Raw genomic sequence first — 57,044 nt, 5'->3', positions numbered from 1 at the left:
TGCCCAGTCGCACGAGGTCCAGGCCGCTGGCCTTCGACCACAGAGTCATCTGCTCGGTCGCGCCGGGCAATTCCAGCCACGGCGAGAGCATCCCCTCGGTCTGCGAACCCTGTCCGGGCGCAAGTAACGCAATCACGTGTCTAAGAGAACACTGTGGAAACGGTTTTGGCGGGTGTAACAGATTATGAACCTCGTCTTAGGTTTTTGTAGGTAACCCACAAAACCGCTCGACAAGCTACGTATTTGAGACCGCGCCGCGACCTGTTGCCTGAATCACTATCGTGCCGACGGCGCCGCAGAACCCCGTCTGACCGGCAGCGGAACCGCCGTTATTGCGCCGTTACCAACACTAGCGGGATGGGTGGGGTAGTTGAGTTGGCCCACCGTCGCGGCCACTCGCAACACGTACGCGTCGCGTGGTTGGGTGGGATCGCGCCCGGTGAAGTCGGTGATGCGCTTCAGCCGATATCGCACGGTGTTTGGATGAACGAACAACTTGCGGGCGCAGGCCTCAATCGCGCCGCCACAATCTAAGTAAGCATCAAGAGTTTCGATCAGTGTGGGCCCGGCGTCTGCCAGCGGCCCCATCACGTCGGTGTGCAACGCCACGATGGCTGAGGCATCACCCATTAAAGCGCGTTCCGGCAACAGCTCTCGGGCGTGCACGGGCCGCGGCGCGCCGTGCCAGCCGGCGACGGCGTTCATGCCCGAAATCGCCTCGCTGGCGCTGTGATAGGCCGCGGTCAGCATCGGTGCGGTGGGCCCGACGACCACCGGGCCGTCGGAGAACGCTTTCAGCAGATCGCCCAGAAACTTGTCGGTCGGTGACAGCTGGCCCGACACGATGGCCACCAGCCAGGTGCCGTGCACGTCGGTGAGGGCCGCACGGGCGTGCTGAGCTGCGATATCGCGAACGACCTGGCTGGCCCGCTCGCTGGCGCCCTCGCCGTTGGTGTTGTCGCGGGCGGGGGCCGGGGTTCCGACCACCACCGTCGCCGGAGCGGTGGTGTCCCAGTTCAGCGCGGCCGCGCGGGACAACAGCTCGGGGCCGGTGTCGCCGCGCACGACGGCGTCGACAACGCTGGCCTCCATCCGGCTGTCCCAGGTGCCGCGGGCCTCGGCCGCATCCGCGTAGGTGCCGGCGAAGGTGAAGGCCAGGTCGCGGCTGTACTTCAAAATCCCCACCGTGAGGGCGGTCAGCTGTTCTTCGGAACGGGCCAGTAGCGGCACGACTTCCTCGAAGAACTCCATCGTCACCCGCACCATGTCCACGCTGTGGCGCAAGGCAATTCGCCGGGTCAGATCCTGGGGGACCAACTCGAAGGCCTGCGCGGTGTAGCTGACATTGCTGTGCGGGTCGTTCATCCACTCGACGAAGTTCACGATCGCGGTCTGCACCACCAGCGCGACGCTGGCCCGCTGAGAGGCTTCCAGCTCGCCGAAGAACGGCAACCGCTCCTGCATGGCCGCGACGGCCTCGGTGGCCAGCCGGCCCGAGTACTGCTTCAACCGCCGCAGCAGCGACTCCGGCACCGAGTCCAACAGCTCGAGGGGCGACCTTGGCTTGGCGAACGGGCCAGCGAAGGGGTTGTCAGTCACCCCTAAAAGCTACGCCTGATTTCTGGAACTATCCGCCAAAGCATGCCCCGCGTCTTAGGGGCGTCTCAAGATGCGTCTGCCGAACGTGGAGTCAGTTTCACGCTCGCTCGGAGGCGCGAGCAGGCCGTTAAGCGCCGGGGCCAGGATCGGACGTCTGCTTCGGGGCGGCCTGTACGTCGTCGATCCGGTACTGACGAGCCGCCGCGACCGGCACCGACGGGTCGATTTCGCCGTCGCGGGCCAGGGCTTCCAGCACCGCCACCACCTGTGATTCGGCATCGGTGTTGAAGAATCGCCGGGCCGCCGGGCGGGTATCGGAGAAGCCGAACCCGTCGGTGCCCAGCGTGACGTAGGTGCCGGGCACCCACGGTCGGATCTGCTCGGGGACCCCGCGCATCCAGTCCGACACGGCGATCACCGGGCCGGTGGCCCCCTCGAGCGCCTTCGTGATGTACGGGACGCCGGCCGGCTTGTCCGGGTGGCGCAGCTGAGCCTGCTGGATGGCCAGGCCGTCGCGGTTGAGTTCGCCCCAACTGGTCACCGACCACACGTCGGCGGCGACATCCCACTCGGCGGCCAGCAACTCGGCGGCCTTCACCGCCGACGGCATCGCGACCCCGGAGGCCAGGATCTGCGCGGCGTTGGTGCGTGGTTCGGTGGCCGCCCGGTAGCGGTAGATCCCGCGCAGCACGCCCTCGGGATCGAAGTTGTCCGGCTCGGGCGGCTGTACATACGGCTCGTTGTAGATCGTGATGTAGAAGTAGACGTTCTCCGGATTCTGGCCGAACATCCGGGCCAGTCCGCTCTCGATGATGTAGGCGATCTCATAGGCGAACGCGGGGTCGTATGAGACGACCGCCGGGTTGGTCGCGGCCAACAGCAACGAGTGGCCGTCGGCGTGCTGCAAGCCCTCACCGGTCAGGGTGGTGCGGCCGGCGGTGGCGCCGAGCAGGAAGCCGCGCGCCATCTGGTCGGCGGCGGCCCACAGGCCGTCGCCGGTGCGCTGGAACCCGAACATCGAATAGAAGATGTAGATCGGGATCATCGGTTCGTTGTGCGTCGCATACGACGTGCCGGCCGCGGTGAACGACGCCGCCGAGCCCGCCTCGTTGATGCCCTCGTGCAGGATCTGGCCGATTTCACTTTCCTTGTACGCCAACATCAAATCGGCGTCCACGGCGGTGTAGAGCTGGCCGAGCCGGTTGTAGATCTTCAGCGAAGGGAACCACGAGTCCATGCCGAACGTGCGTGCCTCGTCGGGAATGATCGGCACGATGCGCGGGCCGATCTCCTTGTCCCGCAACACTTCCTTGAACGTCCGGACCGTCGCCATGGTAGTGGCGACCTCCTGGGTGCCCGAACCCTTCTTCAGCGGGGCGTAGATGTCACGGCTCGGAAGCTTGAGCGCCTTGGCTTTGGTCGGGCGCTCGGGCAAGAAGCCGCCCAGCTGGCGACGCCGGTCCAGCATGTAGCGGATTTCCGGGGCGTCGGGTCCCGGGTGGTAGTAGGGCGGCAGATAGGGATCTTCCTCGAGCTGAGCATCGCTGATCGGAATCCGGATGGCGTCGCGGAAGTACTTAAGGTCTTCTATCGCAAGCTTTTTCATCTGGTGCGTGGCGTTGCGTCCCTGGAAGTGGGCGCCCAGCGAGTAGCCCTTGATGGTCTTGGCCAGGATCACCGTCGGCTGTCCCTTGTGGTCGACGGCGCCGCGGTAGGCGGCGTACACCTTGCGGTAGTCGTGGCCACCGCGCTTGAGGTTCCAGATCTCGGCGTCGGTCATCGGCTCGACGAGCGCCTTGGTACGCGGGTCGCGCCCGAAGAAGTGATCGCGGACATACGCGCCGTCGTTGGCCTTGTAGGTCTGGTAGTCACCGTCGGGCGTGGTGTTCATCAGGTTGACCAGCGCGCCGTCCTTGTCGGCGTGCAGCAGGGCGTCCCACTCGCGGCCCCAGACCACCTTGATGACGTTCCAGCCGGCACCGCGGAAGAACGATTCCAGCTCCTGGATGATCTTGCCGTTGCCGCGCACCGGGCCGTCCAGGCGCTGCAGGTTGCAGTTGATGACGAAGGTCAGGTTGTCCAGGCCCTCGTTGGCCGCCACCTGGATCAGGCCGCGGCTTTCCGGTTCGTCCATCTCGCCGTCGCCGAGGAACGCCCATACGTGCTGATCGGAGGTGTCCTTGATGCCGCGATCATGCAGGTAGTGGTTGAACCGGGCCTGGTAGATGGCGTTCATCGGGCCGAGGCCCATCGACACCGTCGGGAACTCCCAGAAGTCCGGCATCAGCCGCGGGTGCGGATACGACGGCAGCCCGCCGCCGGGGTGGCTGTGCTCCTGGCGGAAGCCGTCCAGCCGGTCAGCGGTCAGCCGGCCCTCGAGGAAAGCGCGCGCGTAGATCCCCGGGGACGCGTGGCCCTGGATGAACACCTGGTCCCCGCCGCCGGGGTGCGTTTTGCCGCGGAAGAAGTGGTTGAAGCCGACCTCGTACAGCGCCGCCGACGAGGCGTACGTCGAAATGTGGCCACCCACACCGATTCCCGGCCGCTGGGCGCGGTGCACCATGATCGCGGCGTTCCATCTGATCCAGGCCCGGAAGCGACGTTCGACATCCTCATCGCCGGGGAACCACGGCTCCAGCTCGGTCGGGATGGTGTTGACGTAGTCGGTCGACGTCAGCGCCGGGATGGCGACCCGCTGTTCGCCCGCTCGTTCCAGCAACCGCAGCATCAGGTAGCGCGCCCGCGCCGGGCCCGAGCGCGCCAGCAGGTCGTCGAAGGACTCCAGCCACTCCGAGGTCTCCTCGGGATCGATGTCGGGCAGGTACGACGCCACACCGTCCCGGATGACCCGGACGCGATCGGGTTCGCTTCCGTTGCTTGGGGTTTTGGCCAGATCGTGGCGTGCGAACTCGGTCGTCAACGCACTACTCCTGCTGTCGGCGGTCACCTGCATGCGTGCTGTCCCCCTATCGTGCCGTACCGGCGCCTCGGGCGGGTAGCCGCAATCCCTTCGCTGGCGAACGTTCACCCACCGACACCAAACCTCGGTGCGTCTGGGGCGTCGGCAATGGCCACCCGGTAACGTCAGAACCCGTGCTCAACAGAGGGAAAGTCGTCCCGCGCACGCCTGTGGGAAAGTTGCCCAAGCGTGGCGCGCTGGCGCTCGGCTGCATCGCCGTCGCGCTGATGGGCATCGTGGGGTGTACCACTGTCACCAGCGGCACGGCAGGACCCGATACGAAGGTGGCTCCGGCTTACCGGCAGTCAGTCTCGTCGTCGGTGTCTGCGTCGATCGCGACCTCGAGCGTGCGGGAGTCCCAGCGGCAGCAATCGCTGACGACCAAGGCGGTGCGCAGCTCCTGCGACTCGCTAGCCACCACCAGCAAGGATGCCATCGACAAGGTGAATGCCTACGTCGGGGCGTTCAACGGGGGCCGCGGCACCGGTCCGTTCGAGGGCCCGGCGGTCGACGCGCTCAACAACAGCGCCTCGACGGTGAGCAACAGCTTCAACGACGCGCTGTCGTCGCAGCTGAAGGACGCGTTCAACGCCTATATCGACGCGGCGCACGGGGTGGCGAACGCGATCGGCACCCACGCGGGGACCGGGGAATTCAACCGTCGGGTCGATCGACTCAACGACACCAAGACCAAAGCGCTGAAACTCTGCCTGGCGTCCTTCTGAGGCGGAGTGTGAACCAGGTTCTGGCTGTGCGACGATAATCCCCAATCGCATGGCGCGCACGGGTGTTGTTAAGGAGGTTCCACAGTGGTCGCGGCGGATGACGCCTCGAACTACGCTCGCAAACTGGGCGTCCAACGAGACCAGGTTGTCCAGGAGTTTGGCTGGGACGAGGACACCGACGACGACATCCGCGGTGCGGTCGAGGAAGCTTGCGGCGCTGAGCTGCTCGATGAGGACACCGACGAGGTGGTCGACGTCGTGCTGCTCTGGTGGCGAGACGGCGACGGCGATCTGGTGGACACCCTGATGGACGCCATCAGCCCATTGGCCGAGGACGGCGTGATTTGGGTGTTGACGCCCAAGACCGGCAAGCCCGGCCACGTGCTGCCCGCCGAGATCGCCGAGGCGGCGCCGACCGCCGGCCTGATGCCGACGTCGTCGGTCAACCTGGGGGATTGGAGCGCCAGCCGGCTGGTGCAACCGAAGTCGCGCGCCGGGAAGCGCTAATGCTCGCTGTCGGGACGACAGCCCCGGATTTCACTCTTCGCGACCAAAACCAGCAGCGCGTCACGCTGAGCAGCTATCGCGGCGACAAGAATGTCCTGCTCGTGTTCTTCCCGTTGGCCTTCACCGGTATTTGCCAGGGTGAGCTGGACCGGCTGCGCGATCACTTGCCCGAGTTTGACAACGACGACAGCGTGGCGCTGGCCATCTCGGTGGGGCCGCCGCCCACGCACAAGATCTGGTCCATCGAAAGCGGGTTCACCTTTCCGGTGCTGTCGGACTTCTGGCCGCACGGCGAGGTCAGCCAGGCCTATGGCGTGTTCAACGACCAGGCCGGCTATTCCAATCGCGGTACCTTCGTGGTCGACCGGTCCGGGATCATCCGGTTTGCCGAGATGAAAGAGCCCGGCGAAGCGCGCGATCAGGGATTGTGGGCGGATGCGCTGGCGGCGTTGCGGGCCTGAGAGTTTGGGGTCTGAGCCGACGGGCGTGTAGCCTGCCTCCGGCATAGAGGGCGCGTAGCTCAGTGGTAGAGCTCTGGTTTTACACACCAGCGGTCGGCGGTTCGATACCGTCCGCGCCCACCAGCAATGCAGGTCAGCGTCATACCGTGATCCAATCGGTCCGCATGGATAGGCCTCCGGCGGGCCAGCCAGCTGGGCTCGCACACCCGGTTACGCTCGTCACGCGATTTGACGCCCGAGCAGCGGGGTGCGCACCCGTCGCTCCCGCGCAGGGCTAGTGCGTGCGTGATAGGCGCTTGGCGTCACAGAGATCTGTCTGCGAAGGCGATGAGTGCTTGCGCCGCATCCTTTGGTACTGACATGTCTAATCCGGTCAGTTCTTTGAACCGCCGCAGCCGTTTCATCACGGTATTGCGATGGCAGAAGAGTGTTGCCGCGGTACGGGAGATGTCCCCGGTTCGGGAGTAGGTCCGGACTGTCATCAGCAGGTGGTGTCGTTCAGGTTCGCTAAGAGCGTCGACGCTTTGAAGCACGCTGTCGATGAATTGAGGCATTCGAGTTCGCAGGCTTGCGCCGGCCATCAAGCTCCAGACATCAGACATTGCCGCGGGGCCCGCGAACGTGGGCGGCAGGACAAGCGCGATCTCGCAGGCCACCCTCGCGGCGTGCCGCACGCCCTGCAAGCCCAGGTGAAGAGGGGCGACTCCGCAGGCGACTTGGGCAAGCGCTGCAGCATCGGCGCTGCAACGCCATCCCTCCGGGACGCCTAGCAGTGCGGTGCCGTCCGTCGGGGGCGCCGACCAGAACACAACCGTGCAGCCGCCCCACGCGTGGCTGTAGGCGTGGCGCCCTTGTCTGCGTAATTGTTCTGCGAATGCGCGTAATGATTCGTCGTTGGTGATCGGAGCTGCAGCCACCCACAGCCGACCGTCCACGGGGATCGACAGAGTTGCGCTGGCGCGAGCCGTAAGCTCGGGCGGCTCAGGATCGTCGGAAAGTAGCAGGGCCACAAAGGATTGCTTGCTCATCGACTTCTCTTCGGCCATGAGCACTCGTTCATCCATGAAGGCGCTGTGAATACGGCCGGCGAAAGAGTCGACAGCCGTCCAGACGTGCTGAACGTGGACCGCCAGGGTCAGAGCGTCGCTTTGTTTGGCAAGCCACAAAAGGTGCGACCACAACAGACCGAAGTCCAGGTGGATCGCTGCAGTGAGCTTCTGGCCTTCGACCCCCTGGCGGGCGCGTCGGACACCGACTCTGTGTGGAAAGTCGACGTCCGAAGTGACAGGTGGTTTGGCCGAACCGGCAGCGGCATGGCGACGTAACTCAGAGAGGAGGAAGTCGAATGCATCCCTGGATGACTCGCGCAACTCTTGGGGTTCGACCAATCCCTCGTAGTACAGGTGCCCTTCCTTGATCTCCTGCATGAAGCGGTCCGCAAGTACATCGCGCCATCCATCAAGCTCTCCGAGAAGTTCGAGCCAGCGTGCCGCCGTGGTCACGCGGATGCGATCGACACTCTTCATGAGTCGAATTTAGTGACGGTGTAGTGACATCGATCCATGTCAAGTGCGTCTGCTCCGCGGTCCTGATCACCAGGTTCGGGTTTCCGTCGTCGGATTGGGGTGGGGACTGTAACGAGTGGATCAACCGGTGTTAACGCGGTTTGTCGCGAGTTTCCAACGGATATCGGTGTTGTTGGGGTTCTTGGCGGTTTCCTGTAGCGGCACGGTGGGTCGCCGGGTTGAGCGGTCGTTGGGTGTGCAGATGCACACTTGGTGGGGGATAACTGGTTGCTCTTTGTTGTCGTGGTGATAGTGCGTCTTGTTCTAACTTCCTTAACAACCGCGACATGTCGATTGCCGGGAATGCTTGCGCTGCGGGGTGTGATGATCCGGCACCGGCCACCGTGGGGGAAGACAGACACAGCACAGGAAGTGAGTATCCGTTGATCAGGAGACCGTCAATGGATAAGGGGCTTCTACAGCCGCTGGTTCGTCGAATTTCGGCATCACCGCTTCTAACTTACTCCGCTAGGTGAATGACATTGACAAGATCACGATGGACAATAATCGTTGTTCTATTCGCGACATGGCTAATTTCATACTTCGACAGATCGCTGGTCGCGACCGCTCTTCCCTTCATTGGTCACGACTTCGGCCTGTCGTCAACCCTAAAAGGCGTCGTCAGCAGCGCTTTCTTTATCGGATACGCTGCCGTGCAGATCCCGGGCGGCGTTCTGGCTGACCGGGTTGGTCCCCGCCGGGTCGCATTCGCAGCTGTGCTGGGCTGGTCAATATTCTGTGCCCTCACTGGAGCGGCGTGGAGCATTCTGACACTGATTACGGTGAGAGTCCTGTTCGGTTTGGCCGAAGGGGCATTCTCTCCCGCCTCCTGGAAAATCCTCTCGATGACGGTAGATGAGACAAATCGCGCCCGGGCTAACGCGCTGATGCTTACATCGAATCTTGTTGGACCGGCTCTGGCGCCGATAGTACTGGTTCCGTTCATTGCATCTATCGGCTGGCGTCCCGCATTCTGGTGCCTCGCTATACCTGGTATTTTTGCTGCTATTGCCTGTTGGAAGTACCTTCCGGCTGCTACGAACGGATCTGATGTCAAGGGCAAGGCGCAGAACCAGACGCTCCCGATTGCGTCTGAGTCGATCTCCATGCGGAAGGCTCTGATGAACCCGGTCATCGGGAAACTGTTCCTCATATGGGGAACATGGGACATAACCTGGTGGGGATTCGTCTCTTGGGTGCCTTCATACCTGTATTCCGGACGATCCTTTTCCCTGGAAAAGACCGGTCTATTGGCATCTCTCCCGTTTGCTGTTGGCATCATTGGAATGTTGGGCGCTGGCTATGCCGCTGATCGAATCGCGAAGCGTCGCACAGTAATCATGGTTTGCCTTGTCGGAAACGCCACCTTCCTTACTTTGCTTGCTTTTGCGCAAAGCCCGGCCGCCGCGATCACGTGCCTAATTGGAGTCGGCTTCTTCCTACCCGCCATGTACGGGCCGTTCTGGTCACTCCCGATGCAACTCCTCCCGAGTTCACTCATGGGCGCGGGCGCGGGAGTGATTAACTTTGCGGGACAGATTGCGGGATTTATCTCACCCATCGTCATCGGTTACACGGTCGGCGTCACGGGCACGTATACCGCCGGATTTCTGTTCCTCGCGGCGGCGGCCGTCGTCTGTTTTCTGATTACCGCGACCCTTCGCGAACCAAGCCGGGAAGTTCCGCATGCAGCCACAGTTAGCAGCGCGTCATGATGAAGTCCGCAAGCGTCCGGGCATCGGTTTCTTCATCGCTAGCGGAAATTAGCCAGTCAGATCAGGAAATTCAGGCATTTGAAGAGGTCTTTGCCGATGATGCGTTTGCGCAGGCTGAGCTTCTTGACGCTGACGCCGACCATTTAGCTGGGAGAGATTTCAGAGCGGACAAAGAGCCATTGCTCGGCATGACGCTCGGGGTCAAGGATATATTCGACCTGAGCGGTCGCATCCCGGGCAACGGGAATCGTGCGGCTTTCGAAATGCTCCCTCACGAAGTCCCTGAGAATGACGCTCCACTTATACGTCTACTACGTGACGCTGGCGCGGTCGTCACGGGTATGACCAGGACGACGGAGCTTTGTTGGTATCAACCAACCCGCACGCGAAACCCGCATGATCTGAGCTGTACCCCCGGAGGATCTTCGAGCGGATCCGCGGCCGCCGTCGCCGCCAAGATGGTGAGCGTGGCGGTCGGGAGTCAGACGAATGGCTCGGTAGTCAGACCTGCCAGCTACTGTGGACTTTTTGCATATAAAGCAGGCTATGACCGGGTAGACATTACTGGGATGACGCGAATCACTAAGTCATTCGATCATCCCGGGTTCTTTGCCCGCGATGCGGTGAGCCTGATAAAACTGGCAGAAGTTGCGGGAGACTTCCGAGTGCCCGCCGATATTTCCGGCTATCGCCTTGGCGCCGTTGACATGCAAGATCTTGCCGATGTAGAAGACGAAGTTCTGGAAGTGTTTAAGACGTATGTAGGGCAACTCCGGGAAGCCGGTCACAAGATCGAGCACGTACGACTTCCAGAGTTATTAGCACCGAGGACATTCGATGCATACTATGATGTGTTGGCACCGGAAATCTATCGATTACACGAGAATCTGCTCGCCCCTCACGTGATCGACAATATCGGACCCAAGACTATCGAAATTCTGCAGCGCGGACGAGATACAACTGATGCCCAGCAACGTGAAGCCAACAAGGCGGCATCAGATATTCGAGCGCGGGTGGATAGCTATTTCGACCAGTATGATGCCCTGATACTGCCAGCGGCAACATCCTCCGCACCGAAATCGCTTACAACTACTGGGTCGCCGGCGCTGTCGACGCTCTCGAGTCTGGCCGGCGTTCCTGTCACGGTCATACCCGCGGGGCTTGGCCGATCCGGCCTCCCGGTGGGTATCCAGATTTGGGGCCGGTTGGGAGCCGACGAAACCGTCCTGGCAATACTTGCCGCGTTGCCGTCCGATTACGTCCAACCGCAGAAGCTTGTGCGGAATTCGTCCAGGGGTCCCAGTTTCGATGCCGGAAACGGGGTTCGGAGTGTCTGAACCCGCCAATTGCGGTTAAGCAGCGTGTTGACCAAGATTCCCGACGGGAGGATGCAAGCCGACGTCAGCGACAGGTCCCATGGTGCGGTTCCGACAACACCATTGAGATCCAATCGCGAATAGGCCCAAGTTGTACTGCGACCAACTTCACGAGCAGGCCAATATCCTTGCGGCGCTGCCGAAGCCAGCACCTCCGAGCGGCGCCGCGGCCAGCTACCGCGACGAAACCTCGAGTTGGAATACGTCAATTACCCCTGCAGCCCCGCAGTCGGGCCCTGAGCAAAGGTGTGCACGACTTTCCAGGTGTCAGAAACGCATGTGGTCTTAACCGCATCGTTAGTCGAAAGCGTAAGTGGGGGCGTCCGCTTCGTCTCGTTGGAAGCCTGCCTCCAGCAAAAGCTGACTACAACCTCTGTCGGGTGAGGTCTCGGGACATTAGTCGACTGTTGCGGTTCAGTGGATTTCGGGTTTCCGTCGTCGGATTGGGGGTGGGGACTGTAACGAGTGGATCAACCGGTGTTAACGCGGTTTGTCGCGAGTTTCCAACGGATATCGGTGTTGTTGGGGTTCTTGGCGGTTTCCTGTAGCGGCACGGTGGGTCGCCGGGTTGAGCGGTCGTTGGGTGTGCAGATGCACACTTGGTGGCGGATAACTGGTTGCTCTTTGTTGTCGTGGTGATAGTGCGTCTTGTTCTAACTTCCTTAACAACCGCGACATGTCGATTGCCGGGAATGCTTGCGCTGCGGGGTGTGATGATCCGGCACCGGCCACCGTGGGGAAAGACAGACACAGCACAGGAAGTGAGTATCCGTTGATTGCTCGCAGCGAGGCTGAGCGTGCCATAGGCTCGTCGAGATCTCCGAACATGGACGATGCCTTCCTCAGCGATTTCGCGGTGATGTCCACTTTCGGCGCCACCGGCGGGGGTGGGGTGGAACGACAGGCCGCGACGCTCGAATACGGACAGACCCGTAAATGGCTCGTTAACTGGTTGGGCGATCACGGGTTTCGCGTCGAGCGCGACCGCATCGGCAACCTGTTCGGATTCCTCGAACTGACTCCCGGAGCCCCATATGTGCTCGCTGGCTCTCACCTCGACAGCCAGCCACGGGGCGGGAAATTTGACGGCGCCTACGGAGTGCTCGCGGCCGCGCACGCCGCAGTGCGAGTCCAAGAGAACTATCGACGAACAGGCGCTCGCGCTGCGGTGAACATCGCCGTCGTGGACTGGTTCAACGAAGAGGGTTCGCGCTTTAAACCGAGCATGATGGGCAGCGCCGTCTTTACGCGAAAGCTGAACCTCGAAGACGCGCTGAACACGACCGACCAATCGGGCGCCACCGTGCGCGAAGCATTATCAGGCATCGGCGAGCTCGGGTTGACCGCCATTGGCCTTGAGAGCGTAGTTGTCGCGGCCTATGTCGAGATCCACATTGAACAGGGCAAGACGCTTGAAAAAGAAGCAACGGATATTGGCCTGGTTGTGTCTACGTGGGCGGCGAATAAGTATGAGATTTCAGTCCTTGGCGCACAGGCGCATACGGGCGCGACCGACATGGAAGACCGTCAGGACGCGCTTTACGGCGCGGCACTGACGGTGGCCGCTGTCCGCGAGATCGCCGACAAGTTTCCGGGGCAGTTGCACAGCTCGTGCGGTCAGCTGACCGTGTTCCCGAATTCTCCTAACGTGGTTGCCGGCGAGGTCTATATGTACGTTGACCTACGCTCCTCCGACGATGCAATCCTGGTTGAGGCTGAAGAAATCCTGCGACAACAGTGCGCAGCCATTGAGGTGAAAGCCAACGTCAAAATCGAGAAACGACGCTCACATAGCTGGTCGGCGAATTACTACCAACCCGAAGGCGTCGAACTCGCTCGCCGAACTGCCGAAGATCTGGGCCTGAGCCACGCGGAGATCCGCACCCGAGCCGGGCACGACTCAACCAATATGAAGGATCTGGTCCCAACGGTGATGTTGTTCGTTCCCAGTGTTGGCGGAATCTCACATAGCGAACTCGAGTACACCGCCGGCCCGGACCTGTGCAACGGAGTGGCGCTACTCGCCGAACTGCTTGCACGCATTACTAGCGGCGAACTCGCCAGCGCCACCGGACAGCCCTGAGCACGCCCTAGAGGTCGCCGACGAGGTCGACTGCAACTCCCCACCGGCACAGTGGTTTAGGTTCGTCCACTGACCGGTCAGCACGCCATGCCCCTGACCTCAAATGCCGAGCGCGCCGTCGCATCTCGGACAGCACAGCACACCGATAGGACGTCCCCACGTGGTCATACAACACCCCGCCATGACGGCACCTAGAGACGTCCGCCGCGCCCGCCAAGTCACCGTGGCAGCACTAATAGGCACGACCCTGGAATGGTACGACTTCTTCATCTTCGGAACCGCCGCGGCTTTGGTGTTCAATAAGCAATTCTTCGTTAGCAACGACCCCATCATCGGCGTCCTCGCCTCGTTCGCGACTCTTGCTGTCGGCTTTGGCGCCCGGCCGATCGGAGGCCTCATCTTCGGTCGGCTTGGCGATCGAATCGGACGTCGCACGACCGTGCTGATCACCATCGGACTGATCGGCCTTGTGACCGGGGCGATCGGCATACTGCCGAATTACAGCTCGATCGGGGTGTGGGCACCAGTGGCCTTGGTTGCCTTGCGGCTCACGCAAGGCTTAGCGCTCGGTGGCGAGTGGAGCGGGGCCGTCGTCATGACCAGCGAACATGCGCCATCACACCGCCGGGCTCTCTACACTGCGATTCCGTTGATCGGATCTCCGCTTGGCACTCTGCTGTCATCAGGTGCGTTTCTCGCGGTCGCCGCTCTTCCGGGCGAGTCATTCAATACCTGGGGATGGCGCCTGCCGTTCCTCGCGGCGTTCCCACTGTTGTTGGTTGCCTTATACATACGATGGAAGCTCGACGAATCACCCGATTTTCGAACGCTCGTAGAATCCGGAGCTGTGGAAAAGTCGCCGGTGTCAATGGTTCTGCGATCGATGTATAGGCAACTCTTGGCAGGCGCCGCAGCGTCTCTTATTGGCATGGGCGGGTTCTATTTGGTGACAACGTTTGTCATCAGCTACGGAACCCGTGTACTCCATCTGTCCCGATCGCTCCTGCTTCTGGCAACTCTGTTCGGCGCGGTGGCCGAGAGCGGAGTCCTTATCGCCGCGGGATACTTGGCACTTCGGTATGGCGTCTACAAGGTCGCGGCTGTCGGTGGAATGCTCAGCATGGTAGTGGCGTGGCCGGTGTTCCTGGCCATCGATTCTCGCCAGCCTGTTGTGGTCGTCATCGCGATCGTCGTGGCGATCATCGCCCTCAACATCGCCTACGGAGTATGCGGCACCCTGATGGCCGGCCTGTTTCCGGCACCACTGCGCTACACGGGTGTTGCTCTGGCATCGAACACTGCAGCGACCTTCTCAGGAGCGGTGCCGCTGCTCGCTACCTACTTCTTGACTCTTACCGGCGACCAATCCTGGCCCAGCGCTGCGCTCTTCGCGGTTATGGGTGCGATCACTACCGTTGGTGCTCTCAGCGCTCGGTCGCTCGCCGCTGATCCTCAGGCCCCAACCCGGCACGGTCCCGTGGCCACTGCCGACGAGAGGCAATCTTTCGAACATGTCGCGAATGCCGCCACCTCGTGACCCAGGCTCGCTGCTGGCTGGATCCCAGCCGCGGCGGCGTTAACCTCATTTCCCCCCAACACCGGCTTCCATTCGGCATCATTTGCGGCTTTCCGAGCACACGCCCACCGGTGTGCTGACGCCTGCTAGCGAGACACAGTGGACGCGGGCGGGCCGCTGAACTGGGTATTTCAAGACGCGATGGCTCAGGTGAGATGCGGCAGTCAGTTTGACTCGGTAGGTCGGCGTTCGCGGCGGCGGCACACCTCGCCGGGTGCCGACGTGTCCCCGGCCAGAGAGCCGGAATCTTGGGCGAAGCTGCTGCCGCCGTTCGACGATTAGCATGGATTTTGAGCGGCCATCGCGGCGGGTAGCGGAAGGGCGCCGTCACGACGAAGGTGCAAAGATGCCATCTGAACATGCGCCGCCCCCGCCGAAATCGGCGCCAGGGTGGTACCCCGATCCCGCAGGGGTAGGCCACGGGTTGCAACGGTACTTCGATGGCAGCAACTGGACCAGCGAGTGGGCTTTCGCCACAGAGCCGCCAAAGAAAGGCTTATCGGGAAAGGCAGCCCTGGCCCTGGCGGCACTCTGTGTGCTCGTTCTTCTCATCATCGTCGGTAGAAGCTGGGGTTTCGACACCAAGAATGACAGCCCATCGACCTCGAGCGCTCCGGCCACGGCGGGACCGTCGACACCGACCGAGGCGGCGCCATCGACTCCGGCAGGCCCCAAAAAGCCGGACGGAGTAGCGTTCGCCACTTCTCCGGGCCCGAACGGCGACATCGTCAACGCCCGATTTGCGATTCGTGACAGCTACACCGAGAAGATGATCAAAGACGGAGCCCGGCTCGACACCATCGACATTCTCAAGTACGCAAGAGCGACCTATCCTGACGCTTCCGCGGTGAACGTGCAGGGCACCTTCCCGATGACCGACCCGTACGGCAATACCTCGACTCAGGTGGCCATCGACCTCACGTATTCGCGAGCAACGTTGAACAAGATCAACTTCGATGGCGTGAGCAAAAACAGCATCTGGGAGATTCGCGATTCCGGCTCTGTTCTTCCGGCCTTCGAGCCCTAGCCGAGGTGCCTGCGGGTGTCGGGGGCCGCAAATGAGCCAGCCATATCGCGTATTTGCGGAGCGGCACGGCTGAGGATGTTCACCCGCTGCGAGCTTCGCCGGTCGTTTGGAAGATGACGCGGCGCCCGATCTCGACGGCGTGGTCGGCGAAGCGCTCGTAGAAGCGGCCCAGCAGGGTGACGTCGACAGCAGTCGATACACCGTGCGGCCAGTTCTTCTCTTTGAGGACGGTGAAGAGGTGTTGGTGGAGCTGGTTCATCTCGACGTCATCCCGGCTGATCTGTGCGGCTTGCTGCGGATCGCGTGAGAGCACGACATGTCTTGCACTGCGGCCCAAATCCACCGCGATCCGTCCCATCTCGGCGAAGTCGCCGCTGACCTCTTCGGGTAATGCGCGGTCTGGATGGCGTCGGCGCGCGATTTTGGCGACGTGCAACGCCAAGCCGCCCATCCGTTCGGCGTCGGCGACGCTCTGCATCGACCCAACCACGGTTCGTAGATCGCTTGCGACGGGCGCCTGCAGTGCCAGCAGCACAAATGCGGTTTCTTCGGCCTCACTTCGCATCCGTGCCAGGCGCGTGTGGCCGGTGATTACTACTTCGGCGATGGTGAGGTCCGCTTCCAGCAGCGCCTGAGTCGCCTGTTCCATCGCCAGACCTGCCAGGCCGCACATCTGGCTTAGGCTCTCACCGAGCGAGTCGAGCTGCTCGTGGAACGCTGTGCGCATGGCGCAACCTTAAGAGGACAAGTACAACCGATGTCGTGGGTTGGACACATTATTAATAGACAATTTCCGCTGGGTGAAAGGGGTTCCCCAGTTGTGGCGCAACCAGCAAGGGTTGTTAACCCAGGAAGTCGTAGAGCGGGGAAGTTTATGATGCTGTCGGATGTGGTGATGCGGATTGTCGGCTTCCTGCGTGCCGGCTACCCCGAAGGTATTCCGACGCGCGACTACGTCCCTCTGCTTGCGCTGCTTCGCCGCCGTCTTTCTGACGACGATGTCATCGCTGTCGCCGCTCAGGTGATCTCGCGTAACGACAGACCGGTAGATGTCACCGACGTGCGGGTGGCAATCACCAAGCTCACCAATGAAATGCCTTCGCCGGAAGATGCCGAGCGGGTAAAGCAACGGCTGGCCGCAGTCGGCTGGCCGGTTGATGACGTGGCCGACTGATGATCCCTGCGTGGCCGACCGAGTGACGGCGTAGTTGCCCGATCGGCCGCGGCCCGGGATCGACTAACCCGACTTATGTGGGAACTGTTGAGCAGCTTGCTATCTCGTGATGCCCCGAGTACTTCGGGGTAGCAGTCCGACTGCAGTGGTAGGTGCGCTCAGGGTTGTCGTGACGTACTAGTCAGACCTGCGAACGGCGCCGGCCCGCAGGTGTGCCTGGCCGTCCCGCCCTGGATGTTCGGCTTCGTCGAGTCGGCGGGGCTTGCTGCGGTCCCGTTCGGGACCAATCCGTCGCACCTGGGCGGAGTCGTGATGCGGCGGACACCCGGATCTTGGCGGACTGGAGCAAATTTGGGCGCATACAGTCACCCGGCGCGGAGCCGGCTCCGTCCGCGAATTGTGTTCCACCACTGCGGATTTAGTGACTCCACAGGTGCGCTCCATCCTCATACCGGCCTGCGTCGTTCGCGCCCGCGAGGTAGCCGCCACGATGGCCAGATGCACCGAAACCACGCAGGGGCAGCCGATCTGCTCGAGCACGCCGCCGGTGGCGGATGCCGCGGCTAGACCCCGGCCGCGGGCGATTCGTATGAAGCGAGGTGCTCGGGTGTCGGTAATGACCGGGGTATGGCATTGTCTGGGGACGTGAGCGAGCTACCCGGTTTTGACACCGCGAGCGCGGGACACGCGGCGCCCGCCGTCGGGCCGCTGTCGGCGGCGCATCAACCGGCGACCAAAGCCGATCTGTACGCCGCGGTCGATGCCCTGCGCGCCGACATGCGCGAGCTGATGAACGAGGTCCGCAAGCTGGTTCAGGAAGCGGATCGTCGGGTGGCCGAGGCCGAGCGGGCCAAGGGGGTCGATCGCGCCGGCCTCGACGACGCGTGGTGACGGGGGTCTCACTCGGCGGGACCTCGGGCTGTGCCGGCTTTTTGTAGCACCCCGACCAGCCGATCGGCACGGCGTCGAAAGACGCTCCTCCAGTTGATATTTCACAGGCCGGAAAACGTCTTTCACAGCTCGGACTTCAGCCAGCCAACACAGAACGCCGGCGGTACCATCTTGATATGTCGTTGGCCAGCGGCAGTGCGATTGCTGGGCGTATCGTCCAGCGGCTGCTGGGATGTATTGAGATGGACGAAGTTCACTTCGCCCGTCATGTCTGGTTGCCCGGCGGCAAAGCGCTCAGCGTATTGAGCACCGGCGTCTACGCGGACGACGCCTACTACCGATGTCTCCTGAGAGAGACGGATCCGGCGCGCGTCAACGACGCCACCCGCAGGCGATCGCGCCTGCGGCCTAGGTGATTATCCGAAGTCCGTACGGGACGGGCTATTGCAGAACGGAAGTCCTCTCATGTTTACCGGCACCTCCAGATTCACTGGCATCACCAGCCATGTCGGCATTCCGGTCGCCGCCATTGCGTTGCTAAGCGGCATTGCAATTTTGCGCGGCGGTGCAGCAGCGGCTGACCCGAACGACGACAAATTTCTGGCGCTGCTCGACGATGAAGGCATCCCCGCCATGGAAGGCGTGCCAAGCCTCGTCGACACAGCTCACAAGGTTTGTCAGGCACTGGATACCGGCACGCCGGCGAACCGCGTCGTGGACGCGCTGGTCGACTATGCGGTGAGCAATGATCCGACCCAGCGCCAAATCGCCCCCGGCCGCCTCGCACGCACCGAAGGGCGATTCGTCGTTGCGGCGGTGGGGGCCTACTGCCCGTACGACAAAAACAAGCTCGCGATCCTCATCACCCGTCCCAAAGCGGGATGGAATGAGCCGACCCGCCGGGCCGCCGACGGCATTCGCCCTTCGGGTTTTCAGGTGCATGGCAGCGCGCCCGTCTCGCTGATCGGAATTGTTCCCCCCGCAGGGATCGCCGATCCGAACCCGCCGGCGATTCCGGAACCACCGCCGTTGGCGCACCTCCAGACACCACCGCTGCCGATCGCGGCACCGCCCAGACCGCAGCAGCCATTACCGCAGCAGTTGCCTGCGCCTCCGCAGCAGTTGCCTGCGCCTCCGCAACAGTTGCCGCCGCCCCCGCAGGAGCCACCGCCGCCGCCTCCTCAGCAGTTGCCGCCGCCGCCGCAGGAGCCACCGCCGCCTCCTCAACAGTTGCCGCCACCCCCACAGGAACCGCCGCCTTCGCCCCAACAGCCGCCGCCACCACCACCCTCGCCGCCGATGACGCCGGGGTACGTCAAACTCGCACCCTGAGGCCCAGGCCGCGCCACACTTGACCAGCAGCCGCTATTCGATGAGGTCTCTGGTTGGTGGTCGCACCGCCGTCGTTTGGAAAATCGGTAACAGCGCCGCGGCGTCTCCCACCCAGGGCAGCGCCGAGAGCTGACGGCGGCTGCGCCGTCCGCCGAAGACACGTAGCGCTTCGAAATCGCTGAGCTCGACCGCGATTTCGCCGGCGGCCTTGGTGGGGTCGCCGAGCTGGGTGGTGCCGGTCGTCGGGGTCGTCAAACGCAGGCACGGATACGCGTTTCGCCGGATCGCACGGTCGACCATGGTGATCAGGTATCCGGCCGCCACCGCGAACGCCGGATCGGCTGTCCGAGAACCGGGTTCGCCTAGCGCGCCGCGGATATCGTGTTCGTGCGTAAGGGCATCGAAAACCGATTGGGCGCCAAAGAGTTTCGGGCTATCCGCGACGAGTTCCGTGACAGCGTCGGTCGCCTGCGCCCACTGGTCGAGTATCTGGTCGACGCTGTGGTCGGCAAGACGATCGAGCTGGGCCTGGGTCCACGCGTCGGTGCCCGCGTCATCGAGGTTGCGCGAGGCCAGGTCCTGGGCGGTGCCGGCCAGGTGGCACACCGTCTGGTGAATCGTCCACCCGGGGCAGGCCGGCACGATGTGCTCGCCCACGCCGGTGCGGCCCCGGAGCAGGGCATCGACGCGGCGCTGCACGGTCCGATACGCCGCCGCGGCGTCGACGGGGGAACGCAAGTAGCGTCTTGCGCCGGTCGTTGTCGCCTCGGGCATGGCGGAGACGCTACCAAATGCTAAGAGAATGGTAAGAGCAACGCGCGGAATTGCGAGCGCTGACGGGGCGGCTGTCGCCGGGTTCATCCATGGCGGCACTATGAATTCGTGAAGCCGTTTCGAATCGACGTTCCCGACGACGTACTCGACGATCTTCGATCGCGGCTGGAGCGCACCCGATGGCCGGAAGCCGAATGTGTGGACGACTGGAGCCAGGGCATACCGCTGGCCTACACCCGCGAATTGGCCGACTACTGGGCCAACGACTACGACTGGCGGCCTCGCGAGGCCGCGCTCAACCGCTTCGACCAGTTCACCACCGAAATCGACGGGCTGGACCTTCATTTCATTCATCAGCGGTCCCCGCACGAGGGCGCGTTTCCACTGGTGATCACACACGGCTGGCCGGGCTCAATTGTGGAGTTCCACAAGGTGATCGAGCCGCTGACCAATCCCGCGTCTGGACGCGCCGAGGACGCTTTCCATGTCGTGTGCCCCTCGCTTCCCGGGTACGGCTTCTCCGGCAAGCCCACCAGCACCGGGTGGGGAGTGGAAAAGATCGCCGAGGCCTGGGAACAGCTGATGCTGCGCCTCGGCTACGACCGCTACGGCGCCCAGGGCGGTGACTGGGGTGCGGCGGTGACCACGCAGATCGGCCGAAACGGCGGGAGCTGCGTGGCTATTCATCTGAACATGCCGATCGGCTCTCCGGGCAACCTCGACAACCCGACCGATGAGGAGAAAGCGGCCCTGGCCAGCCTGGCCGAGCATCAGAAGTGGGGCACTGGCTATTCGAAACAGCAATCCACCCGGCCCCAGACTCTCGGCTACGGTCTGGTCGATTCACCGGTGGGACAACTGGCGTGGATCGTCGAAAAGTTTTGGGCGTGGGCGGATTGCGGCGGGAACCCCGAGAATGCGTTCAGTCGAGACGAGCTGCTGGACAACGTGATGGTGTATTGGGTGACCGGCACAGCCGCGTCCTCGGCTCGGCTGTATTGGGAGAGCTTCCAGGTCTGGCGGGGCGGCAATCGCGTCGAATTGCCGACCGGCGTCGCCGCCTTCCCCGGCGAACTGTTGAAGCCGCCACGGAAGTGGTGCAAGACGAACTACAACATCACGCACTGGACCAAGATGCCGCGCGGCGGTCACTTCGCCGCGTTCGAACAACCGGAGCTGTTCGTCGACGACGTCCGCGCGTTTTTCGCCACGATTCGCTGAGCGTTACCCCGGCGGCGCGAAGAACTCCAACGGGATGCCGTCGGGGTCGCGAAAGCTCAACCCCGAGCCGTACGACTCGTCGACGATGCCGCCGTGTTCGATTCCCAGCTCGCCCAGCCGGTCCACCCAGCTCTCCAGCTCGGCGCGGTTGGCGCACCCGAACCCGACGTGGTCCAGGCCGACGCGGTGCTCGCTGAATTCCTCGTCGGGTGCCCGGTGATCATGCTGATGGATGCCGAATACCGTGCCATTTTCGAGCAGCCACACCTGATGCCGGAAACCGGCGTCGGTGTGTTCGTCAAGCATCGGATCGGCGCCGAGAAGGCTGCGGTACCAGGGGCCGCTGACGCCGATGTCACGCACCGTGACCGCGATGTGGTTGAGGGCGGGGAAGGCCATGATTCGACTTTACGGCCAGCCCAGCATCGTGGCCTGTGGGTCGGCCCATCTAGACGATCCGCCAGCCGCGGCGCGCTCGAAATCGCATGTCCCACAAGTAAAGCTGATAACCGAAGACCCACGCGCGGTGCGGGATGAACAGATCGGCCAGCCGCAGGGCGGACACCAGCCACTCAAACCGGCGCTGCTGACGCTGCGACCAGTCCAACCCCATCATCGCCCGAAACTCCGGGGCCAAGAACCCCGTCGTCGCGAACAGGTTGAGCGGACCGGTCAGCACTCGCAACGGCCAGGGCAAAAACGCCATCGCGGCCACGCCGCGCAGATGCTCACCCACCGGCGGGTCGATGTGCAGTTCGTCAAGCGAACGCTTCCAGTACTCGTCGAACGCGACCCGGTCCCGCGGCCACAGCCGCTCGGGCACCTGCAGCGTGGTGCCCAACCGCTTGGCGTCGCGATAGACCGCGTCGGCGCCGGCCTCATCGAGCGGGCCATGCAGGAACTCGTGCTGGTCGACGAAGTAGCGATACAGGCAGGCGGCCACCCAGAGCTGCAGCTTGGGGTCGAAGGCGTTGTAGGGGACCGGGCTGGCCGACGTGGACCGCACCTGGCGGTGGGCCACGTCGACGGCGTCGCGGATCAGCGCGCGGTCGGACTCGTTCCCGATGGTCGCCACCGCGAGGTAAGTGCCGGTGGTGCGGGCCCGCTTGAACGGGTGCTTGTACACGTTGCCGCTATCCACCGGGCTTTCCAGCACGCCGTACCCGACGCCCGGCAGGGACAGCTGCATGATCACGTTCGCCGCGGGCAGGAGCGGCGCCGCGGCGTTGAGCAGGTCAGCGACCCGGGTCGCGGGTCGCTTCACCGCCGGCCCGCACCAGAAAGCTTCATACAAGCGAGTAGACCACGCAGCGGGCTGACGGCACAGGCGGTCGGCGAACCCACTTGCATCGCGAATGTGAGACGCTGCCGAGGTGCTCGCGACGCGGACCCGGATCGTCGGCGTGCTGGTCGGCTACCTGACCGACCTCGCGCTGAGCGACCCGCACAGGGGTCATCCGGTCGCGGTTTTCGGTCAAGCGGCCGCCAAGCTGGAGCAGGTCACCTACCGCGACACCAAGATCGCCGGTGCGCTACACGTGAGCCTGGCGGTCGGCACGGTGGGGCTGCTCGCCGCGGCGGTGCAGCGAACCGCCGCGCGCCGCGGGCCGCGCTGGTCGATCGCCACCACCGCCGCGGCCACCTGGGTCGCGCTGGGCGGAACGTCGCTGGCGCGCACCGGCCTGGAGATGGCGCAGCTGCTCGATCGCAACGACGTCGAGGCCGCGCGGCGACTGCTGCCGTCGCTGTGCGGACGCGATCCGGCCCGGCTGGATGGCGCGGGATTGACCCGGGCGGCGCTGGAATCCGTTGCCGAGAACACCTCCGACGCCCAGGTGGCACCGCTGCTGTGGGCGACCGCGGGGGGAGTGCCCGCTGTGCTGGTTTACCGCGCCATCAACACTCTGGATGCGATGATCGGCCACCGCTCGCCACGCTACATCCGATTCGGTTGGGCTGCAGCACGATTGGACGACCTAGCCAACTATACCCCGGCCCGGGTTACCGCGGGGCTGGTGGTGGTGTGTGCACCGCTGGTCGGCGGATCGCCGTCGAGTGCGGTCGCGGCCTGGCACCGCGACGCGGTCCGGCATCCCAGTCCCAACGCCGGGGTCGTCGAGGCGGCCTTCGCCGGAGCGCTGGACGTTCGGCTGGGTGGCCCCACGCAGTACCAGCACGAGCTGCAGATTCGCCCCACGCTCGGCGACGGGCGCGAGCCCGCCGTGGCCGACCTGCGCCGCGCGGTGACGCTGTCGCGGCTGGTGCAACTGGCGGCCGCCTCGCTGGCCGCGTTGTCGAGTGTGCGTTGGCGGCGTTGAATGTGCGGGTGGGGCGCCCTCAGCGCGCACTCAACGGCGCCGGCCGTAGCGGTCGTCGAGCTTCTCCTCGACGGTCATCGGGGTGTCGGGCGCCTTTGCCTGCTTTTCTTGACGCCGGATCCGGATCTCGGAGTACGCGAAATAGCCCAGCCCAATCGGGGCCAGGATGCCAAACGAAATCCACTGGATGCCGTAGGACAGAAACGGCCCGGCGTCGAGGTGCGGCACGCCGATCACCCCGAGTCCGCCCGGCTGGGCTTCGACCAATTGCAGGTACGACCCGGCCAGCGGGACCTTGGTCAGCACCGAGACCTGTTCGGTGTTGATCGAATACACCTGCTGCACACCGTCTCTAGAAAACGGCTCCTTGTCCTGAACCGCCGGCTCGGAGTCTCGCAGCCGCGCAGTGAGGGTCACCGTTTCTTGCGGCGGGCGGGGGATGGCCGGGACGTGCGACCCGGGCTCGGGGCGCACGTAACCACGGTCGACGAGAACGGTCGGCCCGCCGTCGACGACGAACGGGGCCAGCACTTCAAAAGCCTGATCTCCCTCGACAACTCGCAAACGGGCCAGCACCTCAACGTCGGGCAGGTAGTGCCCGGTTGCGGTCACCCTGCGCCATTGCGCGCTGGATGCCGACGAATCTTGCTGCGGCAACAAGGTTTTCAAGGGCACTGGCGCGGTGTCGAGTGAGTTCGCGATCTGCTGATTCTCCCGGGAGGTGCGGGCGTTCTTTCCCAGTTGCCACGGCGCGAGCACCATGAAACACAGGTAGGTGAAGGCGATGACCACCAGGATCAGCGCTATCCAGCCCGGCCGTAGCAGGAATGCCAGCCGCACCCGGTTTTTCGGCATCAACCGTGCCCGTTTTGCGCTAGTTGCTCGTCGACCCAGTCGTGCAGGCCGGGCAATGCGGCCTCGATGACGGCCAGGACCTCTTCGAAGTCGGCATGGTCGCCGTAGTAGGGATCCTCGACGTCGAGGGCATGGGCGCCCGAGCGCGGGTCGAACGAGCGCAGCATCCTGATCCGGTCGTGGTCGACGCCGAGCTGCTGCAACATCCGAAGATGGTTGCGGCCCAGGGCCACCACCAGGTCGGCGCCCAGGTGGTCGTCGTCGACCTGCGCGGCGCGGTGGTCGGTCGAATAGCCGTGGGCACGCAGGACCTTGGCCGCTCGCTCGTCGGCCCCACTTCCGACATGCCAGTTGCCGGTGCCCGCACTGGTCACCCGCACCGCATCGGCAAGTCCGCGCTGCCGCAGCTGGTCGGCGAACATTTTCTCGGCCATCGGCGAGCGGCAGATGTTGCCGCTGCAGACGAAGGTCACATGCAACTCAGACACCCAGCGCCCTCCGCAGGTCGGAGATGGTCGCGGCGTGTGTCACGCCCGTCGCGGCGATGCCGTCGGCGAAATCGGCCTTGCCGTAGCCCCAGCCGACCACGACGGTGTCGATGCCATGCGCGGCCGCTCCGTCGACGTCGTGGCTACGGTCACCGACCATCAGCACGCGCTCGGGCAGGGGCCGTAGCTGGGCCAGCGCGTGCGCGAGCACCTCCTCCTTGCTCCGGCGGGACCCGTCCGGGCACGCGCCGGCGATGACCTCGAAATACTGATCGAGGTCGAAGTGGGCCAGGATCCGCTGGGCCGTCGGCTCGAGCTTGGAGGTCGCCACGGCCAGCCGTACCCCGGCGGCGCGCAGATCGGCCAGCAGCGCCTCGATTCCGTCGAACAAGCTGTTGATCGCCCAGCCCCGAGCGCCGTACTCGGCCCGGAACGCGGCGAACGCCGCGTCGGCGTTCTGGCCAAGGCCCATGGTGTGGAACGTTTCGTCCATCGGCGGGCCGACGATCTGCGCGGCCAGGTCACCCTCCGGCACGGGGGCACCGATGTGGCCGAGGGCATGGAGGAAGCTGGCGACGATCCCTTCCGCGGAATCGGTCAGGGTGCCGTCCAGATCGAAGATCACCAGCTGGGGCGCCGGAGAAACTGCTCCTGTCACGTCACCATTCTCGTCGATGGCGTGTGGTGCGGCGTCGACGGGAGGCCACAGGTAACCGATTGGTTTGCTTCCCGCGGATTCTTACCGCTGTTGACAAGGAGTTACGCGGGTTAGTGTTTTGCTGCGCCGAGTTGCGATCGGGACTGCGGAAGGAATCACTATGACCGCCAGCACCGTCACCGCCTGGGAAGAGGCGGAGATCGAAAGGGCCAACGCTTCCGGGCTGACCCCGGTGGTGTTCGTGCACGGTTTGTGGCTGCTGTCCAGCAGTTGGCAACGCTGGCGTGAGTTGTTCGAGGCCAACGGCTACACGACCGTCGCCCCCGGTTGGCCCGACGACCCGGCCAGTGTCCAGGAGGCGTTCGACCATCCGGAAGTGTTCGCGCACAAAAAGGTTCAAGCCGTCACCGACCACTACCTGGACGCCATCAAGCGGCTGACGAAGAAACCCGCGGTCGTCGGTCACTCGTTCGGCGGATTGATAGCGCAGAAAATCGCCGGCTCCGGTGCGTCCGTGGCGACGGTGTCGATCGACAACGCCCCATTCAGAGGGATTCTGCCGCTGCCGATCTCGTCGCTGAAATCGTCGTTCCCGGTCCTGGGAAATCCGGCCAATTACGGCAAGGCGATCGCGCTGACCTTCGAGCAGTACAAGTACGGCTGGGCCAACAACCTCGAGGAAGCCGAAGCGAGGGAGCTCTACGAGACCTACCACGTCCCGGCGCCGGGGCTGCCCCTGTTTCAGGCGGCGGTGGCGAACTTCAACCCATTCAGCGAGACCCGGGTGGGCGCTAAGAATCCCGACCGCGGTCCGCTGTTGGTGATCGCGGGCGAAAACGACCACACCATCCCGCTGGCGATCACCGAGGCCACCTTCAAGCTCCAGTCCAAGCAGAACCCGGGCGTAACCGAGATCGAGCGAATTCCCGGCCGCGGCCACTCCTTGGTCATCGACGGCGGTTGGAAAGAGGTCGCCGACGTCACCGTGAAATTCATTCAGCGCTTCGCGTGACCGGGTCGGGCTGATCTAGCGGTCGGGTGAGCGGCGCCGCGACGGCGCACTAGTGTTTCACGGATGGCGAGTCCGGAACCGATGGCGCGCTATCACGGCGATCAGGCCGCCGCGCCGGGGATGCTCGATTTCGCGGTCAACGTCCGTCATGCGCATCCACCACACTGGCTGACCCAGCGGCTGGCCGCGCGGCTGCCGGATCTGGCGCGCTACCCCGGCGCCGAGGACGTGTACCGCGCGCACGACGCGATCGCGCAGCGGCATGGCCGGGCGCGCGACGAGGTGCTGCCGCTGGCGGGCGCGGCGGAGGGCTTCGCGTTGCTGCCCAATCTGCGGCCGGCGCGGGCGGCGATCATCGCGCCGTCGTTCACCGAGCCGGCCGTGGCGCTGAGCGCGGCCGGGGTGCCGGTGCACCACGTCGTCCTCGAGCCGCCGTTCGGCCTCGACGGCGTGGACGTACCCGAGGATGCCGACCTCGTCGTGGTGGGCAATCCGACCAACCCCACCTCCGTGCTGCACCGCCGCGAGCAGCTCCTCGCACTGCGCCGGCCCGGCCGGATTCTGGTGGTGGACGAGGCGTTCGCGGATTCGATTCCCGGCGAGCCGGAGTCGCTCGCCGCCGAGTCGCCGGCCGATGTGCTGGTGCTGCGCAGTTTGACCAAGACCTGGGCGCTGGCCGGATTGCGTGTGGGCTACGCGCTGGGCGCGCCAGAGGTGTTGGCGCGGTTGACCGCCCAGCGTGCGCACTGGCCGGTGGGCACGCTGCAACTGACGGCCATCGCCGCCTGTTGTGCGGCGGACGCGGTTGCCGAGGCGCAAGCCTGCGCCGCGCGGCTGGCCCAGTTGCGCACCGAGATGGTGGTGGGTCTGACGACGGTGGACGCCGACGTGGTCGACGGCGAGGCGCCGTTCGTGCTGTTTCGCATCCCCGATGCCACTCGAATACGAAATAGTCTGCACGACAACAAGATCGCTGTTCGCCGCTGTGACACGTTCGTCGGTCTGGACGAGCATTATCTACGGGCCGCGGTGCGGCGAGAATGGCCGCTGCTGGTCCAAGCCATCGCGGAGACCAGGCCCGTCTCGCACAGTGGGAGGCGCCGGTGAGCGCACGGCTATCCGACGTCATCGAGGTCCTGGACGAGGCCTACCCGCCGCGGCTCGCCCAATCGTGGGATTCGGTCGGCCTGGTCTGCGGCGATCCCGATGACATGCTGGGCTCGGTGACGATTGCCGTCGACGCCACACCGGCGGTCGTCGACGAGGTTCCCGATGCCGGGCTGCTGCTGGCGCATCACCCGTTGCTGCTGCGCGGGGTCGATACCGTCGCGGCCAGCACGCCCAAGGGTGCGCTGGTGCATCGGTTGATTCGAAATGGGCGTTCGCTGTTCACCGCACACACCAACGCCGACTCGGCGTCGCCGGGTGTCTCCGACGCGCTGGCGCACGCGCTCGGCCTCACCGTCGAGTCCGTGCTCGAACCACTATCGGACAGCGCCGATCTCGACAAGTGGGTGATCTACGTGCCGCACGAGAACGCGGAAGCGGTGCGGGCCGCCGTGTTTGAGGCCGGGGCCGGCCACATCGGTGACTACTCGCACTGCAGCTGGAGCGTCAGCGGCATCGGGCAGTTCCTGCCGCATGACGGGGCCACGCCCGCGGTGGGCAACGTCGGAACCGTCGAGCGGGTGGACGAAGACCGGTTCGAGGTCGTCGCACCGGCGCGGCTCCGGGCGGCGGTGCTGGCGGCGCTGCGCGCGGCTCACCCGTACGAAGAGCCCGCGTTCGACATCTTCGCGATGGTGCCTCCGCCCGGCGACACCGGACTGGGCCGTATCGGTACCCTGCCGCAACCGGAATCGTTGCGGGCCTTCGTTTCTCGCGTCAGTGCCGCATTGCCGCAGACCACCTGGGGCGTACGCGCCGCCGGCGACCCCGACGGTGTCGTGTCGCGGGTCGCGGTGTGTGGCGGCGCCGGGGACTCGCTGCTGAGCACCGTGGCCCGTGCCGACGTGCAGGCCTACGTGACTGCCGATCTGCGGCATCATCCGGCCGACGAGCATCGCCGGGCCTCGGAGGTGGCGCTGATCGACGTCGCACACTGGGCCAGCGAATTCCCCTGGTGCGCACAAGCCGCTGACGTGCTGCGGTCCCGTTTCGGTGCGGCGCTGCCGGTGCGCGTGTCTAACACCCGGACCGATCCCTGGGATCTGGGGTGCCTCGGCCACGAAACAAGGGGAGATCAATCATGAAAGCCGAAGTAGCACAGCAGCGTTCGCTCTTGGAGTTGACCGAACTGGATGCCGAGCTGTCGAGGATGGCGCACCGGGCCACACATCTGCCGCAGCGGGAGGACATCGAGCGAATCCGCGGTGAACATGACGCCGCCAACGACCGGCTGGCCGCGGTGCGAATCGCAGTGGAGGATTTGGACGTTCAGGTTGCCCGGTACGAGTCGGAGATCGCGGCGGTGCGCCAGCGCGAAGACCGCGACCGATCGTTGCTCTCGTCGGGGGCCACCGACGCCAAGCAGTTGGCGGATCTGCAGCACGAGCTGGACACCCTGCTGCGCCGGCAGTCCAGTCTGGAAGATTCGCTGCTGGAAGTCATGGAACAACGTGAGGAGTTGCAGGCCCAGTTGGCCGCCGAGCAGGTCGCGATCGAGAGACTGCAAGCCGATCTGGCCGGCGTGCAGCAGGCCCTCGATGCCGCACTAGCCGAAATCGAGGAATCCCGGCAGGCTCGTTCGTCGCGACGCGACGGCCTGGTCGCGGCGCTTGACCCAGGTTTGTCCGCCCTTTACGAACGCCTGCGTGCCGGGGGAGGACCGGGTGCCGGGCCGTTGCTGGGACATCGGTGCGGCGCGTGCCGGATCGAGATCGACCGAGGCGAACTGGCCCGCATCGCCGCGGCCGCCGACGACGACGTGGTGCGCTGCCCGGAGTGCAGTGCGATTCTGTTGCGGGTCAAGGGGCTCGGCCAGTGAAGGTCGTCATCGAAGCCGACGGTGGGTCCCGCGGTAATCCCGGGCCGGCCGGATACGGCGCGGTCGTGCACACCGTGGACCGCGCCACCGTGCTGGCCGAAAGCAAGCAGGCCATCGGCCGAGCGACCAACAATGTCGCCGAATACCGCGGTCTTATAGCCGGTTTGGAAGACGCTGTGAAGCTGGGGGCCCGCGAGGCTGAGGTCTTCATGGATTCCAAGCTGGTGGTCGAGCAGATGTCCGGGCGGTGGAAGGTCAAGCACCCCGACCTGATCGAGCTGCACGGCCAGGCCCGAAAGTTGGCGGCGCGGTTCGACCGGATCAGCTACACGTGGATTCCGCGTGAACGCAATAAGCACGCCGATCGGCTGGCCAACGAAGCGATGGACGCCGCAGCCGAGGTCACTGCCGAAAAACCCGAGCCGCGGGTCGCCGAACCCGCCGAGGTCCCGGCCGCGAGAAGTGCTGCGACGCAATCCTCGTCGTCGCCCGGGTGGACCGGTGCGCGCGGCACCCCGACCAGGCTGCTGTTGCTGCGCCATGGGCAGACCGCGTTGTCGGTGCAGCGCCGCTATTCCGGGCGCGGCAACCCGGAACTGACCGACCTGGGACGCCAGCAGGCGCAAGCGGCGGCGCGATATCTGGCCGCGCGCGGCGGCATCGCCGCGGTGGTCTCCTCGCCGCTGCAACGGGCCTACGACACCGGGGCAGCGGCCGCCAAAGCGCTGGGCTTGGACGTGACCGTGGACGACGACTTGATCGAGACCGATTTCGGGACCTGGGAGGGTTTGACGTTCGCCGAGGCCGCCGACCGCGATCCCGAACTACACACGCGCTGGCTTCGGGATACCAGCACGAAGCCGCCGGGTGGAGAGAGTTTCGATGCCGCGCTCGAGCGCGTCTGCCGGGCGCGGGAACGCCTCATCGCCACGTATCAAGGTGCCACCGTGCTGGTCGTATCGCACGTCACGCCGATCAAGATGTTGTTGCGGCTGGCTTTGGACGCCGGGCCCGGAATCCTCTATCGATTGCATCTTGACCTAGCATCGCTGAGTATCTGTGAATTCTATTCGGACGGGGCATCTTCTGTACGACTCGTGAATCAAACCGGCTATCTTTAGCCGCTAAGGAGTCGCCGATGTCGTCGCAACAATCCGATGAGCCGCGGGACGTCGTTCCCGCGGACATCCGGTCGCAGGTGATGCCGGCGGTGCTCGACGAGTTGGCCCGCTGGGGCGTCGAGCGGTTCAGCATCGAGGCCTTGGCCGAGCGCCACCATCTCGAAACGAAGATGATCTACCGCCACTGGGGCGATCGGCAACGGCTGATCGTCGATGCGGCGCTGGCCGATCTCGAGACCTGGGATACCGCAACGGACACGGGTTCGTTGCGGACAGACCTGGAGGCACTGGCACGGAATGTGACCGATCGAATCAACACTGAGATCGGCCGCACTTTTCTGCGGGCGTTGGTGATGGGGCATCGGGCGCATCACGATGAAGAAACTCGAATGATGTTCTGGCGAGTGCGTTTTGCCGTGGTACGGAAAGTCATCGATCGGGCAAGGGAACGCGGCGAACTGCGCGACGGGATCAACACCGTGGCGGCCGTGCAGATTGTTATGGCGCCGATCAACGTTCGCGCGCTGTACTCGAATAGCCGCGTCGACGATGAGTACTGTGCGGCCATCGCCGATATGGCCTGGCATGCGCTCGCCCGAAAATAGGTGCCCGCCAGGAGCGTGGCACCAAACGTCCTTATTGGGCAACGGTCAAATAGGCTCGGGGTACTCGCTGGCCAGGAGATTGCCCAGCGAGTACCGTGTTTGTGCGGACGAGTTGGCTGGGCGGCCGCGGCTCGGGCTCATGCAGCACCGAGTCGAGGAAAGTCCGGACTTCACAGAGCAGGGTGATTGCTAACAGCAATCCGAGGCGACTCGCGGGAAAGTGCCACAGAAAACAAACCGCCACCTTCGCGGTGGTAAGGGTGAAACGGTGCGGTAAGAGCGCACCAGCATCCCGGGTGACCGGGGTGGCTCGGCAAACCCCACCCGAAGCAAGGTCAAGAAGGCCGCACCGAAAGGTGCGGCCGCGCAGGCGATTGAGGGTCGCTCGCCCGAGCCTGCGGGTAGGCCGCTTGAGGCACCCGGCAACGGTGTGTCCAGATGGATGGTCGCCGCCGTACCGCCGTTGCTTACGCCGCGGCGGTGGGGAACAGAATCCGGCTTACAGGCCAACTCGTCCGCCCCACGTCTGGGACCAGCGTGATCAGCTCGTCGCGGGCTTCCCAGTACGCAGTCCGTACGCAGTAGATCCCAGCACCGAGTCGATCGCCTCGCGCGTCCGGTCGTCGGAATCCGGCCACAGCTGGCTGTAGGTGTCCAGCGTCTCGACGGCGCTCGCGTGCCCCAGACGCGTCTGGACCGTCTTGACGCTCTCCCCGTGGCGGATCAGCAGACTCGCGTAGTAGTGCCGCAGCGCGTGGAACCCGGTCCCAGTCGGCAACCCCGCCGTCTTGGCCGCGGGACGCCACTTGTGTCCGAACGTTTGTCGGGTGATCGGCTTGCCCGCCAACATGAACACCAACCCGTCGGGCTCCGCCGGGTACGCCGCCAGATGCGCAGCCAACGCGTCCACGACGATCTGGGGCAACGGGATGGTCCGGTGGCTGGCGTTCGTCTTCGGTGGCCCGAACTCCGGTGGCTTTCCCGCCAGGGTGATGAGTTGCCGGTCGACGGTGAGCGTTCTCTCAAGGAATCGCACCCGGTCGACGGTGAGGCCGAAGCATTCCCCTTGCCGCATACCGGTTCCCGCGGCCAGCGTGACGAGAGCCTGTAGCTCGGCGGGCAGTTCAGCGCGGACTGCCTCGACCTGCTCGGTCGTCAGCGGCACGATCTGCGGACGCTGCACCTTCGGCAATTTGGTTCCGTCGCAGGGGTTTGCAGCGAGTCGCCGGTCGCGGATCGCGGACTTGAAGATCGTAGAGGCGATGCCGTGGACCACGCCGACTGTGGCCGGGGCCAACGTCAGGCCCCTGACCCAACTCTGGATATCGGAGGGCAGGATCGACGTCAGCTGACGGTCACCGAGGACCGGGTAGGTGTGCAGACGCAGCATGATTTCGATGTGCGCGCGGCTGCTGGGTCGCTGGACCTGCATCTTTCGCCAGCGTTCCGCGTAGTCCTTGAACCGGACCAGCCCGGCCTTGGGGTCGACGTACTGGCCGGTGACCACCGACGCCGTGACTTCATCTAGCCACCGCTGCGCATCGGTCTTACGGGCGAACGACCGCGAATGCTCTCGGCTCTGATCGCCGACATAGGTTGCCCGCCAGCGCATACCGGCGCCGTGCCGGGAACTGGGCACGGTGCGGGTGGTGCCGTCGGGGTCGCGGACCCTCTTGGTCCACAGATCAACGACACCGGCTCTGCGGTTCCGCTTCGACCCCATCGCGTACCTCTCTCTCCCAAGCCCCCTGGTAGGGGCTGTCCGCGTCCATCGGCGCGACCGTATCCCGTGCAACGCGCCTTATCCGGGGCTTGACGTAGCACGCGAGGTCGTAGCGCGCTACGAGCAAACTAGCCTCACTCCCGGGCGAAAGGCAGACAACGTAGCGAGATACGATGTATACCTTAATATTTCGCTATCGCCGTTCGTCATCATCCTGGTCTACATTCAAGCTACTGCAAACAAACGCAAACAGGCTTGAAGGGATGCGCACGCAATGAGCACGACCAATGACGAGAAGGAATTGCTGACCGCCGAGGATCTAGAGGTGTTGACCGGCACGCCGCGAAGCACGTTCAGGTATTGGGCGCACATCGGGCGGGGACCGGCGTCTTTCAAAATCGGACGCCGCCGCGTATGGCGCCGCAGCGTCGTCATGTCCTGGCTCGCCGAACAGGAGCGCAAGACGTCGAGCGACCGCGCGAGCTGACCGCCGCACCAACCAACGACGAGAGGGGCACGGCGACGTGATCGACCCACAAAAAACGGGCGGTAGCCCACTGCTGGACCAACCACCCGTTCTCTGTGTCAATTCGTCGAAGTCATTGTGGCACAAAGGGCTGACAAGAGTGGTGACTCGGTGACTTTTTGGAATGTCGGCGACGAGGAGCACAGCGATCCACGATTCGTCAGGGCTGGAAGCGGCTCGTTCGAGCTGTATCACAAGGCGGGTTCCTGGTGCATGGGCCAGATCCGCGGGCGACCTGAGGAGGAGATCCCGGTCGATTGGTTCGTTCCCGACGAGTTCGTCAGGGGCCAGCACAACGGCACGCGGCTCGCCAAAGGTCTTATAGCGCAGGGCATGTGGGAACGGGTCGAGCACGGCTATCGGTTCGCGTGGATAAGGGAGGGCAATAAACCGGACGCTGTTCGGACGATCCGTAAGCGCGAGCGCGACAAGAAGCCCAGGCAGCGGGCCAGATTAGAGGGCCAATGAAATCGCTTGTCCCCCTGGGGGCCAACCCAGGGCGTCCCCAGGGGGACACTCCCAAGGGAAACCCCCGGCGACGTATGGGTAGTACTACCCATCTAACCCATCTAACCCATCACACCAAGCTCGCTGCGCTCGCTGGTGTTGACCCATCCAGGGAACTAGCGCGCTTCGCTTGCAGCTCCCGCGGAAGCCTCGCGCTGCACGCTCGTTTCCTTGGGACGCAACTACAGCCGTCACTTCGCGCAGTCTGGTCGGCAGCAGTTCTCGCGCTTGTCGGGTACGTCACCAGGGCCACCGCGATGACCTTCGAACCGCCCCGCGGCCCCGGCCGGTGTCTCGAGTGCGGGCACCACGTTCGCCTGCAACGCGGGCACCGACCCGGCTGCCGTCGCGGCCTATGCCGGTCCTGCGGTCGATTCGCGAAGATGCCCGGCCGCCAGGTGTGTTGCTGGTGTGATCCCGATCGGAGGCGCCGATGAATGACCAGGGGTGTGGTTGCCGGATGGACGAGCTGTGTCCTGAGCATCTGGTCGACCGGCAGCGGGTGATCGGTGAGCGCCTGGCGCTGCTCGACGGTCGGCGTCGGCTAGCGCCGTATTCGCGCCAGGTTCAACGGACAGACGAAATCGCAGCCTATGGTGGGTAACTCGACCAGCCCGCCACCCTGCGGCGCCTGCGGCCAGCAGATCGACGTCAGGCGCGGCAGTGACTGACTTCGATGACGACGAACCCGACGACGACGGTGGGGAGACCGGCGCCGTCGCGCTTATGTGCCAGACCGTCGTGACCCACACCCGCGCCCAGATCAGGTTCTTCGACGACCTGTCCACCGCCCTGCACGCGGACCGGCAGCCCTGCCCTTGGGACACCTGCACTGGCGCGCACAGCTTCGCCGTCCGCGACGCCGACGGCGAGATACGAACCTGGCCCACGCGGACCCGGCCGAAACCCGAAGCTCCCATGCGCACCGCCGCCGAGGACCCCGAGCTGGTGCTGCAACGGCTGCGCGTCGTCGCGGAACAACGGAGCGAATTGCGGAAGGGGCGCCGCCGCCAGCACCTGCCGGATGTGCCGACACGAAACAGGACGCCGAACCTGCACAAGGGAAAGGGATAAACGAGATGACCAATGAAGCGACCGCCGCGCTCAGCGACGACGAATTGATTGCGACCGGCCGGGAACTGGCTCAAATCACCCACGTCGTCCCGTATCCGCGGGCCGCGCAATGGGCCGGGTATCACGCATTCGTGGTCATGAACGAACTGCTGTGCCGGGCGGGCGGACGCCCGCTGCCGATGCCCGATTACCCACCCGGCGTCATCACGTTGTCCGACCTCGCCCCCACCGAGTTACGCCGCCTTCGGGATCGGCTCCACGTGGTGGCGACGCTCGAAGCCGCCTACGGCGAAGACAGTGCCGCGGCCCGCTGGTGGACGCACCACCTCCGGCGAGTGGTCGCCACCCTCGATGCTCGGCAGTCCACGCCTGGCCGTTGCGCGACTGGATTGCCGAGCGCCGCCGAGAGCGACCGCACGGCACGACGCCCAGTGACCTCGACGGCCTTCCGTCCTGGCGGGAGCTCAGTGGCGGTGAGGCGTAGCGGCCAAGGCCCGAAAGGTCCAAGGCCCGAGGCCGGCGGCGCGGCGCCGTGCCGCAATTGCGCTGCGACGCAATTACGCTGCGACGCAACCGGATTGACCCGCGTGTTATGCGACCCGCGCGACGGTGGCGTATGTCATGATCGACGCAGGTGTTCGCACCTCGATCAGGACCCGCCCAAGGCCAGATCCGGAACACCGCCTTCATGGCCACGGGATCGGACGCCGCCAGCGCCATCTCAGCGCCAAATTCAGCCGTTACTTGCGATGCGCGAATCATGTTGCGCGACAAGCGCATTCCACCACTTCTTGGGAGACAAAAATGCCCGGCTTAGAACAGCACTACGAGCGCCTCGTCAAGCTGCGCGCTGAGGCCCGCGCCAAGCGTGACGCGATCGTCGACCGTGCTGAGCGTGAGTCCCGTGAGCGCCTAACGATCGACGAAACGCGCGCCTTCGAGCGCCTGACCGAACAAATTTCAGGGTCAGCCGGATTCGACGAGCGGATCGGTGAACTCGCCGCCGACATCAAGCGCAGCGGCCGCGGCGATCCTGATGCTGAGCAGGTGCGCAAGGCCACGGCCAACCCCACCGGTCCCGGCAGCACTACGCTCGACCAGCGCGAGGGTTGGGCCTGGGGACGTGCGCCGCGGCTTGACTTCGACGTCGAGCAACTCCGTGCCACGCACGAACGGATGCGCAGTGGTAGTGAGGCCCGCCTCGAACAGCGGCTCTACAGCTCTGCGGAATCCGATCTGCCGAGCCAGCTTTATCCGTGGGTGATCGGCGCAGTCCACGAGGACCGCCTTTTGGATCGCATTCCGACCCAGCTGGTTGAAGCCCCCAGTGTCGAATACATCGTTCACCAGTCGACGACGGGTGCACCTGCGGTGGTTGCTGAAGGCCAACCGAAGCCCGAGGTCGTGATGAATTACGTGCCGCAAATCGCGACGCTGCAGAAAATCGCCGCACACGTCGGAGTCACGACCGAGATAATTGATGACTTCAGCAACTTTCTCGGCTATACCCAAACCGAGCTCTACCACGAAGTGATCGATGTGGAGAACCTCAACCTGATTTCCGGCCCAGGCGGCACGGGCGCAGTGCAAGGTTTGCTCAACACATCGGGAACACTGACGCATGTGGCCGGGCAGGGCAGCACGCCTTTCACGCCGCTCGACGACGTGGAAATCGCGATCGCCCAGCTCCGTGCAGGTCCTGCGCCTGCCGAGGCGGACCTTTTTATCGTTCATCCCGACACCTTCAGTGCGCTGAGAAGGACCAAGGATCTCTACGGCAGGTATTTGCTGTCTGCTGATCCAGCTGTCGCCGAGGCGGACAATATTTGGGGTGTTCCTGTGTTGCAGACCACCCAAATTGCGGCCGGAAGCGGAATTCTGCTCGATACCAGCAAATTCGGTCGCGCTATTGTTCGCGGGCCGATCACGATTTTCATCGGATGGGCCAACGACGATTTCACGCGCAACATTCGCCGCTTCGTGTGCGAAGAACGCGTTCAGCTCGCCGTCAACCGGCCTGCTGCGGTGAACATCATTTCCGGCCTGCCCGCGACACCATAAGAGGAATTTGCTGCCATGAAAGTAACCATCCTTGGACACTACCGAGTGGTCCACGCCGGTCGGGCCTATGTGCCGGGTGACGTCGCTGACGTTCCTGACGCGGTGGCGGCAAACCGGATCGGCTGGGGCTGGGTGGAATCCGCTGAGCCGCAACCAGAGCCAGAGCCGCCCGAGCAGGCCAGCGACACCGCGGACCCCGAGCAGGCCGCCGACGACGAGCCGGGCACTGAGGCCAAGCCACGGCGTCGGCGCTGAGACCGTGGGCAAGGGCAGGAACTCTCGGATCGATCGGGATGTGCGCGCGCTCAACAAGCTGCTCGCTGCGGGTGAGGTCGATCTGGTGCTCGCGGTCCAGCGCGGGGACCTTACCGCTGAGCAAGCCTACGAACGCCATCGCGCTGGCGTAGCGCGGCATAACCCTGTGCCATCCCGGACCCAGTCCCCAACGCACCCAGGTCCCCACAACCATCGGTAACGGACGGTCAGCCGGTCGCTGGGGATCTGGGCTGCGTGGGGCTGTCCCGCTTGACCGTCAGGGTCGACCTGGGCCCCAGCACGGGCCAGAGGGGTAGGGGGGTAAGAACTTGCCGCCGCGGGCCGTGGCCTGAGCCGCCCGGAAGGTGACTTCGCCCCCCGCGACATTGTTAACGGAAAATCAGCCGCAAAAAGGCTCATTTTTGCTGGCAATCTCCTGGTAGAGAGGGCCTTTGCACCGACCGTGTCGAGGCGACTTCGTTTAGGTCGTAACTGAACGCTTGTTGCCCGCCAAGTCCTACGCTGTGTGCATGCCGCAATACATGGGAATCGATCACAGCAGTTGGGAACGAAGTTGTCCTAAATGCGGTGGCGAGGTCGATTGGTGGTTCGCCAACGCTTACCGGGTCGGGACCAGCAAGCTCACCGCGATTTTCGTGCCCGACTGCGAAGGCGCGTGCCCACAGGGCGCATGCATCGGCCTCACCGCGAAGTGCCACACCGGCTTGTCGAGGACATGGACGCCCCTGGAAGCCGGTCGATTGCCCAGATCGCAGTGAAGCAAATCGCAGCCCATCGACCTCAGGTGGGGAATGACTAGGGCGCAACCGGCAGCCGAACCGCTACGCCATCAGCGGGTGAGCGCGGCGGCGCGGACCTTGCTCGACACCGAGGGCGAATCGGGAAGATTCGAGTTCAAGCAGACCGCAAGGTCGGTGAAGCCCGAGGTCCTATGCGCTGCAGCGAATTGGGTCGCCCTTGAGCGCAGCGGGGTTGCCGAAGTGACGCTTCTCGTCGGTGTTGGAGAGGTCAAGAATCCCCGGACAGGGCTCGTGACAGGCGACATCTTGGGACTGAGTGATCTGGAAAGCGCGGTCCAAACGATCCAAAACAGCATCCGCGAAACTAGGCCTGTGCCGGTATCGGTCACGATTATTGAAGAAGCAGTGGCGACTTCAAAGCCCTTTCTAAGACTCAAGATTCGTCCAACGTTCCCGCCCCACTTCGACGCCGAAGGACGCAGGCAAACCCGCAATAACGCGTCAACGCGGCCCCTTACCGACGAGGAATTGCTGGACATCTACCTCAACCGCGAGGCTGCGAAATTTGAAGAGCGGTTCCGACAGACGGCGGACCGTATGGAGAGCTCTCTCGGCGACATCGACTTCGCTATTGACCGAGTGACGGGCGACCTCGGTTCTATCGATAACAGCATCGACCGGCTATCCGACGACTTCGGCAAACTTCACGAAGCCGCGTGGACCGCCGCTCAGGAGGCCGAGGAATCCAGGTCGTTGGCCGAGCAGCTGGAGTCAGCCATCACCGACTTGGAACGCCACGTTCTAGGGCAGCGTGATGATGCGCCAGCCGGATTGTTTTTCGGGTTGATGGACAGGCGCTGGATGGTCTGGGACGCGTTCTCGCAGGACGCCGCATACAGGCCAACAAAGGCGACCGACCAGTTGGCCGCGCGCCTAAAGAGGCTCCTGGAGGAACCGATCCCCCCGAACGACTGGTACACGAACATGAGTGAGATCGATTTTTGGCACGACGCGCTAAGACGGCGGGATAAGAAGTGGACGATGACCGCTTGGTCCCGAGAAATCGCGCGGGCAGAGAATCCACCGCCTCACTCTGGCGGCATGCCAGCGATGGATCCAGACAGGATCAGCCAGTACCGCGCATTGCGCGACCAGGCTCTCGCAGCCAGCCACACAAGAAGGCCGACCCGCGCAAGAAGTAAGCGAGCAGCGGGTCAAGCAGGACAGCGACTCGCTCGCGATGACGGTGACGCGCCGGGCCGGCCTGCCGGGTGAGATCGCCGACTAGGCCGACCTGCTCGCCTCAGAGTTGCAGCGGGCTAAGCGGAATCCGTTCCAGCTGCGGAGTTTTGGCCTGGATACCCCGCGTTCGCGTATAGCCTGTCCAGCTGCTCTGGGTCGCTCAACTTCTGGGCCATTGCGTTGTAGAACGGCTGCATCTCCTGGGCGAGGATGGGCAGAAGTACGTCGCAGATGCCGATCATGCCTTCTGCCACATCGGTTGTTGGCCCAATCATGTGCAGCATCCACGGCCCCAATGCTGCAACCGCTCGGGGGTGCGGCGGGGGTGTGAGGGTCACCTGGAACTTCATTTGCTCAAGATCGCTGACTCGGTGCGCGACATGCTGATCTGCCATTCCCCGCAGCTGGTCGTCAAGCTCTGTCTGCTCGGGCGTGAACACGTGTGCGCGCAGGCCCTTGATATCGAAGCGTTGCTCCTTGGGCACTATGTGTGCTTTGCCTGTCGCGAAGGCTCGACGGTAGGCGATCACGGCCGCCGACCACAGCGCCTCCGCCAACAGGGTCCGATCGGGCTCCTCTGTTTGTTGTAGCGGTTGCCCGTCGTCATCGAAAGCCGTGCGTTGCAGGTATCCCGCGGCGCACTGGCGAGCGAAGTCGAGATCGCGCTGGATTGAGAAGACGTCGGCGACGATGCCGGGGACCTTGCCCTCGATCGCTGTGGCGGGCAGCAACTGCGCGCCTGGGGGCAGCCCTGGGGGTGGGTTGGCCATGCCGCGATGCTACGCAAGGGCGTAGCGCGCTACGACCGCCCCGGTATCGTGGGAAGCCGTGACCGAGGATGTAACTGACCGGGGCACCTCGTACGTCGGGGCCGGGCTCAAGCTCGAATGTCCCGCACCGATCGGAGGCAGGACCGTCAGTTTGCTGCTCCGCACGAGCGGCGACGAGATCCGGTATGTGCCCAGCCAGGGCGCTCCCGGGGTTCCATGGCCGCCAGACCCGACCCAGATGGACTACGGGGAGCGGTGCGGGTGCGACACATGCGAGGGGCGTCTGGTCGGCGCAACCGTCGAGGAACTCCGCGCGTATGTCGACAGGATGGACAGCGACTACCTGATGAACGAGGACACCTATTTCCTTCGCTACCTGGAAACGGCTCGCGATCTCGTCGTGCGGGAAGCGCAGCTTCACCGCTACGGGATTTACCGCGACATCTCCACCCGCACCGACACCTATGTGCGGGCAGACCGGCGCGTGGCCGTGCGCTTCGACGACTCACTGCAGGTGATCGAGGAGGTCGGGACGGTCCGTCCGGGGCCGGAGGTGTCTTACCCGACCACGATCGCCGGGGCGGCCGCCGCGCTGCGGGGCGACGCGCCATGAACGCCTATTCGCCCTGGTCGCTGAAATGTACTTAGGCCGCCTGGTGATGCACGCCCAGTACGCAGTCCGTACGCAGTAGAACTAGGCGCAGCTCAGAACAGCCAACGCACCCAACGCTTTGACCAGGCACTTTCAACGCGGCCAAACGCGGCAAACGCCCAGCGAACAGAATCCGGCTTACAGGCCAACTCGCCCGCCTTACGCCTGCGACGTGTCTCGGCTAGGGTCTTCGCCGATGGATCTCGGGAATCGGCCTACCGGTCGTCCAGCTTGACTGTGACGGTCACCCGGCCCCGGTCGTCGCGGGTCGCGACGGCGTGCCCACTTTGGTCGGTTCCGTTGAGCTGCAGCGTAATCGGGCCGCCGCCGTCCAGGAAGTTTCGCCACCAGTTCTTGGCGTCGGGAAGCATGACACGGATGGCAATCTCGTCACCGATCCGCCGGTAACTCACCGGTGTGGTGAACGTCTTGCCTGAGCGACGGCCGACGTAGGAAATCAACACCGTGTTTCGGCGGACAACACTGCCCAACAGCGGCGTATCGATGAGCTTGGCCGCGACAGCGTTGACGGCGGCCACTATGGGGGTGCCGAATATTCCGCGACGCATCACAATCTCCTCGGGCCGTTTGATGTGCACCAGCCTAGCGGGGTCGCAGCTCGCACCAACAAAGCCAACGGGCATCAGTGCGTTTTCTTCACCGACTTGTCGAGTTTGCGCAGCGCCTCGTCGAGCTGCTGACGGCAGCTCTCGGCCAGGTCGGACTCCTCCTGGTAGAGCAGACCGTAGGTAAAGGTGTCTTCGCCCGCGGCGTGGGCGGCGTCGGCCTGCTGGACCAGGTGATCACGGCTGACCACGCTGTCTTGATGATCGCCGAGCAACGACTGAATGGCCTTGGCTTGCTTGGACACGTCGTCGGCTCCGGTCGCCGCCGCGGTATAGCGGAGCCGCTTGGCGCGCTTGCGAATTACGTGCAACGCCTCGTCGCGATCGTGCTCTTCGTCGTCCTGATGGTCCTCGTCGGCGGACGGCTCGACGTGCTCCTCCTGGACGGCCTGGTCGGCTTCGGCGGCGGCCTTTGCGGCCTTGCGCACCTTCTTGTAGGCGGCGTCAATGGTGACCGGCGCCGGTTGCTCACCGGAATCGGTGTCCGGGCTTTGCGCCACGATCGAATCAAGCGCGTCGAGCAACCGGAAGTAGCGCTGCGACCGCATGGCGATCAACGACCGCCGCAAGCCGGACTGGTAGCGGCGTTTGGCGCCCTCGACAAGGCGTTCGCGCACCGGTCCCCGCACCAGCTCCGGTGACAGCCGGTCCAGCGCTTCCTCGTACCGCTGCGCGAGCACCTCGGCATCGCGTGCCACACCCAAGACGCCGGCGAGCTCACGCAGTTCGTCGAGCACCCAGGCGTGCGTGTCGTCGGACAATCCCGCTTGGGAGTCCTTCAGCAGGCTGCGGATTTTGCGTGTGGTGACCCGCATCTGGTGCACCGAGTCGTATACGTCGGCGCGCACCGCGCGATCCCACACCACAAGCTCGTCGACCTGCTCGGCTACCGCGCGCTGTACCGGATCTTTGGGTGGCTTGGTCCCGTTGGACGGCACCGTCGTCCCGAGCACCCGCGCAAGCTTGGACGCGTGACCCGCAGGTTCGCCGCCGGCGTCCAGGAGCCGGTTGCTCAAGCGGCTCAGCAGCTCGGTATCAGAGGCCCCGCGTGATTCGTCGAGCTCGAGTTCCCACTCGCGCCACTCCTGCACGACGGGCTCCGCGTCGGGGCTGTCGGTCGCATTCGCCGACCACGCGCGGACGTGATCGTTGCTGAACTCCGCGAACGGAGCGCCCTCGATGCCGTACAGCACCTGGCTTTCACGTTGAGTCGTGATGCGGGCGACGGGTTTGATGGGCCGGTCGCGGACGATCGCCAGCACCACGTCCAGCAATTGGCGGGGGACGGTGTCGTCGTCCGCGGAGCCCAGGGGTGTGCGGATCTCGGTGCGGGCGTCGGGTCCGGCCGGCAACTTGAGGTGCCAGCCGGCGTCGTGGCCACCGGTGCGGCGCCGCAGCGTGATCTTGTTGCGGGCGAGGTCCTGCGTCTGCGTGTCGAAGTACATCGCGTCGAGCGACTGCGTCGGCAATGTCTCTACCCGGGCCACCGCCGCGATGCCTTCGAACGACGGTGTGACGGTCGATTCGGGGACGTCGAACTTGCGCTCCACCTCCAGGTGGCGCGAGGGTTCTGGCATTTCTTTCGGCTCCGTAAGGGCGCGCCGACGCGGCCTTACACGGTCATCGACGCTCGTAAATGGTTACCCCATAGGGTGCCACACCGCGGTTGCCCGGCCGGCAGTGATCGTTGCTGCGGCGTGTCCGTCACGGCTGGCCTTGGAGGATGGATCGGGCCGGCGCCGGCGATTACGGGGGCGGGGGAGGTGGCGGCGGAGGGTCTTCCGGCATCGGCGCGTATTCCGCCGGCGGCGGCACGTAGCGCTGGATGGCGTCGGCGACGTTGGCGCACCCACTGACCGACACACGCCGCCCGGCACCGACACAGACGGTGGCTTCCGCTTGGCCGTCAGAGTGCATCGCGACGACGACTCCCGGAATTGGGCTCATCGCCAACACCGCCAACAGCACTCCGATCCAACGGCGCCGATTCATTTGGTAAGCATATCGACCCCGGCAGCCGCCGCGGCGGAATTCTGTCTCTTTGCCAGCTGGACGAATTTGGTCCATGGGATCGCCGAATCCGCTTATGGTGTGCCTGCCGTTAAGTTTCACAGACCTGATGGAGGAGCTACCGATGGTGTTTTTCGCACTCGGCACGTCGCGTGCGGTCATCGGCGGAATTGCCGCCGCCGTTGTCAGCGGCGCAATGCTTTTCGCCGCCGTCGGCTCGGCCGCTGCGGACCCCGATCCGGCGCCCGCGCCGCCGAACTGCACGGCAGCCGACCTCGCCCAGGTTTCGTCGGGTGTCGCGGCGGCCACGTCGGTGTATCTGTTCAGCCATCCGGACGTCAACGCCTACTTCACCAGCTTAAAAGGGCAGCCGCGCAGCGAGATTGGGGATCAGATCAAGCAATATATGGATGCCAATCCGCAGGCGCACGCCGACCTGGAGGCGATTCGGCAGCCGTTGACCGATTTCAAGAATCGATGCCAAATGCAGTAGCTCAGAAGCAGTGTTCGTCGGCGGGGAAAACTCCGCCAGCCACTTCTTCCGCGTATTGGGTAGCGGCGCGGCGTAATTCATCGCCGACGTTCGCAAATCGCTTGACGAATCGCGCCGCCTTGCCGCTGCTCATTCCGGCCATGTCCTGCCAGACCAGCACCTGCGCGTCGCAGTTCGGGCCGGCGCCGATCCCGACTGTCGGGATGGTCAGCTTGCCGGTGATCTGGGTGGCCAGTTCGGCGGGCACCATTTCCATGACGACGGAGAACGCCCCCGCCTCGGCGACGGCGATCGCGTCGTGAACGGTCTGCTCCGCGGCATCACCGCGGCCCTGCACCCGGAAGCCGCCGAGGCTGTTGACGCTTTGCGGCGTGAAGCCGATGTGCGCCATCACCGGGATGCCCGCCGCGCTCAGGCAGGCGATCTGCTCGGCTACCCGCTCACCGCCCTCGAGTTTGACGGCGTGCGCGCCGCCTTCCTTCATGAATCGGGTGGCGGCGGCCAGCGCGGCGGCGGGCCCGGCCTCGTAGCTGCCGAACGGCAGGTCGGCCACGACGAGGGCGTGCGGAGCGCCGCGGACAACGCCGCGAACCAGCGGGATGAGCTCGTCGATGGAGATCGGCACGGTGGTGTCGTAGCCGTACACGACGTTGGCCGCCGAATCGCCGACCAGCAAAACCGGGATGCCGGCGTCGTCGAAGACGCGGGCAGTCGAATAGTCGTAGGCCGTGAGCATGGCCCACTTGTGGCCTTCGGCCTTCATCTTCTGTAAGTGGTGGGTGCGAATCTTGGTTCGGGGCGCTTTGGCAGCTTCACGCGCCGCGCCGGCACCATAAACGTTGTGCTCAGACATCATTGTCCCTAAATAGTGGTCGGGTCGATCCTCGTGGCCGGATATGGTCCCCGGGTTCGTCTGACTTCCGTCATTCTGCCATTTCTTCTATGCACTTGCACCGTCGCGGAGTGTGAGACGTGCCATTGCGCGGTCGGGGGCCGCGGCCGCTCACGAAAGTCTCAGGTTGTCTCTGGCAGCATGTGTTGACATGGGTCTGACTCGCCGCGACAAGATCGCGCGCCTGGTGCTGGTCTCGACAGCGATCGCTGCGGTGTCGCTGCTTCTTGGAGGCTGCGTGCGCGTTGTCGGCGGACACCCGCTGATGGCGGGGCCTAAATTGGGGCAGCCGGTGGAGTGGACGCCGTGCCGGGTCGCCAGCGGATCGGTGAAGCTTCCGGGCGGAGCCTTGTGTGGCAAGCTTGCCGTGCCCGTGGACTACGACCACCCCGGCGGCGACGTCGCGACGCTGGCGATGATTCGTTTCCCCGCGACCGGGGACAAGCTCGGCTCGCTGGTGATCAACCCCGGCGGGCCCGGCGAATCCGGCATCGAGGCGGCGCTGGGCGTCGTGCAGACGTTGCCCAAGCGGGTGCGCGAGCGATTCGATCTGGTCGGGTTCGATCCGCGCGGTGTGGGGTCGTCGCGTCCCGCGATCTGGTGTAACTCCGATGCCGACAATGACCGGCTGCGCACCGAACCGAACGTCGACTACAGCCCGGCCGGTGTCGCCCACATCGAGGACGAGACCAAACAGTTCGTCGGCCGGTGCGTCGACAAGATGGGCAAGGATTTCCTGGCCAATGTCGGAACGGTCAACGTCGCCAGGGATCTGGACGCCATCCGCGCGGCGCTGGGCGACGACAAGCTGACCTACCTGGGCTACTCCTACGGCACCCGGATCGGGTCGGCCTACGCCGAGGCCTTCCCGCAGAAAGTGCGGGCGATGATTCTTGACGGCGCCGTCGACCCCAACGCCGACCCGATCGAAGCCGATCTGCGTCAGGCCAAGGGATTCCAGGACGCGTTCAACGACTACGCCACCGATTGCGCGAAGCAGCCGAGCTGCCCGCTGGGCACCGATCCGTCCAAGGCCGTCGACGTTTACCACAGCCTGGTCGACCCGATGGTCGACCCGGACAACGAGATGGTCGGCCGGCCGATACCGACGAAGGACCCGCGCGGACTGAGCTTCAGCGACGCCATCGTCGGCACGATCATGGCGCTGTACTCGCCGACGTTGTGGCATCACCTCACCGACGGCTTCACCGAACTGACCGAGCACCGCGGCGACACCCTGCTTGCCCTGGCCGACATGTACATGCGCCGCGACCCGCACGGCCATTACACCAACGCCACCGACGCGCGGGTCGCGATCAACTGCGTGGACCAGCCGCCAATTACCGACCGCGCCAAGGTAATTGACGAAGACCGGCGCTCCCGCGAGATCGCCCCCTTCATGAGCTACGGAAAGTTCACCGGTGACGCACCGCTGGGCACCTGCGCGTTCTGGCCGGTGCCGCCCACTAGCAAGCCGCATGCCGTCTCGGCGCCCGGCCTGGCTCCGACGGTGGTGGTGTCGACCACGCACGATCCGGCGACGCCGTACAAGGCCGGCGTCGATTTGGCGAACCAGCTGCGCGGCTCGCTGCTCACCTTCGACGGCACCCAGCACACGGTCGTCTTCCAGGGCGACAGCTGCATCGACGACTACGTGACGGCGTATCTGATCGGTGGCACCACGCCGCCGAGCGGCGCGAAGTGCTAGCGGTCGCCAAACGCCGAGTCGACGACCTCGAGATCAAGGCGTGACCGATTCGCGCCGTCACGGGTATTCGAAGCTGCCACGATTGACAGCCATGTCGCGCCTGAGATCGCTGAGCTCTGCGCTGCTGTCGTTAGGCCTGTTGCTCGCCGTGCAAACCGCACTGCCCAAGGCCGGCGCAACTCCCGAACCCGGTGCCGGTCAGACCCCGAGTCCGGCGCCGCCGGCCGCGGCGCCCCCGGTGACCTGGGGCAGTTGCAGCCAAGTTCTCACCGACAGCAGCGACGTCCCCACCGCACAGTGCACCACCGTGTCGGTTCCGGTTGACTACAACAATCCGACTGGGGCACAAGCCAAGTTGGCGATGATCCGGGTGCCGGCCACCGGTCAGCGAATCGGTTCGTTGTTGATCAATCCGGGCGGGCCCGGCGGGTCGGCCGTTGACATGGTGGCCGGCCTGGCGCCCAACTTGCAGAACACCGACATCGCCCGCCACTTCGACCTGGTCGGGTTCGACCCGCGAGGCGTGGGCCACTCCACCCCGTCGCTGCGCTGCCGCACCGACGCCGAGTTCGACGCTTACCGGACCGAACCGATGGTGGATTACAGCCCGGCCGGTGTGGCACACATCGAGCAGATCTACCGGCAGTTGGCGCAGGAATGCGTGAGCCGGATGGGCAAAGACTTCTTGGCCAACGCCGGTACCGCGTCCGTCGCGCGCGACATGGATCTGGTGCGTCAGGCGCTGGGGGAGGAGCAGATCAACTACCTCGGCTTTAGCTATGGCACCGAGTTGGGGACGGCATACCTGGAACATTTCGCCGATCACGTGCGGACGATGGTGCTCGACGGCGCGATCGACCCGACCGTCGATCCGATCCAGGAGAACATCAGCCAAACCGCCGGATTCCAAACCGCTTTCAATGACTACGCCGCGGATTGCGCCCGCTCGCCGGCATGCCCGTTAGGCACCGACCCGGCTCAGTTCGTCAACCGCTATCACGCCCTGATCGATCCGCTCGTCGCCAAGCCGGGCCGCACGTCGGACCCGCGCGGCTTGAGCTACGCCGACGCGACCACCGGCACGATCAACGCTCTCTACACCCCGCAGCATTGGAAGTACCTGACGAGCGGTTTGCTCGGGTTGCAGCGCGGCAGTGACGCGGGCGACCTGCTGCTGCTCGCCGACGATTACCAGGGCCGCGACAAAAAGGGGCACTACGACAACGACCAGGACGCGTTCAACGGCGTGCGATGTGTCGATGCGCCGGCGCCGACGGATGCTGCGGCCTGGATCTCCGCCGACCAGCAGATCCGCCAGGCCGCGCCGTTCCTGAGCTACGGGCAGTTCACCGGCAACGCTCCGCGTGACCTGTGCGCACTGTGGCCGGTGCCGGCGACGTCGGGGCCGCACACCGCTCCGCAGATGGCGCCCGGCAAGGTGGTCGTCGTGTCCACGACGCACGACCCGGCAACCCCGTACCAGGCTGGAGTGAGCTTGGCTCGCCAGCTCGGTGCTCCGCTGGTCACGTTCGACGGAACTCAGCACACCGCGGTGTTAGGTGGGAATCCGTGCGTGGATGGCGCGATCATGCACTACTTCGTGACGGGCACGCCGCCGCCGGCGTCGTTACATTGTCAGCCCTGAATCGACCCGGCCTCCGCTGGGTCGAGTCAGCGAGCGTGAGCCTCTTGAATGCCCCGATTGATGCGCTCTTCGAGAGTGACGCCGTGCTCCGGGGCGAGCACTTGGCAGCTGCAGGTGAGCTGATTGAACGAGGGGTCCGCGTCGGCCGGCGCTGCAAACCCCATAGCGGCGCCGACAACGAGCGCGCCGCCGACCAAGATTTTGGTGATCACTTCTGCCCTCTCTGCTCGGGACTACTTGCCCCGATATCCAAGCTGACAGGTGACAGTGCGCCCGACCAGCGACGCGGCTCACCACAAACCGAATTCATACAAATGAGGCGCGCGCTCGACGGGTTACCTGGTAAGGGCGTCCTGCAGACCCTGATTGATCCGGTCGTCACGCGTCTGACCTGGGGCGGGAGGCGGCGTCTGGCAGCTGCAGGTGAGGTCGCTGAACGCGGGGTCGGCGACAACAGGAGCGGCCTGGCTCACGCCTTGCCCCATCGCGACACCGAGACCGATAGCTCCGACGGCTAGAAGTTTGACAATCACTTTCGGTACCTCCTGGTCATGCATCCTGCCGTGTGTAACTACCTTAACAGGTTACTTATTTCGGACCGGGAGCGGTAATCGCACGAGTCGGTTACAGGGTTGGCGCGCTGACGCGGCGAGCGCGCGGAAGCCGATGTTGCTCACTGCGTCCGACGGTACAGATCCGTCGCTGGACCAACACTGAGAAATCCGCGGAATTCGGCTTGTAGCTGCCCTTATGCTTGCCGGAGCGATCCTCGCCACCAAAGTCGGCGCTTTTGACGAGATTTGCTGTGGCAGCTCGGCGAGGTTCCTGGCGTCGCTCTCCAAACGCAATCCGGGCGTCGCGGAGCCCGGCCGATTTCGGGAGGGGATCGGGTCCCGGACCGATGCACCGACACGGTGACACGACGAAGCGGCGTCCCGGAATGCCGGGGCCCCGCGGGGCGGCGAACGGAGACGTTTGCGCTGGTGGCTGTAACAAGGGGTGCCCAGCACTAAGCACCCGTGTAACACGGAATTAACAGCAATTGCATAGTGTTCGCGATATGGATCGACAGAAGGAATTCGTCCTCCGCACGTTGGAGGAACGGGACATTCGCTTCGTCCGGCTCTGGTTCACAGATGTGCTCGGTTACCTCAAGTCGGTCGCCATCGCCCCGGCCGAACTCGAGGGCGCCTTTGAAGAAGGGATCGGCTTCGACGGATCCTCGATCGAGGGCTTCTCGCGGGTTTCGGAATCCGACACCGTGGCCAACCCCGACCCGTCGACCTTCCAGGTACTGCCCTGGGCCTCGCCCAGCGGCCATCACCATTCGGCGCGGATGTTCTGCGACATCACCATGCCGGACGGCTCGCCGTCCTGGGCCGATCCCCGGCACGTACTGCGCCGGCAGCTGCAGAAGGCCAACGACCTTGGCTTCTCCTGCTACGTGCACCCCGAAATCGAATTCTTCCTGCTGAAGCCCGGCCCCAACGACGGAACGCCGCCGGTGCCGGTCGACAACGCCGGCTACTTCGACCAGGCGATCCACGACTCCGCATCCAACTTCCGTCGGCACGCCATCGAGGCACTCGAATTCATGGGCATCTCCGTGGAGTTCAGCCACCACGAGGGCGCGCCCGGACAGCAGGAGATCGACCTGCGTTTCGCCGACGCGCTGTCGATGGCCGACAACGTGATGACGTTCCGTTACGTCATTAAAGAAGTCGCGATCGAAAATGGTGCGCGCGCGTCCTTCATGCCCAAGCCATTCGGTGAACACCCGGGCTCGGCCATGCACACCCATATGAGCCTGTTCGAGGGCGACGTCAACGCCTTCCACAGCCCCGACGACCCGCTGCAGCTCTCCGATGTCGGCAAGTCGTTCATCGCCGGGATCCTCGAGCACGCCTCGGAGATCAGCGCCGTCACCAACCAATGGGTCAACTCCTACAAGCGACTGGTGCATGGCGGCGAGGCGCCCACCGCGGCGTCGTGGGGCGCGGCCAACCGGTCCGCACTGGTGCGGGTGCCGATGTACACGCCGCACAAGACGTCGTCGCGGCGGATCGAAGTCCGCAGCCCCGACTCGGCGTGCAACCCCTACCTGGCGTTCGCCGTGCTGCTGGCCGCGGGACTGCGTGGGGTGGAGAAGGGCTACGTGCTGGGGCCACAGGCCGAGGACAACGTGTGGGACCTCACCCCCGAAGAGCGCCGCACGATGGGCTACCGCGAGCTGCCCACCAGCCTCGACAGCGCGCTGCACGCCATGGAGGCCTCCGAGCTCGTGGCGGAAGCCTTGGGGGAACACGTCTTTGACTTCTTCTTGCGCAATAAGCGCACCGAGTGGGCGAACTACCGCAGCCACGTCACGCCCTTCGAGCTGAGCACCTACCTATCGCTCTGACTCACACGGGTTGCCGGTTGCTCTGAGAGACAGCCGGGTTGCGCTACCGTTTTGGTCGTGACCCGACCCACGACTGAGCGCCCCAAGCTGCCCAGCGTCGGCCGGCTCGGGTTGATCGACCCGCCCGCGAGTGAGCGTCTGGCGCACCTGGGCTGGACAACTCACGACGACAAGGCACACGTCGACCTGTTGTGGGCGTTGTCGCGCGCACCCGATCCGGACGCCGCGCTACGAGCACTGGTTCGGCTCGCGGAGAATCCGGACACCGGGTGGGACGAGCTCAACGCCGCGCTGCTCAGTGAACGCGCCCTGCGCGGGCGACTGTTCTCGGTGCTGGGTTCGTCGCTGACCCTTGGCGACCATCTGGTCGCCAATCCGCAGTCGTGGAAGCTGCTGCGGGGCAAGGTCAAACTACCCACTCGCGACGAGCTGCACCAGGCGTTCATCGAGTGCGTCAATGACGCGTTGGCCGAGCCGAATTCGGTGGTGCCCCGGATGGGCACCCTGTACCGCGACCACCTGCTGGTGCTGGCGGCGCTCGACCTGGCCGCGACGGTCGAGGACGAGCCGGTGCTGCCGTTCACCGTGGTCGGCGCCCAGCTCGCGGACACCGCCGACGCGGTGCTGGCCGCTTCGCTGCGGGCGGCCGAGGCCACCGTGTGCGGCGACCGCACACCGCCGCGGCTGGCGGTCATCGCCATGGGCAAATGCGGTGCCCGCGAGTTGAACTACGTCAGCGACGTCGACATCATCTTCGTCGCCGAGCAGGCCGACGCGCTGTCCACCCGGGTGGCCACCGAGATGATGCGGGTGGCGTCGACCGCCTGCTTCCAAGTAGATGCCGGGCTGCGCCCGGAAGGCCGCAGCGGTGAGCTGGTCCGCACGGTCGAATCGCACGTCGCCTACTACAAGCGCTGGGCGAAAACCTGGGAGTTCCAGGCTTTGTTGAAAGCCCGGGCCGCCGTCGGTGATGCGGAACTCGGCAAGCGCTATCTGGGCGAGTTGATGCCGATGGTCTGGATCGCCTGCGAGCGTGCGGACTTCGTGGTCGAAGTGCAGGCCATGCGGCGCCGCGTCGAGCAGCTGGTGCCTTCCGAGGTACGCAACCGCGAACTCAAGCTCGGCAGCGGCGGATTGCGGGATGTGGAGTTCGCCGTACAGCTGCTGCAGTTGGTGCACGGCCGCGGCGACGAATCCCTGCATGTGGCGTCCACCGTCGATGCGCTGGCCGCGTTGGGCGCGGGCGGTTACGTCGGCCGCGAGGATGCCGCGAACCTGACCGCCTCCTATGAGTTTCTGCGACTGCTCGAGCACCGGCTGCAGCTGCAACGGCTCAAACGCACGCATCTGCTGCCGGAGGCCGACGACGAGGAGGCGGTGCGCTGGCTGGCGCGCGCGGCCCACATCCGTCCGGACGGCCGCCACGATGCGGCCGGGGTGCTGCGCGAGGAGCTCAAACACCAGAACGTGCGGGTGTCCCAGCTGCACGCCAAGCTCTTCTACCAGCCGCTGCTGGAGTCGATCGGGCCGCCGGGCCTGGAGATCTCGCACGGTATGACGTCGGAGGCCGCGGAGCGGCAGTTGGCCGCGCTGGGCTACGAGGGGCCGCAGACGGCGCTGAATCACATGTCGGCGTTGGTCAACCAGAGCGGTCGTCGCGGCCGGGTGCAGTCGGTGCTGCTGCCCAGGTTGCTGAACTGGATGTCGTACACGCCGGATCCCGACGCCGGGTTGCTGTATTACCGTCGCCTGTCCGAGGCGCTGGCCTCGGAATCCTGGTACCTGTCCACGCTGCGCGACAAGCCGGCGGTGGCCAGGCGGCTGATGAACGTGCTGGGAACCTCCGCGTACGTACCGGATCTGTTGATGCGCGCACCCAGGGTGATTCAGGATTACGGCGACGGCCCGGCGGGCCCGAAACTGCTCGAGACCGAGCCCGCGGTGGTGGCTCGCGCGCTGGTCGCGTCGGCGGCCCGGCATGCCGACCCGGTGCGGGCCATCGCCGGTGCCCGCACGCTGCGCCGCCGCGAGCTGGCCCGCATCGGTTCCGCGGACCTGCTCGGCATGCTCGAGGTGCGCGAAGTGTGCAAGGCGCTCACGTCGGTATGGGTTGCTGTGCTGCAGTCGGCGCTGGACGCGCTGACCCGCGCCAACCTCCCGGAAGACGGCCGTGCGCCCGCGACCATCGCGGTGATCGGCATGGGCAGGTTGGGCGGCGCCGAACTGGGCTACGGCTCCGACGCCGACGTGATGTTCGTCTGCGAACCGACCAGTGGCGTCGAAGATTCGGCCGCGGTCAAATGGGCGACGACGATCGCCGAGCAGGTTCGCACGCTGTTGGGAACGCCGAGCGTCGACCCGCCTCTGGAAGTGGACGCGAACCTGCGACCCGAGGGCCGCAGCGGCGCGCTGGTCCGCACCCTGGGGTCTTACGCCGCCTACTACGAACAGTGGGCACAGCCGTGGGAGATCCAGGCGCTGCTGCGCGCGCACGCGGTCGCCGGTGACGCGGAATTGGGTCAGCGGTTCTTGCTGATGGCAGACAAGACGCGTTACCCGGCCGACGGTGTTTCCGCCGAGGCGGTGCACGAGATCCGTCGAATGAAGGCCCGCGTCGAGTCCGAACGGTTGCCGCGCGGCGCCGACCCCAAAACCCACACCAAGCTGGGTCGCGGGGGATTGGCCGACATCGAGTGGACGGTGCAGCTGCTGCAATTGCAGCATGCGCACGAGATCCCGGCGCTGCACAACACCTCGACTCTGGAATCGCTCGACGTGATCGCCGAGACGGGGTTGGTCCCCGCGGACGAGGTGGATTTGCTGCGCCTGGCGTGGCTGACCGCCACGCGGGCCCGCAACGCTCTGGTGCTGGTCCGGGGCAAACCGACCGACCAGCTACCGGGGCCCGGACGCCAGCTCAGCGCGGTGGCGGTCGCCGCGGGCTGGCACAACGACGATGGAAGTGAGTTCTTGGACAACTATTTACGGGTGACACGACATGCAAAAGCAGTGGTGCACAAGGTGTTCGGGAGTTGAGTCAGGGCGCCGGCGCGTTCGACGCGGTGTTCGAGGTGCTCAGCGCGACAGAGGCCGATCGGGTGACGGGTCTCTACGCTCCGTTGGCCCACGCGGTCCGCGAACTCATCGACGCCACCATCCGGACCGAGGCCGACGACGACGTCGTCGACAAGGCGCGCACCGATATCGAGGCCGTCACCCGCCTGCTGCGCCAACGGACCAGGCCGGTCGGCGTGAGCTTTCGCGTCGACGATCGTCCGCTGCCGTTGGGCAACGCGGTGATCGGCGTGTGCAACCCGATCGCCCCGCCGCTCGTCGTCCAGCACGAGGGCGACGGTCGCTGCTGGAGCGAGTTCGTCCTCGGGTCGGCCTACGAGGGTCCGCCCGGCCGGGTGCACGGCGGGGTCAGCGCCCTGGTGCTCGACCACATGCTCGGCGAGGCGGCCAGCGAAGCACTGTCCAAGGCGCGCTTCACCGGAACCATCACCGTGAAGTACCTGCGCGGCACACCGTTGGGCCCGCTACGTTGCGATGCGTGGATCGACGGCGCAGAGGGCGTCAAAGTCTTTGCGCGGGGCACCATTTCGGACGCGAAAGGGGTTACCGTGGAGGCCGAAGGCATCTTCATCGAACCGGCATGGGCGCGGGACGGTCAATGAAGTTCTACATCAGCAGCGCGTTCCTGAACACCCGGGAGATCATCGAGATCGCCAAGGCCGCCGACGAACTCGGCTACGACGGCATCGGCATACCTGATCATGTGGTGAACCTGGAGACCCTCGACACGCCGTACCCGTACACCAAGGACGGGGAACGACGGTGGCAGCCGTTCACCGACTGGCCCGACCCGTGGGTGCTGGCCGGCGCGCTGGCCCAGGTCACCACCCGGCTGCGGTTCGTCAACACCGTCTACATCCCCGCCATGCGCAATCCCTACTCGGCGGCCAAAGCCATTGGTACTGCGGCGGTTTTGGCGTCCGGGCGGATCGAGCTCGGTATCGGAGTCGGCTGGTGCCGCGAGGAATTCGCGCTGATGGGTGAACAGTTCGATGCCCGTGGCAAGCGCACCGACGAGATGATCGAGTTGATGCGGGCGCTGTGGGCGCCGGGCTGGACGGAGTTCGACGGCGAGTTCTACCAGACGCCGCGGCTCGAGATGCAGCCGACTCCGCCGCCGATACCGGTCTACGTCGGCGGGCTCAGTGACGCCGCATTGCGCCGCGCTGCGCGCAACGACGGCTGGATCGGCGACCTGATCAAGTCCGAACGCGCCATCGAGGCGGTGGGCAAGCTGCGCGAGTTACGCACTGAAAAGGGTTTGACTATGCAGGATTTCACCATCCTGACCCCACTGACCGACGCCTTCACCACCGCCGACTACCGGCGTGTCGAGGATGCCGGTATCACCGGCATCATCACGATGCCGTGGATGTTCTACGCCGGGCCCGACGCCACACTGGACGACAAGATCGACGGCATGCAGCGCTTCCGCAAGGATCTCGCGCTCGACGGCTAGACGCCGGGTTGGGTCGCGGCCATACTCGAACGCATGCCCTTCACGGTTGTGTTCAGCAACGGCGATCCGCGCGATTACGGCGTTTTCGACAAGTACGAGGTCACGGATGCGGGCGTGTTGGTCATCGACATGCATCGCGAGGACGTCAAGCGGCACTACATCGCGCCCGGGAGCTGGCTCGAGATTGTCGATCTGGCCGACGGCCAGCCTGCCAGCGCGTCGCGAGGGATTCTTGCCGTGCGGCCCACTCGTTAGACCCGCCCGCAGACCCGAAGATCGTGTAAGGGGGAACGTGAGACAGCAAACGTACGTGTGGGCGGCCCTCGCAACGACCATCGGTATGGTCGGCGCCGCCTGCGGCAGTTCGCCAAGTCCGGGTATCGCGTCGGGCACCAGTACGACGAGTGCCAAGACGGTCACGACCACGGTGTCGCAAGCCACGACGACGTCGAATGCTCCCACGGATCTGCGGTCGCTGATTCCCACGCCGGCGAACACGCAGCGGACCGACGGCCCCGATTCCATTGCCGACAACGGCATCCATCTGCACTTCCTCGTCACCGGGTCGTCCAACGATGTGCTGGACGGCTACAAGACCGCGCTGGAAGGCGCGAGCTGGGTGGTGACCGTCGAGAGTTCGGGCGGCGGCGGGGGAGGCGGCGGCGCGACCTACACCGGTTCCAACGGCAATTCCTACGGCGTGTTCTCCGGCGGAGGCTACGGCGCCAGTACCGACATCGATGCCTGCGCGTGGCCGGCCAAGCCGGCCAACCCGAACTGCGGTCACCACCAGTAGGGGCGGCATGGGTACCAGCGCATTTTTCAGTGTTTGCTGTGTTGACAGCGGCGGAATGATCCTGGTCATTTGCGCGCTGTTCACGGCTTTGTTGCACAGTCGACGGGCAGCGTGGGTACCCGTCCGAAGAGGTCGATCGCATCGGCCCGATGCACTGGGCCAGGAACCCGATGCTTGCCACGGACGATTGATCGAGGTGAAGGACATGCGCACACGACCAATCATCGCTGCGGGATCGGCGCTAGTGGCCCTGGCGTTTGGTGCTGGAATCGCGCAGGCTGACCCGGACCCGAACGATCCCGGCGAAGAGCGCAACTGGCCCTGTGGATACACGTTCGGGCCAGTAAATACGCACGGACCGGTAGGAGAGATCCTAGCGTGGCGTTTCAACAGGCCGTGTCCGCCGCCGCCCGCACCGGCTGAATAACACTCACGGTCACGGCCAGCTCAAGGTTGACGGCAACGTCCAGGCCCATGCTCCTCGACGGCGTTCCGATAAGCGTCACTGCTGATCGCGTCAGGCGCAGACATCAAGACCGTGCAGGCACGGATGCGGCACGCCAGCGCACGCACGACCCTCGACACGTACGGGCACCTGTGGCCTGACAAAGACGAAACCACCCGCGCTGCAATCGGTGGTGTGATCGCGGCGCGGGTGGCGTCGTCCAGCGAGGATCCTGCGGGCGCTCTGCGGGCGAAACCGTCCTAATCGAACGGAAACACGTGGTCAGAGCTGGTTGCTGATCTATACGTCGTAGTACAGCGCGAACTCGTAGGGGTGCGGCCGGATTTGGACCGGCAGGATCTCGTTCTCGCGCTTGAAGCTGATCCACGTCTCGATCAGGTCGGGCGTGAAAACGCCTCCCTCGGTGAGGTATTCGTGGTCCTCTTCCAGCCGGTCGATCACCGCGGACAGCTGAACCGGTGCTTGCGGGATGTTGGCGGCCTCTTCCGGCGGCAGCTCGTAGAGGTCCTTGTCGACCGGTGCCTGCGGCTCGATCTTGTTCTTGATGCCGTCCAGGCCGGCCATCAACATGGCCGCGAACGCCAGGTACGGGTTGCCCGACGAGTCGGGGCAACGGAACTCCAGCCGCTTGGCCTTCGGGTTGCTGCCGGTAATCGGGATACGCACACACGCCGAGCGGTTGCGCTGGCTGTAGACCAGGTTGATCGGCGCCTCGAAGCCGGGAACCAGCCGCTTGTAGGAGTTCACCGTCGGGTTGGTGAAGGCCAGCAGCGACGGCGCGTGGTGCAGCAGGCCGCCGATGTAGTGGCGCGCGGTGTCCGACAGGCCGGCGTATCCGGTCTCGTCGTACATCAACGGGTTGCCGTCTTTCCAC

The 57,044-nt window shown here is 64.9% G+C and carries 56 protein-coding genes, 1 tRNA gene, 1 other RNA gene and 1 pseudogene (2 of these 59 running past the window's edge); 39 read left to right on the top strand and 20 right to left on the bottom strand.

The annotated features are described in order from the left end of the window. From OK015_RS18260 to aceE, 3 genes are all read right to left on the bottom strand, one after another. Nucleotides 1-136: the start of an ACP S-malonyltransferase gene (locus tag OK015_RS18260; RefSeq protein ID WP_268125135.1), read on the bottom strand. 773 nt of this gene lie to the left of the window's left edge; the window shows 136 of its 909 coding nt (coding positions 1-136); its start codon is at nt 134-136; its stop codon lies off the left edge, out of view. Nucleotides 137-276: 140 nt separating this feature from the next. Further along, nucleotides 277-1,599, bottom strand: a complete 1,323-nt coding sequence (locus OK015_RS18255) for a PucR family transcriptional regulator (protein ID WP_268125133.1) — start codon at nt 1,597-1,599, stop codon at nt 277-279. 127 nt (nt 1,600-1,726) lie between these two features. Next, nucleotides 1,727-4,519 carry a pyruvate dehydrogenase (acetyl-transferring), homodimeric type gene (aceE, locus tag OK015_RS18250; protein WP_268125131.1) on the bottom strand — a complete coding sequence of 931 codons (2,793 nt, stop codon included), beginning with the start codon at nt 4,517-4,519 and terminating at the stop codon, nt 1,727-1,729. Nucleotides 4,520-4,728: 209 nt separating this feature from the next. On the opposite strand from aceE, the gene OK015_RS18245 reads away from it, so the two are divergent. The 4 genes from OK015_RS18245 to OK015_RS18230 all read left to right on the top strand — a co-directional run bounded on the left by OK015_RS18245 (nt 4,729) and on the right by OK015_RS18230 (nt 6,374). Next, nucleotides 4,729-5,283, top strand: coding sequence for a hypothetical protein (locus OK015_RS18245; RefSeq protein ID WP_442791311.1), 555 nt, complete (start codon nt 4,729-4,731; stop codon nt 5,281-5,283). An 84-nt stretch (nt 5,284-5,367) separates the two neighbouring features. Then, nucleotides 5,368-5,790 (top strand): DUF3052 domain-containing protein, encoded by a 423-nt coding sequence (locus OK015_RS18240; RefSeq protein ID WP_268125129.1) that lies wholly within the window; start codon nt 5,368-5,370, stop codon nt 5,788-5,790. After that, nucleotides 5,790-6,251 carry a peroxiredoxin gene (locus OK015_RS18235; protein WP_268125127.1) on the top strand — a complete coding sequence of 154 codons (462 nt, stop codon included), beginning with the start codon at nt 5,790-5,792 and terminating at the stop codon, nt 6,249-6,251. Before OK015_RS18240 ends, OK015_RS18235 begins: the two co-directional genes overlap by 1 nt. Before the next feature lie 48 nt (nt 6,252-6,299). Then, nucleotides 6,300-6,374 (top strand) — tRNA-Val (locus OK015_RS18230). A gap of 179 nt (nt 6,375-6,553) precedes the next feature. On the opposite strand, the gene OK015_RS18225 is transcribed toward OK015_RS18230, so the two are convergent. Further along, nucleotides 6,554-7,777 (bottom strand): PucR family transcriptional regulator, encoded by a 1,224-nt coding sequence (locus tag OK015_RS18225; RefSeq protein ID WP_268125125.1) that lies wholly within the window; start codon nt 7,775-7,777, stop codon nt 6,554-6,556. Nucleotides 7,778-8,292: 515 nt separating this feature from the next. Between OK015_RS18225 and OK015_RS18220 the strand changes: the two genes are divergently transcribed. The 5 genes from OK015_RS18220 (at nt 8,293) to OK015_RS18200 (ending at nt 15,593) form a co-directional block, all read left to right on the top strand. After that, the gene (locus OK015_RS18220) at nt 8,293-9,531 is read left to right on the top strand and encodes an MFS transporter (protein ID WP_268125123.1); all 1,239 of its coding nucleotides are present in this window, start codon (nt 8,293-8,295) and stop codon (nt 9,529-9,531) included. Continuing rightward, entirely contained in the window at nt 9,528-10,868 is a 1,341-nt protein-coding gene (locus OK015_RS18215) for an amidase (protein ID WP_268125121.1), read from the top strand. Before OK015_RS18220 ends, OK015_RS18215 begins: the two co-directional genes overlap by 4 nt. Before the next feature lie 865 nt (nt 10,869-11,733). Continuing rightward, nucleotides 11,734-12,990 (top strand): M20 family metallo-hydrolase, encoded by a 1,257-nt coding sequence (locus tag OK015_RS18210; protein ID WP_268132871.1) that lies wholly within the window; start codon nt 11,734-11,736, stop codon nt 12,988-12,990. 103 nt (nt 12,991-13,093) lie between these two features. Further along, on the top strand, nt 13,094-14,527 hold the full coding sequence (locus OK015_RS18205; RefSeq protein ID WP_268125119.1) for an MFS transporter: 1,434 nt from the start codon (nt 13,094-13,096) through the stop codon (nt 14,525-14,527). A 385-nt stretch (nt 14,528-14,912) separates the two neighbouring features. Continuing rightward, nucleotides 14,913-15,593, top strand: coding sequence for a DUF2510 domain-containing protein (locus tag OK015_RS18200; protein WP_268125117.1), 681 nt, complete (start codon nt 14,913-14,915; stop codon nt 15,591-15,593). A gap of 79 nt (nt 15,594-15,672) precedes the next feature. Here the strand turns inward: OK015_RS18200 and phoU are convergent, their stop codons facing one another. Beyond that, on the bottom strand, nt 15,673-16,320 hold the full coding sequence (gene phoU, locus OK015_RS18195; RefSeq protein ID WP_268125115.1) for a phosphate signaling complex protein PhoU: 648 nt from the start codon (nt 16,318-16,320) through the stop codon (nt 15,673-15,675). A 147-nt stretch (nt 16,321-16,467) separates the two neighbouring features. On the opposite strand from phoU, the gene OK015_RS18190 reads away from it, so the two are divergent. The 4 genes from OK015_RS18190 (at nt 16,468) to OK015_RS18175 (ending at nt 18,990) form a co-directional block, all read left to right on the top strand. Further along, nucleotides 16,468-16,767: a DUF3349 domain-containing protein gene (locus OK015_RS18190; RefSeq protein ID WP_268125113.1), complete on the top strand. Its 300-nt coding sequence runs from the start codon at nt 16,468-16,470 to the stop codon at nt 16,765-16,767. A gap of 645 nt (nt 16,768-17,412) precedes the next feature. Continuing rightward, the gene (locus OK015_RS18185; RefSeq protein WP_268125111.1) at nt 17,413-17,658 is read left to right on the top strand and encodes a hypothetical protein; all 246 of its coding nucleotides are present in this window, start codon (nt 17,413-17,415) and stop codon (nt 17,656-17,658) included. Nucleotides 17,659-17,834: 176 nt separating this feature from the next. After that, the gene (locus OK015_RS18180; protein WP_268125109.1) at nt 17,835-18,074 is read left to right on the top strand and encodes a hypothetical protein; all 240 of its coding nucleotides are present in this window, start codon (nt 17,835-17,837) and stop codon (nt 18,072-18,074) included. Nucleotides 18,075-18,123: 49 nt separating this feature from the next. Continuing rightward, nucleotides 18,124-18,990, top strand: coding sequence for a DUF732 domain-containing protein (locus OK015_RS18175; protein WP_268125107.1), 867 nt, complete (start codon nt 18,124-18,126; stop codon nt 18,988-18,990). Between the two features lie 33 nt (nt 18,991-19,023). Here the strand turns inward: OK015_RS18175 and OK015_RS18170 are convergent, their stop codons facing one another. Continuing rightward, complete coding sequence (locus OK015_RS18170; protein WP_268125105.1) at nt 19,024-19,764, bottom strand: maleylpyruvate isomerase N-terminal domain-containing protein; 741 nt, start codon at nt 19,762-19,764, stop codon at nt 19,024-19,026. 108 nt (nt 19,765-19,872) lie between these two features. Here OK015_RS18170 and OK015_RS18165 point away from each other — a divergent pair, with 108 nt between their 5' ends. Further along, nucleotides 19,873-20,985, top strand: coding sequence for an epoxide hydrolase family protein (locus tag OK015_RS18165; RefSeq protein WP_268125103.1), 1,113 nt, complete (start codon nt 19,873-19,875; stop codon nt 20,983-20,985). A gap of 3 nt (nt 20,986-20,988) precedes the next feature. Here the strand turns inward: OK015_RS18165 and OK015_RS18160 are convergent, their stop codons facing one another. Further along, the gene (locus tag OK015_RS18160) at nt 20,989-21,384 is read right to left on the bottom strand and encodes a VOC family protein (protein WP_268125101.1); all 396 of its coding nucleotides are present in this window, start codon (nt 21,382-21,384) and stop codon (nt 20,989-20,991) included. Nucleotides 21,385-21,433: 49 nt separating this feature from the next. Then, entirely contained in the window at nt 21,434-22,249 is an 816-nt protein-coding gene (locus tag OK015_RS18155; RefSeq protein WP_268125099.1) for an oxygenase MpaB family protein, read from the bottom strand. Between the two features lie 109 nt (nt 22,250-22,358). Here OK015_RS18155 and OK015_RS18150 point away from each other — a divergent pair, with 109 nt between their 5' ends. Continuing rightward, complete coding sequence (locus tag OK015_RS18150; RefSeq protein WP_268125097.1) at nt 22,359-23,303, top strand: cobalamin biosynthesis protein; 945 nt, start codon at nt 22,359-22,361, stop codon at nt 23,301-23,303. Nucleotides 23,304-23,333: 30 nt separating this feature from the next. Here the strand turns inward: OK015_RS18150 and OK015_RS18145 are convergent, their stop codons facing one another. The 3 genes from OK015_RS18145 to OK015_RS18135 are packed head-to-tail and all read right to left on the bottom strand — an operon-like array spanning nt 23,334 to nt 25,271. Then, a complete protein-coding gene (locus OK015_RS18145) occupies nt 23,334-24,158 on the bottom strand; it encodes an SURF1 family cytochrome oxidase biogenesis protein (protein WP_268125095.1) in 825 nt (274 codons plus the stop codon). Beyond that, nucleotides 24,158-24,592, bottom strand: coding sequence for a low molecular weight protein-tyrosine-phosphatase (locus OK015_RS18140; protein WP_268132869.1), 435 nt, complete (start codon nt 24,590-24,592; stop codon nt 24,158-24,160). Before OK015_RS18140 ends, OK015_RS18145 begins: the two co-directional genes overlap by 1 nt. Nucleotides 24,593-24,638: 46 nt before the next feature. Further along, entirely contained in the window at nt 24,639-25,271 is a 633-nt protein-coding gene (locus OK015_RS18135; protein ID WP_326498552.1) for an HAD-IA family hydrolase, read from the bottom strand. Nucleotides 25,272-25,464: 193 nt separating this feature from the next. On the opposite strand from OK015_RS18135, the gene OK015_RS18130 reads away from it, so the two are divergent. The 7 genes from OK015_RS18130 to rnpB all read left to right on the top strand — a co-directional run bounded on the left by OK015_RS18130 (nt 25,465) and on the right by rnpB (nt 31,546). Continuing rightward, the gene (locus tag OK015_RS18130) at nt 25,465-26,316 is read left to right on the top strand and encodes an alpha/beta hydrolase (protein ID WP_268125091.1); all 852 of its coding nucleotides are present in this window, start codon (nt 25,465-25,467) and stop codon (nt 26,314-26,316) included. A gap of 63 nt (nt 26,317-26,379) precedes the next feature. After that, nucleotides 26,380-27,423 (top strand): Rv2231c family pyridoxal phosphate-dependent protein CobC, encoded by a 1,044-nt coding sequence (gene cobC, locus OK015_RS18125; RefSeq protein WP_268125089.1) that lies wholly within the window; start codon nt 26,380-26,382, stop codon nt 27,421-27,423. Continuing rightward, nucleotides 27,420-28,568, top strand: coding sequence for a Nif3-like dinuclear metal center hexameric protein (locus OK015_RS18120; RefSeq protein WP_268125087.1), 1,149 nt, complete (start codon nt 27,420-27,422; stop codon nt 28,566-28,568). Before cobC ends, OK015_RS18120 begins: the two co-directional genes overlap by 4 nt. Continuing rightward, entirely contained in the window at nt 28,565-29,302 is a 738-nt protein-coding gene (locus OK015_RS18115; protein WP_268125085.1) for a zinc ribbon domain-containing protein, read from the top strand. Before OK015_RS18120 ends, OK015_RS18115 begins: the two co-directional genes overlap by 4 nt. Then, complete coding sequence (locus tag OK015_RS18110; protein WP_268125083.1) at nt 29,299-30,423, top strand: bifunctional RNase H/acid phosphatase; 1,125 nt, start codon at nt 29,299-29,301, stop codon at nt 30,421-30,423. Before OK015_RS18115 ends, OK015_RS18110 begins: the two co-directional genes overlap by 4 nt. A gap of 17 nt (nt 30,424-30,440) precedes the next feature. Next, nucleotides 30,441-31,028 carry a TetR-like C-terminal domain-containing protein gene (locus OK015_RS18105; RefSeq protein ID WP_268125081.1) on the top strand — a complete coding sequence of 196 codons (588 nt, stop codon included), beginning with the start codon at nt 30,441-30,443 and terminating at the stop codon, nt 31,026-31,028. A 108-nt stretch (nt 31,029-31,136) separates the two neighbouring features. Then, nucleotides 31,137-31,546: RNase P RNA component class A (gene rnpB / locus OK015_RS18100), an RNA gene on the top strand. A 23-nt stretch (nt 31,547-31,569) separates the two neighbouring features. Here rnpB and OK015_RS18095 read toward each other — a convergent pair. Then, nucleotides 31,570-32,751, bottom strand: coding sequence for a tyrosine-type recombinase/integrase (locus tag OK015_RS18095; RefSeq protein ID WP_268125079.1), 1,182 nt, complete (start codon nt 32,749-32,751; stop codon nt 31,570-31,572). A 274-nt stretch (nt 32,752-33,025) separates the two neighbouring features. Between OK015_RS18095 and OK015_RS18090 the strand changes: the two genes are divergently transcribed. The 6 genes from OK015_RS18090 to OK015_RS18065 all read left to right on the top strand — a co-directional run bounded on the left by OK015_RS18090 (nt 33,026) and on the right by OK015_RS18065 (nt 39,210). Next, entirely contained in the window at nt 33,026-33,238 is a 213-nt protein-coding gene (locus OK015_RS18090) for a helix-turn-helix transcriptional regulator (RefSeq protein ID WP_268125077.1), read from the top strand. A gap of 150 nt (nt 33,239-33,388) precedes the next feature. Further along, the gene (locus OK015_RS18085) at nt 33,389-33,745 is read left to right on the top strand and encodes a hypothetical protein (RefSeq protein ID WP_268125075.1); all 357 of its coding nucleotides are present in this window, start codon (nt 33,389-33,391) and stop codon (nt 33,743-33,745) included. A 702-nt stretch (nt 33,746-34,447) separates the two neighbouring features. Continuing rightward, nucleotides 34,448-34,858 carry a hypothetical protein gene (locus OK015_RS18080; protein ID WP_268125073.1) on the top strand — a complete coding sequence of 137 codons (411 nt, stop codon included), beginning with the start codon at nt 34,448-34,450 and terminating at the stop codon, nt 34,856-34,858. 804 nt (nt 34,859-35,662) lie between these two features. Beyond that, on the top strand, nt 35,663-36,919 hold the full coding sequence (locus OK015_RS18075; RefSeq protein ID WP_268125071.1) for a phage major capsid protein: 1,257 nt from the start codon (nt 35,663-35,665) through the stop codon (nt 36,917-36,919). A 15-nt stretch (nt 36,920-36,934) separates the two neighbouring features. After that, the gene (locus tag OK015_RS18070) at nt 36,935-37,174 is read left to right on the top strand and encodes a hypothetical protein (protein WP_268125069.1); all 240 of its coding nucleotides are present in this window, start codon (nt 36,935-36,937) and stop codon (nt 37,172-37,174) included. Nucleotides 37,175-38,031: 857 nt separating this feature from the next. After that, nucleotides 38,032-39,210, top strand: a complete 1,179-nt coding sequence (locus OK015_RS18065) for an AlbA family DNA-binding domain-containing protein (protein WP_268125067.1) — start codon at nt 38,032-38,034, stop codon at nt 39,208-39,210. 44 nt (nt 39,211-39,254) lie between these two features. Here OK015_RS18065 and OK015_RS18060 read toward each other — a convergent pair whose 3' ends face one another. Further along, nucleotides 39,255-39,947, bottom strand: a complete 693-nt coding sequence (locus OK015_RS18060; protein ID WP_268125063.1) for a hypothetical protein — start codon at nt 39,945-39,947, stop codon at nt 39,255-39,257. 58 nt (nt 39,948-40,005) lie between these two features. Between OK015_RS18060 and OK015_RS18055 the strand changes: the two genes are divergently transcribed. Continuing rightward, nucleotides 40,006-40,560: a hypothetical protein gene (locus OK015_RS18055; RefSeq protein WP_268125061.1), complete on the top strand. Its 555-nt coding sequence runs from the start codon at nt 40,006-40,008 to the stop codon at nt 40,558-40,560. A 254-nt stretch (nt 40,561-40,814) separates the two neighbouring features. Here the strand turns inward: OK015_RS18055 and OK015_RS18050 are convergent, their stop codons facing one another. From OK015_RS18050 to OK015_RS18040, 3 genes are all read right to left on the bottom strand, one after another. Beyond that, nucleotides 40,815-41,168 (bottom strand): hypothetical protein, encoded by a 354-nt coding sequence (locus OK015_RS18050; RefSeq protein WP_268125059.1) that lies wholly within the window; start codon nt 41,166-41,168, stop codon nt 40,815-40,817. A 74-nt stretch (nt 41,169-41,242) separates the two neighbouring features. After that, complete coding sequence (locus OK015_RS18045) at nt 41,243-42,802, bottom strand: CYTH and CHAD domain-containing protein (RefSeq protein WP_268125057.1); 1,560 nt, start codon at nt 42,800-42,802, stop codon at nt 41,243-41,245. A gap of 169 nt (nt 42,803-42,971) precedes the next feature. After that, a complete protein-coding gene (locus OK015_RS18040; RefSeq protein WP_268125055.1) occupies nt 42,972-43,217 on the bottom strand; it encodes a hypothetical protein in 246 nt (81 codons plus the stop codon). A 142-nt stretch (nt 43,218-43,359) separates the two neighbouring features. Here OK015_RS18040 and OK015_RS18035 point away from each other — a divergent pair, with 142 nt between their 5' ends. Beyond that, entirely contained in the window at nt 43,360-43,728 is a 369-nt protein-coding gene (locus tag OK015_RS18035; RefSeq protein WP_442791310.1) for a heme-binding protein, read from the top strand. Nucleotide 43,729: 1 nt separating this feature from the next. Here the strand turns inward: OK015_RS18035 and panB are convergent, their stop codons facing one another. Further along, nucleotides 43,730-44,581 carry a 3-methyl-2-oxobutanoate hydroxymethyltransferase gene (panB, locus tag OK015_RS18030; RefSeq protein ID WP_268125051.1) on the bottom strand — a complete coding sequence of 284 codons (852 nt, stop codon included), beginning with the start codon at nt 44,579-44,581 and terminating at the stop codon, nt 43,730-43,732. Nucleotides 44,582-44,771: 190 nt separating this feature from the next. Here panB and OK015_RS18025 point away from each other — a divergent pair, with 190 nt between their 5' ends. Both OK015_RS18025 and OK015_RS18020 read left to right on the top strand, forming a co-directional pair. Further along, the gene (locus OK015_RS18025) at nt 44,772-46,328 is read left to right on the top strand and encodes an alpha/beta hydrolase (RefSeq protein WP_268125049.1); all 1,557 of its coding nucleotides are present in this window, start codon (nt 44,772-44,774) and stop codon (nt 46,326-46,328) included. Nucleotides 46,329-46,410: 82 nt separating this feature from the next. Next, nucleotides 46,411-47,973: an alpha/beta hydrolase gene (locus OK015_RS18020; RefSeq protein WP_268125047.1), complete on the top strand. Its 1,563-nt coding sequence runs from the start codon at nt 46,411-46,413 to the stop codon at nt 47,971-47,973. A 26-nt stretch (nt 47,974-47,999) separates the two neighbouring features. On the opposite strand, the gene OK015_RS18015 is transcribed toward OK015_RS18020, so the two are convergent. Further along, nucleotides 48,000-48,185 (bottom strand): hypothetical protein, encoded by a 186-nt coding sequence (locus tag OK015_RS18015; protein WP_268125045.1) that lies wholly within the window; start codon nt 48,183-48,185, stop codon nt 48,000-48,002. A 123-nt stretch (nt 48,186-48,308) separates the two neighbouring features. Beyond that, complete coding sequence (locus OK015_RS18010) at nt 48,309-48,506, bottom strand: hypothetical protein (RefSeq protein ID WP_268125043.1); 198 nt, start codon at nt 48,504-48,506, stop codon at nt 48,309-48,311. 527 nt (nt 48,507-49,033) lie between these two features. Here OK015_RS18010 and glnA (OK015_RS18005) point away from each other — a divergent pair. The 7 genes and pseudogenes from glnA (OK015_RS18005) to OK015_RS17975 form a co-directional block, all read left to right on the top strand. Then, entirely contained in the window at nt 49,034-50,374 is a 1,341-nt protein-coding gene (gene glnA / locus OK015_RS18005; RefSeq protein ID WP_268125041.1) for a type I glutamate--ammonia ligase, read from the top strand. Between the two features lie 51 nt (nt 50,375-50,425). Then, nucleotides 50,426-53,410, top strand: a complete 2,985-nt coding sequence (locus tag OK015_RS18000; RefSeq protein ID WP_268125039.1) for a bifunctional [glutamine synthetase] adenylyltransferase/[glutamine synthetase]-adenylyl-L-tyrosine phosphorylase — start codon at nt 50,426-50,428, stop codon at nt 53,408-53,410. After that, nucleotides 53,407-54,051, top strand: coding sequence for a PaaI family thioesterase (locus OK015_RS17995; RefSeq protein WP_268125037.1), 645 nt, complete (start codon nt 53,407-53,409; stop codon nt 54,049-54,051). The genes OK015_RS18000 and OK015_RS17995 overlap by 4 nt, the downstream gene beginning before the upstream one ends. Then, nucleotides 54,048-54,908: a TIGR03619 family F420-dependent LLM class oxidoreductase gene (locus OK015_RS17990; protein ID WP_268125035.1), complete on the top strand. Its 861-nt coding sequence runs from the start codon at nt 54,048-54,050 to the stop codon at nt 54,906-54,908. Before OK015_RS17995 ends, OK015_RS17990 begins: the two co-directional genes overlap by 4 nt. Nucleotides 54,909-54,941: 33 nt before the next feature. Further along, complete coding sequence (locus OK015_RS17985) at nt 54,942-55,163, top strand: hypothetical protein (RefSeq protein WP_268125033.1); 222 nt, start codon at nt 54,942-54,944, stop codon at nt 55,161-55,163. A gap of 37 nt (nt 55,164-55,200) precedes the next feature. Continuing rightward, entirely contained in the window at nt 55,201-55,704 is a 504-nt protein-coding gene (locus OK015_RS17980; protein ID WP_268125031.1) for a hypothetical protein, read from the top strand. Between the two features lie 499 nt (nt 55,705-56,203). Next, nucleotides 56,204-56,413, top strand: a pseudogene (locus OK015_RS17975) (site-specific integrase); the annotation flags it as partial. Between the two features lie 36 nt (nt 56,414-56,449). Here the strand turns inward: OK015_RS17975 and glnA (OK015_RS17970) are convergent. After that, nucleotides 56,450-57,044 carry the 3' end of a type I glutamate--ammonia ligase gene (gene glnA, locus OK015_RS17970; RefSeq protein WP_268125029.1) on the bottom strand. It continues 842 nt past the right edge of the window, so 595 of the gene's 1,437 nt are visible here — the last part of the coding sequence; the start codon falls outside the window, past its right edge — the gene reads right to left on this strand; the stop codon is at nt 56,450-56,452.

Origin of the sequence: Mycobacterium sp. Aquia_216, from assembly GCF_026723865.1 — a bacterium.
In the GTDB taxonomy this organism is placed as follows: domain Bacteria; phylum Actinomycetota; class Actinomycetes; order Mycobacteriales; family Mycobacteriaceae; genus Mycobacterium.
This window is presented reverse-complemented; position numbering and strand designations above follow the sequence as displayed.

Bases quoted from the DNA above. Each gene is read 5' to 3' on its own strand.
- OK015_RS18070 (WP_268125069.1), top strand. From the start codon at position 36,935: ATGAAAGTAACCATCCTTGGACACTACCGAGTGGTCCACGCCGGTCGG.
- OK015_RS18205 (WP_268125119.1), top strand. From the start codon at position 13,094: ATGCCGAGCGCGCCGTCGCATCTCGGACAGCACAGCACACCGATAGGA.
- OK015_RS18210 (WP_268132871.1), top strand. From the start codon at position 11,734: ATGGACGATGCCTTCCTCAGCGATTTCGCGGTGATGTCCACTTTCGGC.
- cobC (WP_268125089.1), top strand. From the start codon at position 26,380: ATGGCGAGTCCGGAACCGATGGCGCGCTATCACGGCGATCAGGCCGCC.
- OK015_RS18040 (WP_268125055.1), bottom strand. From the start codon at position 43,217: ATGAATCGGCGCCGTTGGATCGGAGTGCTGTTGGCGGTGTTGGCGATG.
- OK015_RS18045 (WP_268125057.1), bottom strand. From the start codon at position 42,802: ATGCCAGAACCCTCGCGCCACCTGGAGGTGGAGCGCAAGTTCGACGTC.
- OK015_RS18050 (WP_268125059.1), bottom strand. From the start codon at position 41,168: ATGCGTCGCGGAATATTCGGCACCCCCATAGTGGCCGCCGTCAACGCT.
- OK015_RS18095 (WP_268125079.1), bottom strand. From the start codon at position 32,751: ATGGGGTCGAAGCGGAACCGCAGAGCCGGTGTCGTTGATCTGTGGACC.
- OK015_RS18075 (WP_268125071.1), top strand. From the start codon at position 35,663: ATGCCCGGCTTAGAACAGCACTACGAGCGCCTCGTCAAGCTGCGCGCT.
- OK015_RS17990 (WP_268125035.1), top strand. From the start codon at position 54,048: ATGAAGTTCTACATCAGCAGCGCGTTCCTGAACACCCGGGAGATCATC.
- OK015_RS18235 (WP_268125127.1), top strand. From the start codon at position 5,790: ATGCTCGCTGTCGGGACGACAGCCCCGGATTTCACTCTTCGCGACCAA.
- OK015_RS18180 (WP_268125109.1), top strand. From the start codon at position 17,835: ATGTCGTTGGCCAGCGGCAGTGCGATTGCTGGGCGTATCGTCCAGCGG.
- OK015_RS18215 (WP_268125121.1), top strand. From the start codon at position 9,528: ATGATGAAGTCCGCAAGCGTCCGGGCATCGGTTTCTTCATCGCTAGCG.
- OK015_RS18160 (WP_268125101.1), bottom strand. From the start codon at position 21,384: ATGGCCTTCCCCGCCCTCAACCACATCGCGGTCACGGTGCGTGACATC.
- OK015_RS18035 (WP_442791310.1), top strand. From the start codon at position 43,360: ATGGTGTTTTTCGCACTCGGCACGTCGCGTGCGGTCATCGGCGGAATT.
- OK015_RS18220 (WP_268125123.1), top strand. From the start codon at position 8,293: ATGACATTGACAAGATCACGATGGACAATAATCGTTGTTCTATTCGCG.
- OK015_RS18175 (WP_268125107.1), top strand. From the start codon at position 18,124: ATGTTTACCGGCACCTCCAGATTCACTGGCATCACCAGCCATGTCGGC.
- OK015_RS18105 (WP_268125081.1), top strand. From the start codon at position 30,441: ATGTCGTCGCAACAATCCGATGAGCCGCGGGACGTCGTTCCCGCGGAC.
- OK015_RS18130 (WP_268125091.1), top strand. From the start codon at position 25,465: ATGACCGCCAGCACCGTCACCGCCTGGGAAGAGGCGGAGATCGAAAGG.
- glnA (WP_268125041.1), top strand. From the start codon at position 49,034: ATGGATCGACAGAAGGAATTCGTCCTCCGCACGTTGGAGGAACGGGAC.
- OK015_RS18225 (WP_268125125.1), bottom strand. From the start codon at position 7,777: ATGAAGAGTGTCGATCGCATCCGCGTGACCACGGCGGCACGCTGGCTC.
- OK015_RS18115 (WP_268125085.1), top strand. From the start codon at position 28,565: ATGAAAGCCGAAGTAGCACAGCAGCGTTCGCTCTTGGAGTTGACCGAA.
- OK015_RS18190 (WP_268125113.1), top strand. From the start codon at position 16,468: ATGATGCTGTCGGATGTGGTGATGCGGATTGTCGGCTTCCTGCGTGCC.
- OK015_RS18145 (WP_268125095.1), bottom strand. From the start codon at position 24,158: ATGCCGAAAAACCGGGTGCGGCTGGCATTCCTGCTACGGCCGGGCTGG.
- panB (WP_268125051.1), bottom strand. From the start codon at position 44,581: ATGTCTGAGCACAACGTTTATGGTGCCGGCGCGGCGCGTGAAGCTGCC.
- OK015_RS18170 (WP_268125105.1), bottom strand. From the start codon at position 19,764: ATGCCCGAGGCGACAACGACCGGCGCAAGACGCTACTTGCGTTCCCCC.
- OK015_RS18025 (WP_268125049.1), top strand. From the start codon at position 44,772: ATGGGTCTGACTCGCCGCGACAAGATCGCGCGCCTGGTGCTGGTCTCG.
- phoU (WP_268125115.1), bottom strand. From the start codon at position 16,320: ATGCGCACAGCGTTCCACGAGCAGCTCGACTCGCTCGGTGAGAGCCTA.
- OK015_RS17985 (WP_268125033.1), top strand. From the start codon at position 54,942: ATGCCCTTCACGGTTGTGTTCAGCAACGGCGATCCGCGCGATTACGGC.
- OK015_RS18200 (WP_268125117.1), top strand. From the start codon at position 14,913: ATGCCATCTGAACATGCGCCGCCCCCGCCGAAATCGGCGCCAGGGTGG.
- OK015_RS18060 (WP_268125063.1), bottom strand. From the start codon at position 39,947: ATGGCCAACCCACCCCCAGGGCTGCCCCCAGGCGCGCAGTTGCTGCCC.
- OK015_RS18090 (WP_268125077.1), top strand. From the start codon at position 33,026: ATGAGCACGACCAATGACGAGAAGGAATTGCTGACCGCCGAGGATCTA.
- OK015_RS18140 (WP_268132869.1), bottom strand. From the start codon at position 24,592: ATGGCCGAGAAAATGTTCGCCGACCAGCTGCGGCAGCGCGGACTTGCC.